Raw genomic sequence first — 56247 nt, forward strand, 5'->3', positions numbered from 1 at the left:
GATCGGCCACGGCCGCGCGATGGAGATGATGATGCTCGCGCAGCCGGTCGGCGCCGAGGAGGCGTTGCGGATCGGCATGGTCAACCAGGTCGTGCCGGACGAGGAGCTGCTGCCGACGGCGCACGCTCTCGCGGCGAAGCTCGCCCAGGGCCCGACGACGGCCTACGCGAAGATCAAGGAAGCGCTTGCCGCGGCGGCGGACGGCACGCTGGAGGACGCTCTCGAAGCCGAGCGCCGCACCCAGGCCGACTGCGGCGCAACCGAGGACCACCGCGAGGCGGTCGACGCGTTCGTGAACAAGAGGGCGCCGAAGTTCAGCGGGCGCTAGTGGAGGAGCGACTCGACGGTGGCAACGCCGGCGGAGCGGTGCGGGTCGGCGACACCGTCCGCAAGCCGGCGGCACCCTGGACACCCGCTGTCCACGAACTGCTCGACCACTTGAGGGACAAGGGGTTCAGCGGGGCGCCGCGCGCCGTGGGGATCGACGAGCGAGGCCGGGAGATCCTGACCTCTCTCGACGGGGAGACGATCGGCAACCGCAGACCGTGGCCGCGGTGGGTGCACGCCGACGAGACTCTCGACCAGGTCGGCGGGTGGCTGCGTGCCCACCACCGTGCCGTGGCCGACTTCGCGCCCTCATCCGGCGCCGTCTGGCGGGGTGGAGGCAGGTGGGAACCGGGGCTCCTGGTCGGCCACAACGACGCGGCGCCGTACAACGCGGCCTGGCGGGACGGGCGGCTGACCGGATTCTTCGACTGGGACTTCGCCGGGCCGGTCACCGCCGAGTCCGACCTCGCCTTCGCCGCCTTCAGCTGGGTGCCGCTGCACGCCCGGCACGTCGTCGAGGCCGAGGGGTTCACCGACTTCGCTGTACGCCCCCGCAGGCTCCGCCGCTTCCTGACCGCCTACGGCTGGTCCGGGCAGGCAGAGGACTTCCTGGACGTCGTGCGCGCGAGGATCATCGCGCAGGCCGAGGGCATCCGCGGCCTGACGGACGACCCGGTGTTCGCCGAGATGGTGCGCAACGGTGTCGTGGACTCTTTGGACCGCGCAGTCGAGGAGCTGGACGGCTTCACGGTGACGTGATCGCCGTAGCGCGGAAACACGTGGCGATGTGGTCGTCCACCATCCCGGTGGCCTGCATGAGCGCGTAGCAAGTGGTGGGGCCGAGGAACTTGAAGCCGCGGCGCTTCAGTTCCTTGGCCATCGCCTTGGACTCGTCGGTGATGGCGGGAACGTCCGCAATGGTCGCAGGACGCACGTGGTCGGAAGGCGCGAACGACCACAGCAGAGCGTCCAGGTCGACGTCCTGCTCAACGATCACGCGGGCGTTGTGGATCGCGGCGTCGATCTTCATCCGGTTCCGGACGATGCCCGCGTCGGCCATCAGCCTTTCCACGTCGGCCGGCCCGAACTCCGCGACCAGCGCCGGGTCGAAGTTGCCGAACGCGGCGCGGAACGCGGGCCGCTTGCGCAGGATCGTGATCCACGACAGCCCGGACTGGAACGCCTCCAACGACATCCGCTCGTACAGCTCGTTGGTGCCGTGCAGCTCAACGCCCCACTCGGTGTCGTGGTAGTCGATGTAGTCCGGGGTGGAATCACCCCACGGACAGCGTGAGATCTCGGGAGCGGTCACCGGTACTCCTCGGCGAAACGGGCGAACCGCCGCAGCGACCGGCGCAGCATCAGCACGAAGAGCGGCTTCACCACCGGGAAGAAGAACGGCACGTCGAGGCGTTCCGTCCACACGAAACGGCTGCCGCGCACGGCGAACACGCCCGTCCCCCGCACCACGCGACCCAGATGCTCGACCTCGACGGCGTGCGGAGGGTCCCACCGCGTGATGCGCATGCGGTCCGACACGCCGAACGTCACCGCGTCGATCTCGCTGCCGACCGACCTGCCATCGCCCGCCACGACGGACACGCGGGTCCCGAACACCCACTCCGACTGACGTTCCCAGTCGGTCATCGCGCGGAAGATCGTGTCGGGCGGTGCCGCGACCTCGGCGGTCAGCTCAAGCTCGGTCACTGCTCTCCAGTTCCTCGACACGTGCCCGGAGCGTCTCGACCTCGGTCGCGAGCCGCTGCAGCACCCAGTCGACCTCGTTCATCTTGTAGCCGCGGAACACCTGCTGGAACTTCAGCTCGCGGACGTCCTCCGCGGTGATGTCGTCCGACGGCAGCCGCGTCGGCGAAGCTCCGGGCGGCAGCGGCGCGAGCTCCTCGCCGCGCCCGAACACCAACGCCGCGAGCAGGAACACCACTGCCGCGACGGCCACCATCACGATCAGGTAGAGAAGGGCGTTGGTCACGCGACGATCGTGGCACAGCTCAGGCAGCGGCGAGCGAGCAGACCGAGCCGAATGATCACGGTCCACGTGATCAGGCTGGCGATGCTCATCGGCAGCGACTGCATCAGCCGCGACGCGTCGACGTGCGCGGTGGCCGCGATGATCGCGACATTGCCCAGCAGCACCACGCCCACAGCCAGGATCGCGATGGACGCGGCGAGCTTGGCCAGCAGTTTCGTGTCGTACTTGCGCGCGAGGATCCGGCCGAGGACGAGAGCCACCAGCGCCACGCCCGACGCGGCACCGCTGGTCATGTCGTTGGCCTTGGCGATGACGAGGTACCAGGACGGCGTCGGGGTGCCGAGGTCCTGCCACGGGCCGACGAGCAACATCCGGCCGTACTCCCACGCCATGTGCATCAACGGCAGCACGATCGCGAGCCAGACGAGCGTGCGCGTGCCGTACGCGACCGCGAGCTCGGCCTGGTACTCGTTCGCGATCTCGCGGACCGGCCCGAACTCCTCGACCGCGCGCTTCTTCGCTTCCTGCTCGGTCAGGCCGCGGCCGAGGTGCGCCTCGGTGGCGTCCTCGAGGCTGTCGCGCGTCTCGGTGAGCAGGTCGCGGACCTGCTTGCGCGAACCCTGCAACCGTGACCCGAGATCGGTCACGTAGCTGTCGATCACGTCTGTGCCCACTTGCCGCCCCCTCCCAGCACCCCGTCGATGACCGTCGTGAACTCGCGCCACGCGCTGCGCTCGGCCTGCAGCGCCCGCTGGCCCGCCTGCGTGAGCCGGTACGTGCGGCGTTTGCGGCCGCCGACCGTGCTCCAGTCGCTGGTGACGTGGCCTGCCCGCTCCAGCCTGCGCAGCGCCGGGTAGACGGTGCCCGTCGGAAGGTCCAGCGCACCTCCGCTGCCCTGCTGCAACGCCTCGATGATCGCGTAACCGTGCAGCTGCCTGCCGTCGAGCGTCGCCAGCAACAACGCGTCGAGATGGCCGCGTAGGGCGTCGGGCTTCATGAGTAGTGACTCTACTGATGCGGGGCCTCTGGCGACCCCTGAGATGTCCCTGATTTCGGACGTTCGCGCTGGCGTCCGGGCAGCGGAATCTGTTGCTCTGTAGGCGGTTCGGGCGCCTGCAAGTACTACCAGCCCGGAGTTGGCGGTACTTGCGGGCGCGCCAGCAGCAGGCCCGTCAGGGGCGTCCCTGAGTTCTCCCTGAGATCGGCGCAGGAGCGTTCATAAGTAGCTGCCCTACATATAGCGTGCCTACTTATGAGTGCAGTAGACCTCGCCCGACTCCAGTTCGCGTTGACGACGTCGTTCCACTTCCTGTTCGTGCTGCTCACGCTGGGCCTGGTCACCCTGCTCGTGATCATGCAGACGCGGTTCACGCTCACCGGCGCACCCGTGCACGAGCGGATGACGCGGTTCTGGGGCCGCATCTACGTGATCAACTACGCGCTGGGGATCGTCACCGGCATCGTCATGGAGTTCCAGTTCGGGCTGAACTGGTCGGGCCTCGCCACCTACGCCGGCGACGTGTTCGGGGCACCGCTCGCACTGGAGACGCTGATCGCGTTCTTCCTGGAGTCCACGTTCCTCGGGCTGTGGATCTTCGGCTGGGGCAGGCTCAACCGCTGGGTGCACCTCGCGTTGCTCTACCTGACCGCGCTCACGGCCTTCGCGTCGGCGTTCTGGATCATGGCGGCGAACGGGTTCCTGCAGCACCCCGTCGGCTACCGGGTCGACGGGAACGTGTTGCGGCTGGAGGACTTCTCCGCGCTGCTGAGCAACCCGACGTTCACCTCGGCGCTGATGCACGTGGTGTTCGCGTCGATCACGGTCGGCGGCGTGTTCCTGACCGGGGTGTCGGCGTACCACTTCATCAGGCGCACGCCCGAGGTCGACTTCTTCCGGCGGTCGCTGCGGATGGGTGTGGTCACCACCGCGCTGGCCACGCCGCCGCTGATCGGGGCGGGCTTCGCGCAGTTCCCGGTCATCGCGCAGTACCAGCCGGGCAAGTCGGAGGCGGCCTCGTGGATCGGCGCGCCGCTCGGGTTCATGATCCTGATCGGGATGATGCTGACGATGGTCAGCTGGCTGACGCTGCCGCTGCTGATCAAGGACGCCGTGATCAGGATGCGCTTCCCGTTGTACCTCATGGTGATCGGCATTCCGCTGCCGTTCGCGGCCGCGATCTTCGGCTGGCTGTTCCGCGAGATCGGGCGGCAGCCCTGGCTGATCTACGGGCTGTTGCGGACCGAGGACGCGGTGTCCCACGTGGACGCCTCGCAGATCCTGTTGTCGCTCATCGTGTTCACGTCCCTGTTCGTGGTGCTGGCCTGTGTCGACTGGGCGTTGATCGCACGTGCGGTCCGCCGCGGTCCGGACGTCGCGCCCGCCCCCGTCTCGCCGTTGGTGGTGACTCTCTGATGGAAACGCTCTGGCTGGTCGTGCTCGGTGTGCTCACCGTCGGGTACTTCGCGTTGGCGGGCTTCGACTACGGCACCGGCTTGCTGCTGCCGTTCCGCGGGCGCGCCGAGACGTTGCAGCGGATGACGCCGTTCTTCCTGGGCAACGAGGTGTGGCTGGTCGCCGCGGTTGGAGTGCTGTTCGCGGCGTTCCCGCGGCTCGAAGGTGAGCTGCTGTCCGGCGCGCACAGCACGTTCACGCTGATCCTGGCCGGGTTGGTGCTGTTCATGGCGGCGGTGCAGCTGCGGCTGTGGTGGTGGCTCGTGTTCACCGGCGCGCTGACGGTGTCCGTCGGCTGGGGCCTGTTCCTGGCGCACCTGGTGGACGCGCCGTGGCCAGTAGCCCTCGTCATGCCGGTGCTGTTCGCGGCGCACGGCTGGGTGTTCCAGCACCGGCGGTGGGCGCTGTTCCCGGTGACCGCGCTGCTCTGCGCCCTGCCGATCCCCCTCGCGTTCAGCTCGATCGACGTCACAGGTCTCATGGCCCACCCGGACACGCTCAGCCTGCTCGCGTGGGTCGCGATCCCGATCATCCCGCTGGTGGTGGTGTTGCAGTGGTCGACCGTCGCCATCTCCTCGCGCTGATCCCGGTCCCGTTCCTGGTGCTGGCCCAGGCAGAGCTCCTGGCCTCGGCGCTCAGCGGCGGAGGCGGGTATCTGTTGCTGTGCCTGGTCATCGGGCTGCGGGTGTTCGTGTGGTGGGTGCACCGCGAGTGGGCCCACCGGAGTGCCGAACGGACTCGCGCACGGCTGAGACAGGCTTTCCTGCGCTCGCCGGGAACCAAAGCCGGCGAGGTCGCCACGCTGGTGACGCGCGGCGTGCACGACGTCACGCCGTACGTCGTCGGGTACCTGCCACAACAGGTGCTGGCCGTCGTGGTGCCGCTGGCAGTCGTCACGCGGCTCGCGTTCGCCGATCTGACAGCAGCGCTGACGATCCTGCTGACGCTGCCGCTGATCCCGATCTTCGGTGCGCTGGTCGGTGCGCACACCCGTGAGCGGACGGCCCGCCAGTGGGCAGCGCTGGCCACGCTCGGCGGGCACTTCCTGGACGTGGTCAAGGGCATCGGCACGCTCAGGGCGTTCGGACGGGCCGAGGCGCAGTCCACAACGGTCCGCGAACTCGCCGCGCGGCACAGGACCGAGACGATGGCCGCGCTCAGAGTCGCGTTCCTGTCGGCGTTCGTGCTGGAGCTGGTGGCCACGATGTCCGTTGCGTTGGTCGCGGTGCCGGTCGGGCTCAGGCTGCTCGACGGCGGCCTGCCGCTGCACACCGCGTTGCTCGTGCTCTTCCTCGCCCCGGAGACGTTCCTGCCGCTGCGGGCCGCCGGAGCGCAGTACCACGCGAGCGCGCAGGGCCGTGCGGTGCTGGCCGAGGTTCCGGCGCACACCGAACACACCGGGACGACCCCACCGGACCTGGCGCGTGCCGAGATCGTGTTCGACGACGTGAGCGTGCGCAGCCTCAGGAACTTCTCGCTGCGGATCGAGCCGGGCGAACGGATCGCGCTGGTCGGGCCGAGCGGCGCGGGCAAGAGCACGGTTCTGGGACTGCTGCTGGGGTTCGTGCAGCCGGACGAGGGCCGCGTGCTGATCGGTGGCGTGGACTTGCGCGAGATCGACCGCAAAGCCTGGCTGGAGGCGCTGTCGTGGGTGCCGCAACGGCCGACGCTCGTGCCCGCGAACCTCTCGTCCGGCGAACAGCAACGGGTCGCATTGGCCAAGGCGCTGGACCGGCAGCAGGCCGGGTTGTTCCTGCTGGACGAACCGACCGCGCACCTCGACGCGGAGACGGAGTCCCTCGTGCTCGAAGCGACCAGGGAGTTCACCCGAGGTCGCACGGCCGTGATCGTGGCGCACCGGCCGGCGCTGCTGAACGAGGTCGACAGGGTGGTGACGGTGTGAAGCTCGCGATCCTCGTCGGAACACTCGCCGAACTGGCGGGCGTCGGCCTCACCGCCACGGCGACCTGGCTGATCATGCGCGCCGCCGAGCACCCGCCGATGCAGGCGCTGACCGTGGCCGTCGTCGCGGTCCGCACGCTCGCGCTGGCCAAGGGCGCCCTGCGCTACCTCGAACGCCTGACCAGCCACAAAGCCGTGCTCAGCGAGGCCGTCGAGCTCCGCGGCAAGGTCTACGACGACCTGGCGAACCGCACGCACATCCCGTCCGGCACGGCGTTGACCCGCATCGTCACCAACGTCGACCAGCACCTCGACACCAGGCTCCGCGCCACCCTGCCGTGGATCACCGCGACGCTGGTCGGTGCGATCGTCGCGGTCTTCTCCGGCTTCTCGCTGCCGCTGATCGCCGGTCTGCTGATCAACCTCGCCCTGCTGCCGTGGCTCGCCATCCGCAAGCCGGAGGACCTCACACCGTCGCGCGCCAAGCTCACCGAGCAGACCACCGAGCTCGTCCACAGCAAGGAGGAGCTGATCGCCTACGGCCTGTTCGACGAGAAGCTCACCGAGGCCACCAAGACCGTGAAGGCGTTGTCCCGCAAGGAACGCACCCGCGACCTGACACCGCTGGCGATCGCCGTCCAGTTCGGCGCGGCTCTGCTCATGCTCGCGCAGCACGAGCCCGCGTGGCTGATCATGGCCGCCATCGCGACGTTCGAGATCACCATCCCGCTCGCCGCCCTGACCAAGCCGACACCGGAACCCACCGACGAGCCCGAACCGGCCGTTGTCACCGAAACCCCGGCACTGCAAGGCAAGACCGCGATCGTCGGCCCGAGCGGCATCGGCAAGACCACGTTGCTCAACGCCATCGCCCGCCAGCTCGAACCCAGCAAGGGCGCACTGGCCGACGCCCACGTCTTCCACACGACGGTCCGCACCAACGTCCTGCTGGCCAAACCCGATGCCACGCAGGAGGAACTGGACCGCGCGGCCGAGATCGCCGAGCTCGACCTCGACTGGGACCGGGTCGTCGGCGAACGCGGTGAGGAGATCTCCGGCGGTCAGCGCCAGCGCCTGATCCTCACCAGGTCAGTGCTGGCGAACCCGGAAGTCCTGCTCATGGACGAGCCGACGGAAGGCCTCGACCCCGAACAGGCAGACCGGGTCCTGAAGAAGGTCCTCGACAGCTGCCGGGGCACCGCACTCGTCGTGACGCACCGGGAAGAGCAGCTAGCGCTCTTCGACCACGTGCACCATCGGGGGCCGGTCCGCCACGAGCACGTCGGTCGAGTCGGGTAGCCACTCCCCGCCGACCTGAACGAACTGCGTGAGAGGCCCGGAGTCCAGCGGCACTCCGCACCGGGCCAACGCGGTCCCCATGATCTGCGACGACATCACCCCGAGCTGCAGCAACGACCTGTTGCGGTGCTTGCGCACACCCAGGTTCACCTGGGCCAGCGCGGACAACCCGTAGATCCGGTGCACGTCCAGCAACAGCCCGATCTCCACGCCGTACCCGGCCGCGAACGGCACGGACTCCAAAAAGGACCGGGTGGCCGCGTACTCGCCGCCGAGCGGTTGCACCACACCGGAGAGCTCCGGCCGCAGGGTGTTCAGCAACGGCCGCGCCACCAGCTCGGTGACCCGCCCGCCACCGGTGCTCTCCAACCGCAACGGCCGCCGGTAGAAGCCCTTCACCAGGTGCACGTCCGGAACGTCCAGCAGCGGCCCGAGCAGCGCCGTGACGAACGCGGTCTCCGGTTCCACCAGATCGGAGTCCAGGAACACGATCAGATCACCGGAGGTGGCGGCCAGCGACCGCCAGAGCACCTCCCCCTTGCCGGGCAACGGTTCCAGCCACGGCACGACGTCCTCGCGCCGCACCACCCGCGCCCCGGCGGCGGCAGCCACCTCGGCCGTCCGGTCGGTCGAACCGGAGTCCATCACGACCAGCTCGTCGACCAGCGTCCCGAGCAACGGCCGGACCACGCCGACGACGTCGCCGACGGTCTCTTCCTCGTTCAGCGCGGGCAGCACCACGGAGACGGTCCGGCCGCGCTTCGAAGCCACCAGATCGGCAACCGTCCACGACGGCTGCTGCCAGGTGTTCGTGGCGAACCAGGCCTCGACGGCGGGCAGCATCAGGCGAGCGCCCGCACCGCTCGGGCGGGCGGACGAGTTCCCGTCACGCTCGCGACCATCTCCACGACCTTCCTCGCCTGCCGTACGTCGGAGGCACGAATTGCGCGTGCTCCGGACATCGCAGCCACTGTGGCAGCCGCGAGAGTGAAATCCTCATCCCCCGCGGGGATCGTCACCACATCCAACGTTTCGCTGAGCGACGGCAATTCCAGACGGCCGTCGAACTCAACGACATCGGCACCGTCATCAATGACCCGATCGAGGGCATCAGCGCTGGTCAGATGCGCGACCACCAGCACCCGGTCTTTCGGCAGCTCAGTGATGCGGAATCGGTTCACGCCACCCAGCGTAAACAGTGACCTGACTCACACACTCTTGCTACTCCCGAGTAGGTATCTGCTTTACTCCCCGGTAACAACCCTGTGTGATCTACGTCATGGTCAAGGAGGACCAGCGTGCGACGATCACTTGTTCTGGTCCTGGTACTCCTCACCACCCTGCTCGGTGCTCCGGCCGCCATCGCGGCTCCCGGGCACTCCATCACCTACCGGTCGATCTCCGGCGTCGGTGGCACCACCCTGAAGGCCTTCGTCATCGAACCGACCGGGCTCGGCAACGGCCCGTTCCCGTTGCTCGTCATGCCGGCCAGCTGGGCGGTGCCGAACATCGAGTACGTCGGCGCGGCGGCCAAGCTCGCCAAGGAGTCCGGCTACGTCGTCGTGAGCTACACCAGCCGCGGCTTCTGGGACTCCGGCGGTGAGATCGACATCGCCGGTCCGGACACCGTGAACGACGTCAGCAAAGTCATCGACTGGGCCGTGGCCAACGCCAAGGCCGACGTCACCAAGGTCGGCGTCGCGGGGATCTCCTACGGTGGTGGGCAGTCGCTCCTCGCCGCGGCCAACGACCCGCGCATCAAGGCCGTCGCGGCGCTGAGCACGTGGACCGACCTGGCCCGCTCGCTCTACCCGTACAGCACCGTGAACAAGCAGGCCGTCGAGCTGCTGCTGGCCGCAGGCCACGCGACCGGACGCCCCGGCCCCGTGCTGCTGGAGGCGGAGGACGCCTACCGCGACGGCAGGTTCTGGGAGGTCGTGCCGATCTCCGCGGGCCGTTCGGCGGCCTCGAAGATCGCGCAGATCAACGCCAACGGCACCGCGGTGATGATCGGCAACGCCTGGAACGACGGCATCTTCGCGCCGGGCCAGGTCGCGGACTTCTACTCGAAGCTCACCGGACCCAAGCGGCTCATGCTCTCTCCGGGTGACCACGCCACCGCCGAGCTCTTCGGCGCGGCCGGGCTGCCCAACGAGATCTGGGAGTCCGTCGGCCGCTGGTTCGACCGTCACGTCAAGGGCGCGGCCAACGGCGTCGACGCAGAGCAGCCGGTGCAGCTCAAGCCCAACAACGGCGGCGCGTGGAAGAAGTTCGGCGCGTGGCCCGCGGGTCCCGCCGACACGATGCAGCTCGACGCCAGGAAGATCTACGCGGGCTGGGGCACCGTGGCCGACAGCGGCACGATCCTGCTCTCCGGTGCGCTGCAAGGGTTCCTGAACATCCCGACCGGGGTGGCGCTGCCGTTCATCGACCGCAACCTCGCGGGCGTGTGGAGCGGGCCCCAGTACCCGAACGGCGCCACGCTCGCGGGCACGCCGAAGCTGAAGGTGCAGGTGACGCCCAGCGCGGAGACGACCACGCTGTTCGCCTACCTGTACGAGGTCGGGCCGCTCGGCCTGGGCTCGCTGATCACGCACAAGCCGATGAAGGTGACCGGTGCCGGCCGCACGCAGACGCTCGACGTCGAGCTCGAGCCGACCGTGTGGAGCGTCGGCGCGGGCAACCGGCTGGCGCTGGTGATCGACACGGTCGACCCCCGTTATCTCACCGAATCGACGCGTGGTTCAACTGTCACCTTCGGACCGTCGAGCTTGACGGTGCCCAAGGCGTAAGAATGTCCGGGTGGACTTCACCAGGCAGCAGGTGCTCTTCCACCGGATCCATCAGCACGAGCTGGACCGGCGGGTCGCAGGCGCGGCCGAGCTGGCGGTGTTCTCCCTGGGTGTCCAGGACAACACCTCCGGCTCGGCCCTGCTGAGTCTCGCCGCACGGCTCAGTTCGCCGTCCACGGACGAGTTCACCGTCACCTGGTCGGTGCGGGGCGCTCCTCACCTGCACCGCGCCGGTGAGCTGAAGGCGTTCGCCCGCGCGCTGTGGCCGTGGAGCGACGCGGACGCCCGTGCCCGCGCCGCACGTCCGAAGGTGGACGACATGGTGGCGGCGTTGCGGCACATCGCCACGGCGATGCGGTCGATCGTCACGAAGCCGATGACCAAGGGCGACGTCAGCAAGGCGCTGACCCCGTTGGCGCCCAAGCAGACCATCGAGGCGTGCCGGAGCTGCCAGACCGAGCACGTCAGCGACCCGATCTTCCGGCTCGGCGCACTGCCCGCCGGCCTCCGGATCCTTCCGGAGGAGAAGACCGTGACGTTCGAGCGCATCCACGGCTGGCCGGGCATCCCGCGCAAGACCGCGGGCTTCGACGAGCTGGTGCACCGCTACCTCACGCTGCACGGCCCCGCCGGACCGTCCGAAGTGGCCGGTTACTTCGGCACGACCACCCGCGAGGTCAAGAAGCGGTGGCCGAAGGAAGGCCTCGTCGAGGTGACCGTCGAGGGCAGGCAGGCGTGGCTGCCGGAGGACGTGGAGATCGTCGACGCGGAACCGCCGGACGTGCGCCTGCTGCCGCCGACCGACCCGTACCTGCAGGCCCGCGACCGGGACCTGCTGCTGCCGGACAAGGCGGCGCAGAAGGACATCTTCCGCATCCTGGGCCGCCGCGGCGCGATCCTGGTGGACGGCGAGATCGCGGGCTCCTGGCAGGGCAGGGTGGTCTCCGGCAAGCGGTTCGAGGTCACGGCCACGCCGTACCGCCCGCTGCCGGATCTCCTGCCGGAGACCCAGATCCTGGCTCAGGCCAAGGGACTAAGCGACGCAAGCGTCAAGAGCGACTGACACGTCGTCCGTGACGACGAGCGACTTCAACGCGGCGTGCGACACGAACCCCTTGTCGCGCAGGTGCGTCAGCCAGTCGACGAGTCCCTTGTAGTGGTCGTCGACGTCGAGCAGCACGACGGGTTTGGTGTGCATGCCCAGCACACCAGCCGTCCACACCTCGAAGAACTCCTCGGCGGTACCGATGCCACCGGGCAGCGTCAGGAACGCGTCCGCCTTGTCGTCCATCATCTTCTTGCGCTCGCGCATGGTGTCGACGACGTGCAGCTCCGTCGACTCCCGATCCGCGATCTCCCTGGTGGCCAGCCCCTTGGGAATCACGCCGTACGTGTGCGCGCCGCCGGCCCTGGCTTCCCGCGCCACCGCCCCCATCATCGACGTCTGCCCGCCACCCCAGACGAGGTTCCAGCCACGTGCCGCGATCTGGCGCCCCACCTCGGCGGCGAGGTCGATGTAGGTCTGGGGCACCGTGGCAAGACTGCCGCAGTAAACAGCCACGTACATCAGTGTGTGTCCGCCCATGCCTGGTGCGCTTCCTTGACCACGCGCACCGCGTCCTCGATGTCGTCGGTGAGGTGCAGCAGTGCGAGGTCCTTCTCGCCGACCTTGCCGCCTTCCAGCACCGAGCTCTTGACCCAGTCGTACAAGCCCTGCCAGTAGCTGCGGCCGAACAGCACGACCGGGAACTTGGTGACCTTCTTCGTCTGCACCAGCGTCAGCGCCTCGAACAGCTCGTCGAGCGTGCCGAACCCACCCGGCAGGCAGATGAACGCCTGCGAGTACTTGATGAACATCGTCTTGCGCACGAAGAAGTACCGGAAGTTCACACCGAGGTCGACCCACGGGTTGAGCCCCTGTTCGAACGGCAGCTCGATACCGAGCCCGATCGAAAACCCACCGGCCTCCGAACACCCCCGGTTGACCGCCTCCATGGCACCGGGCCCACCGCCCGTGATCACCGCGAACCCGGCCTCGGCCAGCGCCCCGCCGAGATCACGCCCGGTCTGGTACTCCGGGTGGTCCCGCCCGGTCCGGGCAGACCCGAACACGGTCACCGCACTGGGCACCTCGGCGAGCGCCCCGAACCCTTCGACGAACTCGGCCTGAATCCGCAGCACCCGCCACGGATCCGTGTGCACCCAGTCCGAGGGCCCACGCGAATCCAGCAACCGCTGGTCCGTGGTGGTCAGCTCGTCGCGGCGCCCACGCCGCAACACGATCGGCCCGCGCATCTTCTCTTTGGGACGCTCGTCCACCACGTCGTTCTCGTCTTCCGTCATCACTGAGATATTAGTGATCAGGCAAGCAAAAATCGCTTAAGCACGTCGAAACACCCGGTGATCTGATGGACCGGCACGTGCTCCTCCCTGGTGTGCGCCAACGTCGGATCCCCAGGCCCGAAATTGACCGCGGGCATGCCCAACGCCGCAAAGCGAGCCACGTCCGTCCACCCGAGCTTGGCCACCGGTGTCCCCCCAGCAGCCTCGACCAACTCCTGCGCCGCAGGCGCGTGCAGCCCGGGCAACGCCCCAGCCGCGAAGTCCGTGACCGCAACCTCGAACCCGTCGAAGACCTCACGCAAATGCTGCTCGGCCTGCGCCACCGACCGATCCGGCGCGAACCGGTGGTTGACCGTGAGCACGGCCTCGTCCGGCACCACGTTCCCGGCCACCCCACCGCTGATCTTCACGGCCTGCAGCCCCTCGTGGTACCGGCACCCGTCGATCTCGGGCTGCCGAGGCACGTACGCCTCCAGCCGCCGCAACGCCTCCCCCATCCCGTGGATGGCGTTGACCCCCATCCACGACCTGGCGGTGTGCGCCCGCTTCCCACTGGTCCTGATCTCGATCCGCATGGTCCCCTGACACCCGGCCTCGACCGTCCCGTTGGACGGCTCACAAACGATGGCCAGGTCCCCCATCAACCATTCGGAAAGCTCCCGCTGAATGCGCGTGAGCCCGTTCCGCTCGGCCTCGATCTCCTCGCAGTCGTAGAACACGAACGTCAGATCGTGCCGCGCGTTCGGACTGAGGGCCGCAACGGCCAGCATGACCGCGTCGCCGCCCTTCATGTCCACGGTCCCGCACCCGTGCAGCACGTCCCCTTCACGCCGGCTGGGAAAGTTCAGGTTGATCGGCACGGTGTCGAGATGCCCCGCAAGCACCACCCGCCGCTCCCGCCCGAGGTGTGTCCGCGCCAGCACGGCGTTCCCTGATCGAGTGATCTCCAGATGCGGCGCGTGCAACGCCAACGACCGCTCAACCAGATCCGCGATCTCCGCCTCCTCCCCGGACACGCTGCGTACATCCACCAACGCAGTGGTCAAATCAATCGGGTCGGCGAAGAGATCAAGGGTGTCTGACACGCCGTTCACCCTACTCATCCACCTTCCCCACTAGCCCGTTCGGCCGATACCGTGCGCTCCGTGATCAAGCGCACACTCCTGGTCATCCCCCTGATGCTCATGGCCACCGGCTGCGGCGAGCCCCCGGTGGCCTGCGCCCACCAGTGCGGCGAGATCCGCTCCCTCTTCACCGCTCCCTGCGGCTCCCAGCACAGCGGCACCCCGGCCGACTGCGCCACGTGGGTGGCCAGGGTCAGCTCCATGACCCGCAAATTGGACCAGTCGTTCCAGGGCAAGCAGGTCGAGGACGACGTGCGCGAGGCCCTCCCCCGCCTGATGACCGCCGTGGGCGACTTCGAGGCCCACAAGTGCGGCGAAGTGCGCGTCGACAACGTCTCCAGCACCGACGCCCGCCAGTCGAAGTGCAACGAGGCCCTGATCGCCACCAGGGGCGACCTGAGCTCCCTGTACTTCAGCGCGGAAGTCCCCGGCTAGGCCGGGAGCCGCGGAGGGCCACCGCTCCCAGCCGGTCGGGGCCGCGGTCAGATCCGGGTCATGGTGGACGGGTAGCCGCCCCCGCCGGGGTAGACCCATTCACCGGTGACCGTGGTGCCGTCGGCGCTGAAGGTGCCCCGGTAGTAGGCCGGGCTGCCTTTCGCGCCACCCCAGATGGTCAGCGTGTCGCCGGTCAGTTCGTAGACGTAGTCGAGGGTGTTGCCCATCGAGTCGTAGAACCGGGACGCCACGTCCGCCCCGGCCGGCTCACCGAACGGGCGCAGGTTGCCGATCACCTCCATTCCGGTGACCGGCTGCCCGAACTGGATGAGCTCGACGTGCTGGAGCAGGAAGAACCGGCCGGGCATCCACTCGTACCGCACGGTTCCCTCGGCACCGCCGGTCACCTTCCAGGTGCCGACCAGCCGGTCCAGGGCTCGCACGTCAGCGCTCGGCTGGGTGATCGTCTCGGTCATCTCGTCCTCCTCGGCTCGCTTGCTGTGTGCCGGTACCTCGGAGCTGGCCCCTGCGCCTCGACATCCCTTCGTGGTGACGCAGGTCACATTCGCGGGAGGTCGAGAGCCACGTGGCGGCGACGTGGTTGCGGCGAACACTCACCAAACCGCTCCCGAGGAGGAGTCATGGTCGCCGTCCGCACTGCCCCCGTTGCCCGCCGGTCGTCCGGGCGTCTGCTGATCGCCGGTGCCCTTGCCGGGCCGGTCTTCTTCACCTCGGTGCTCGCCCAGATGCTCAGCAGGGAGGGCTTCGACATCACCCGGCACCCGATCAGCCAGCTCTCCACGGGCAGCCTCGGCTGGCTCCAGGCCGCAACGTTCGTGCTCGCGGGCCTGGGCTGCCTGGCACTGGCGGCGGGTGTCCGGCGCACGCTCACCGAGGGAGCCGGCAGACGGGTGCTGCCGGTGTTCGTCGGGATCTTCGGAGCCGGGCTGGTCGCCGCCGGCCTGTTCACCATGGACCCGGAGAACGGCTTCCCCGCCGGCACCCCGGACGGACCGGTCGCCCGGATGTCGTGGCACAGCATCGTGCACTCGGCAGCGGCCGCCGTCGCGTTCACCGCGTTGGCCGTCGCCGCGATCGTTCTGGCCGTGCGATACGCCCGGCTGCGTCAGATGCGGCCCGCGGTGTTGAGCGGGGCGGCCGCCGTCGTGTTGCTGCTGCCCATGTCGCCGGAGTTCATGAGCATCCAGATCGCGGTGAACGGGCTCGTGGCCTTCACCTGGACGACCGTCGTCGCCTTGTCCCTGCGCAGTGCCGCCTGAGCTACGTACCGTTGCCCGAGACGATCGACGAAGAGGAACCATCGTGAAGTACCTGCTGCTCAGCTACACCCCGGCCGCCGCGTGGGACGCCGGCACCGCCGACACTCCGTCCGAGGAGGCGCTGGCCGCCTTCGCCGTCTACCAGAAGTTCGAACAGGAACTGCGTGAGACCGGTGAGTTCGTCAGCAGCGAAGGACTCGGCCACCCCGCGGTCAGCACCACGATCCACAAGAGCGCGGACGGCGTGGTGGCGACCGACGGGCCCTTCGCCGAGCTCAAGGAGGTCCTGGCGAGCTTCGCCGTGATCGACGTCGCGAGCCACGAGCGCGCGGTCCAGATCGGCGCGCGCATCGTCGAGGCACTGGGTGAGCCCATCGAGATCCGCCCGATCATGGGCGACGACTTCGGCGGGGGCTTCACCGCGTGAACGGCGGCGCCCCCACCATCGAGCACCTGCTGCGCACCGAGGCGCCGCAGGTGCTCGGCGCGCTGGTGCGGCGCTTCGGCCAGTTCGACATCGCAGAGGACGCGGTGCAGGAGGCGTTGCTCGCCGCGAGCCGGACGTGGCCTGCCGACGGGGTGCCGGAGAACCCGCGCAGCTGGCTCATCCGCATCGGCTACCGCAAGATGGTCGACCTGCTCCGCTCCGAGCAGGCCCGGCGCAGGCGCGAACAGGAAACCGGCCTGGCCGAGCTGGCCATGCGCGAACCAGCCCGTGACGCGGGCCCGCCACCGAACGTCGACGACAGCCTCACGCTGCTGCTGCTCTGCTGCCACCCCGCGCTCAGCCCCACGTCCCAGGTGGCGCTCACGCTGCGCGCGGTGGGTGGCCTGGCGACCGCCGAGATCGCCCACGCCTACGGCACCACCGAGAGCACCATGGGCACGCGGATCAGCCGTGCCAAACAACAGCTGGCCCGCGCGGGCGCTCGCTTCACCCCGCCCGGCGCCGACGACCGGGACAGCCGGATCACCGCGGTCACCCGGGTGCTCTACCTGATCTTCAACGAGGGCTACACCACCTCGTCCGGCGACCGGCTCACCCGCGTCGACCTGACCCAGGAGGCGATCCGGCTCACCCGCATGCTCCGCGCCACCCTGCCCGCCGACGACGCGATGACCGCCGAGGTGACCGGCCTGCTCGCGCTGATGCTGCTCACCGAGGCACGACACGCCGCCCGCACGGGCGACGACGGTGAACTCGTGCCGTTGGAGGAACAGGACCGGACGCGGTGGAATCGCGACCTGATCCGAGAAGGCACCGAGCTGATCGACAGCGTCTGGCCACTGCGCCGGCTCGGCCCGTACCAGATCCAGGCGGCGATCGCGGCCCTGCACGCCACCGCCCCGTCTCCGGAGCAGACCGACTGGCCGCAGATCGCCGGGCTCTACCTGTGGCTCGAACGGCTCACGCCCACCGCTCCCGTGCGACTCAGCCGAGTCGTCGCGGTGGCCCAGGCCTACGGCCCGGAACGAGGCCTCGCGCTGCTCGACGACCTCAACCGCGCCCACCACCTGGACCAGAACCCGCTGACGCACCAACGCGAACGCGCCGTCCGCGCGCACCTGCTCCAGATGACCGGCAACACCACGGGCGCCGCGGCCTTCTACCGCCAGGCGGCCACCCTCACCGACAACCACGTCGAACAGCGGTACCTCCACGACAAGGCCGACCACCTCGACCCGCCGGATCGCCGATGAAGCCGCCACATCGCTCAGTTCCGTGACAGAGGGGCAGCGCCCCCGGCGCCACCCACCAACCCGAACCCACCCGACTAGGCTGCACCACCGTGAGCACCGCATACGGCATCGGCTTGGCCACAGTGACCCCGGACGGCACCGTCCTCGACACCTGGTATCCGTCCCCAGCCCTCACCGACGCACCGGCGGAGGTAGCCGCCGAGGTGGCAGCAGAGGCGGTAGGCCTGGCCACCACCCGCCTGTCGTCCGCGGAGATCGCGGAAGCCCTCGGCGAGTCCGCCGCCAAGCTCCTGGGCGAGGACCCGGAGCGCAACGTCGAGATCGTGGGCGTGAAGGTCACCATCGACCTGACCACCGCCCCACGAGACACCTACGACGTCTGGCTGCGACTCCACCTGCTCAGCCACCGCCAGATCCGGCCCCACGGCGCCAACCTGGACGGCCTCTTCGGCCTCCTGACCAACGTCGTCTGGACCAACCACGGCCCGTGCGCGGTGGACGGCTTCGAACAGACCCGGATCCGCCTCCGCACCAGGGGTCCGGTCACCGTCTACGGCGTCGACAAGTTCCCGAGGATGGTCGACTACGTGGTCCCGTCCGGCGTCCGCATCGCCGACGCCGACCGGGTCCGCCTGGGCGCCCACCTGGCCCCCGGCACGACGGTCATGCACGAGGGCTTCGTCAACTTCAACGCCGGCACCCTGGGCAGCAGCATGGTCGAGGGCCGCATCTCGGGCGGCGTGGTCGTGGGAGACGGCTCCGACGTCGGCGGCGGCGCCTCGATCATGGGCACCCTCAGCGGCGGCGGCAAGCAGGTCATCAGCGTCGGTGAACGCTGCCTCCTGGGCGCCAACGCGGGCCTCGGCATCTCCCTCGGCGACGACTGCGTGGTCGAGGCGGGCCTCTACCTCACCGCGGGCACCAAGGTCACCCTCCCGGACGGCGAGGTCGTCAAGGCACTGACCCTCAGCGGCCAGAACAACCTGCTCTTCATCAGGGACTCGGTCACCGGCAAGGTCCTGGTCAAGCCGCGCAAGGGCACCGGCGTCGAGCTGAACGCCGCGCTGCACGCGAACGACTGAGCAACGCGCTTCCGGACTGAGCAGGGAGGAAACTCGGTGTCTGGGGCCCGGTCTGCCGAGGCAGGCTGGGCCCGTGCCGTTCTGATGGCTGTCGCGGGGAGGTGCACGTGCTGAAGCAGCGGATCGAGCTGAACGCTCGCGCCGCGATCGAACGTGCCCTGGAGGGGGCGCAGTCCGAGGACTCCTTCGTGGAGTTCAAGACCCAGTGGCCGGTCGACCACGGCAAGGCCGCCAGGCAGATCGCCGCGCTGTGCAACGCCGCGCGCGGGTCGGAGGCCATGTGGGTCGTCGGCGTCGACGAGAAGGGCCGGCACGTCAAGGGCGCGCTGGCCGAGGAGCTGTCGAGCTGGTGGCCGCGGGTCGAGAGCCACTTCGACGGGGTCGCGCCCGGCCTCACCACGGTGGCGTTCGACTGGGCACCTGGCAGGACAGTCGTGGTTCTCAGCCTCCAGACCGACAACGCCCCGTACGTCTTCGTCACGAAGAAGGAGCCCTACAGCAGGGAAATCCCGTGGCGCTCGGGCGAACGCACGCGAAGTGCCCGCCGCGGCGAGGTGCTGGAACTGCTGGTGCCCAAGCTGGACATGCCCGGCTGGGAGTTCGTCAGCGCGCGAGCGACGCTCAGCCAGCACTCGCCGACGCTGCGGTTCGAGGGCGATCTCTACCTGGAGACGAACCAGCCGCTGTCGCTGCCCCACCACCGCTGCCACTCGTACGCGACGTACGGGCTGGACAGCGAGACGGTCGACCTGGCGTTCAGCTTCCGCACGAACACCCGGGACGTGCGCGCGGTCGAGCGCGTCGTGCGGGTTGCGGAACCGGCCGTGCTCCACGTCAGCGCGGACGCCGACGTGGAGCTGGACGCGTTTCAGGACCTGTGGGACCTGCACTGGCACCTGGTGCTGGGGCTCGGCCTGAGCGGCGACTCGATCAGCACGAGCGTCCGGCTCACGACGGACGCGGTGCCGCCGAACCAGTTCACCCGCCGGGTGTGGTCGGCCCTCAAGCCCTGAAAATCAGGCGCTGAGACGCTCGACGGCCGCCGCGATCCGCTCGTCGGTGGCCGTGAGGGCGATCCGCACGTGCTGGACGCCCGCCGGCCCGTAGAACGTGCCGGGAGCGGCGAGGATGCCGCGGTCGGCCAGCCAGGAGATCGTCTCCCAGGCGTCCTCACCGCGCGACGACCACAGGTACAGCCCGGCCTCGGAGTGCGTCACGGTGAACCCTGCCGCCTCCAGGGCGGGCTTCAGCACCTCGCGCCGCGCGAGATAGCGGGCACGCTGCTCGGCCACGTGAGCGTCGTCCTCGAGCGCCGCGCGCATGGCTTCCTGCACCGGCCGCGGCACGATCATGCCCGCGTGCTTGCGAAGCTCCAGCAAACCCGAGATCAGCTCGGGGTCACCGGTGATGAACCCGGCCCGGTACCCCGCAAGCGAGGACGACTTCGACAGCGAGTGCACGGCGAGCACCCCGTCGAAGGAGTCCACAACGGACGGATGCAGCACCGACACCGGCGAGGCGTCCCACGGCAGCGCCAGGTAGCACTCGTCGGAGGCCACCACCGCGCCGAGCTCACGCGCCGCGGCGACGGCGTCACGCAGCTGCTGAGCCGACAGCACGCGGCCGGTCGGGTTCGACGGCGAGTTCAGCCACACGAGCTTCGTGCCGGCGGGCGGCAGCTCCCCGTCGGCCAGCCGCACGACCTCGGCACCCGCCAGCAGCGCGCCCACCTCGTAGGTCGGGTACGCCACGGAGGGCACGGCCACGATGTCGCCGGGACCGACGCCGAGCAGCGTCGGCAGCCACGCCACGAGCTCCTTGGAGCCGATCGTGGGCAGCACGGCCTCAGGCGACAGCCCGACGATGCCGAAGCGGCGTTCAACGGCGGCGACGAAGGCCGCACGCAGCTCAGGGGTGCCGTGGGTGGTCGGGTAGCCGGGAATGTCGGCGACCGACCGCAGAGCGGACTGGATCACCGCGGGAACCGGGTCGACGGGCGTGCCGACGGACAGGTCGACCACGCCGCCGGGGTGCTTGCGCGCCTTGGCGGCGTGGTCGGCCAGCGAGTCCCACGGGAAGTCCGGCAGAGCCGGTCCCCTGCGCGTGAGGATCAATGCCCTTCGGCCTGCGGCTCGAGGGCCTTGATGAACTGCGGGTCGTTGCTCACCTTGCCGACCTTCGAGGCGCCACCGGGCGAGCCGAGCTCATCGAAGAAGTCCGCGTTCGCCTTGGTGTAGTCCTTCCACTCGTCGGGGACGTCGTCCTCGTAGTAGATGGCTTCCACCGGGCACACGGGCTCGCACGCGCCACAGTCCACGCACTCGTCGGGGTGGATGTAGAGCATCCGGTCGCCTTCGTAGATGCAGTCGACGGGGCACTCTTCGATGCACGCCTTGTCGAGCACGTCCACGCACGGCTGGGCGATCACATAGGTCACTGCGCTCTCCAACTTCCTCTGGTCCACACCGCGCAAGCCGGAGAGTACGCGGCACGTTCGAGTATCACCCGGTCAGGCTTGCCTTAGCTGCACGGTGTGCCACGTCACAACACCTGTTGGGACAGGATGAACGGGTGCACACCGTGGATCACCTGGAATCGCTCTGCGCGCGAGCATGGCCCGTCCTGGCACAAGTTCCGCTCGGAGACTGGTCGATGCGCGCGGCCGCGGGCTTCACCGGGCGTGCCAACAGCACGTTGACCTGCGGCGATCCTGGTGTTCCAGTGCCGGACGCACTGGCTGTCGTCAAGGGGTTCGCGAGCGAGCACGGCATCAAACCCGCGGCGCACGTTGTCAACGGCTCAGCGCACGAACAAGCGATCGCGGACGCGGGCTGGCACGTCGATCTCGATCATCCCGGCGGCGCGGAGTCGCTGGTGATGACGGGCCTGCTGGAAAAGTTCGCCGAGGGCGAAGCCGGAAGTCATGATCTTCCCGGATGGTGGGAACTGACGGCGGGATCCGAGGTCTCCGCCGCCCAGCGGCACGTGCTCGGCAGCGGCGAGAACGTCTGCTTCGCGAGCATCAGCGAGAACGGAACGGTCGTCGCGGCCGTCCGCGGCGCCGTCGTCGAGGACTTGCTGCACGTCGCCCGGCTCGCCGTGCGGCCGTCACACCGCCGCAAGGGACTGGCGAGGCAGCTGATGGGTGAGCTGGCGGGCTGGGGTCTGCGGCAGGGCGCCACGACGTGCGCGCTGCAGGTCGCCGAGCACAACGAGCCGGCGATCCGGCTCTACTCCGAGCTCGGCTGCACCGAGCACCACCGCTACCGCTACTGGGTGCCCGCGGTGTCGTAGAGGCCCGGCCGGTTGGCCGCGTTGCGCGCCATCACGGCACCCACGGCCACGGCACCCGTCAGCGCACCGCCCGCGAGCAGCAGCAGGCCGCGCCAGTCCTGCAGCAGCAGGACGGGGGTGCCCGCGGCGTGCCCCGGCTCGAAGTAGCCGAACCACATCAGCGTGAAGAACCACACCAGCAACGGGGACGCGGCGGTCAGGACCCGTTCGGACAGCGAGGCCGCCCACGACACCAGCAGAGGTGTGGTGAAGGCGGCCACCGCGATCATGATGGGGAACGGCCAGTCCCGCAGCTCCGGCAGCAGCGTGCCGTCGAAGCGCAGGGGCAGGAACATCGTTTCCAGCACGGCGAGCACTGCCGCCTCGACGCACAGAAGCAGCAGGAACACGACTCGCCAGCTACCGGTCACCCAGTCCTCCGAACAGATCTGTGGCCGCGCCCTCCGCCGAACCCTTCGCGAGCACGTAGTACTCACCGCCGACCAGCGGCTGGGCGATGTTGTTCGACAGCGCGTAGCCGCTGTCCCACACACTGACCTGCGTCGAGTGTGCGCGCAACGCCCGGCGCTTCGCCGTCAGGTGCTCGGACACGTCGATCACGGTGGTGATCTCCTCGTCCGGCGTCACCGGCAGCTCACCGGGCTCTGGCAGCCGGAACGACTCCGGCACGTTCTCCATCGCCTGCACGCCTGTGGCCGTGGCGTCGCGGGACGTCACCGCGTAGAAGACCCGCTCGACGTCGGAAACCTGGGCGCACGCGGCCACGGTGATCTCGTGCGCGCGGATGTGGTCCGGGTGGCCGTAGCCGCCGAACGCGTCGTAGCTGACGACGACCTGAGGCTTGACCTCGCGCAGGATCTCGACCAGCTGGGCGGTCTGCTCTTCCAGCGAACCCTGGACGAACGCGCGCGGGTGCGCGTTGGACGGCACGTCGACCATGCCGGAGTCGCGCCACCGGCCGATGCCGCCGAGGAATCTGTGGTCGGTCACGCCGAGTGCGGCGCAGGCTGATCTCAGCTCGCCCACCCGGTACCCGCCCAGCTGGTCGGCTGCGTCGGCGGCGAGGTGCGCCAGCGCGGGCGGGATGATCTCGCCCTCTTCCCCCAGCGTGCAGGTGACGACAGTGACGTGCGCGCCGGCCGAGGCGTAGCGCGCGATGGTGCCGCCCGTCCAGAGACTCTCGTCGTCCGGGTGGGCGTGCACGAAGAGCAACCGTGGTGGGGCAGTCAGCGTCACCGGAAAAGGGTAAAGCGGTGTTAATCGCCCCTGCTCCGCAGGGGCGGCGAGATAGCCGGGAAGTCGGTCATCCGGCCGAATCGCTCATGCCGAATCGCCGAATTCGGCATGAGCGGTTGACCGGATGACCGACGCGATCTCGCGATCCGGCGTCAGCCACCCGGTCTCTGCTCTCGGCACGCCGATCGCGTCACACCATCGAGCGTTCCTCTGCGAAGTGGCACGCGGACAGCGTTCCGTCCGGCGCACCCCGCAGTTCCAGCTTCGGTTCCTCGGTGGCGCAGATGTCCTGGGCCTTCCAGCAGCGGGTGCGGAACCGGCAGCCCGACGGCGGGTTGACCGGCGACGGCACGTCACCGGTCAGCACGATCCGCTGACGCTTGCGCTCCTGCTTGGGATCCGGCATCGGCACCGCGGACAGCAACGCCTGCGTGTACGGGTGCATCGGCCGGTTGTAGATGGCCTCGCGCTCGCCCATCTCGATGATCTTGCCGAGGTACATCACCGCGACTCGGTCGGAGATGTGCCGCACCACCGAGAGGTCGTGCGCGACGAACAGGTACGCGAGCCCGAGCCGATCCTGCAGCTCCTCCAGCAGGTTCACGACACCGGCCTGCACCGAGACGTCCAAAGCGGACACCGGCTCGTCCAGCACCAGGAACCGCGGGTTCAGCGCGAGCGCCCGCGCGATGCCGATGCGCTGCCGCTGACCGCCGGAGAACTCGTGCGGATAACGGTTGCGGTGCTCGGGGTTGAGACCCACGAGCTCCAGCAACTCGTTGACCCTGCGCTGCACGCCACCTTCCACACCGTGGATCCGCAACGGTTCCGCGATGATGTCGTTGACCTGCCACTTGGGGTTCAGCGACGCGTACGGGTCCTGGAAGACGATCTGGATGTCCTTGCGCAACGGCCGCAACTGCTTGGTGCTCATGGCCGTGAGCTCACGGCCCTCGAACTTCACCGAGCCCGATGTCGGCTTGTGCAGCTGCAGGATCGCGCGCCCCGTCGTGGACTTGCCGCAGCCGGACTCGCCGACCAGGCCGAGCGTCTCGCCGGGGTTCAGCGAGAACGAGACCCCGGACACGGCCTGCACCGTGCCGACGTTGCGCGGGATGATCCCCTTGCCCCGCACGGGGAACTCCTTGACGAGGTCGGTGACCTCCAGCAGTGGCGCGGTCACTTCGCCTCCTCATCCGTGAGCAGAGACCCGTGCACGGCGGTCACTTCGAGCGACTCGTCGGGGTTGGCCGCGGCGAACACCGCCGGGTTCTCCACCGTGCCGATCTCGTCGTGCAGGAACAGCTTCTGCGGCTGGTCGATCGTCGCCAGGTGCTCCCACCGGTGGCAGCGCGACGTGTGGTTCGGCAGGCCGGCCTGTTCGAGCTCCGGCTCCCACTCGTGGCACACGTCGATGACGAGCGGGCAGCGCGGCGAGAACGAGCACCCGGTCGGCAGATTCACGAGCGACGGCGGCGCGCCCTTGATCGGGGTGAGCCGCTTGCCCAAAGTGGACGGATTCGGGACGGAACCCAGAAGTCCTACGGTGTAAGGCATCCGGGGCCGTTCGAAGACGTCGTCGACCGGGCCGGACTCGACCACGGTGCCGCCGTACATCACCTGCACGCGGTTGACCATGCCCGCGACCACGCCGAGGTCGTGCGTGATCATGACGATCGCCGCGTCGGTCTCGGACTGCAGTCGCAGCATGGTGTCGAGGATCTGCGCCTGCACCGTCACGTCGAGCGCGGTGGTCGGCTCGTCCGCGATGATCACGCTGGGGTCGTTGATGATCGCCATCGCGATGACCACGCGCTGCCGCATGCCGCCGGAGAACTCGTGCGGGTACTGGGCCGCGCGCTTGTCCGGCTGCGGGATGCCGACCAGCTCCAGCGCCTCGACCGCCTTGGCCCACGCCGCCTTCTTCGAGACGTCGTGGTGCGCGCGGTAGGTCTCGGCGAGCTGCCACCCCACGGTGTAGACGGGGTTCAGCGACGTCATCGGGTCCTGGAAGATCATCGAGATGTGCTTGCTGCGGAACGGCTGCATCTGCTTGTAGGTGCGGCCGTTCAGCTCCTCACCGCGATAGCGGATCGAGCCCTCGATGATCGCGTTCTTGGGCAGCAGACCCATGATCGCCATGGAGGACACCGACTTGCCGGAGCCCGACTCGCCGACGATCCCCAGCACGTCGCCGGGGTTGAGGTCGAACGAGACGTTGCGCACGGCGCGGACGTCGCCGTCGTCGGTCGGGAACGTGACCGACAGGTCCTTGACGGAGAGCAGCGGCGCGGTGGTGCCGGAGGACAGGAAGTCCTCCGACAGTTCGGAAACACTCGTCATCAGGCACGCACCTTCGTCTGCCTCGGGTCGAACGCGTCGCGCAGGCCGTCACCGATGAAGTTGACGGCGAGGGAGAGCGACACGAGCACGATGAACGGACCCCAGAACAGCCACGGCCGGTTCAGGAACTGCCCGTAGTTCTCCAGCACGATCACGCCGAGCGACGTGTCCGGGGGCTGAACTCCCAGACCCAGGAACGAAAGCGCGGCCTCGGTGAGCACCGCGGCGGCGATCGCCAGCGTGGCGTTGACCGTGATGCTGCCGATCATGTTCGGCACCAGGTGCTTGAAGATGATGCGCGGCGTGGAAGCGCCACAGGCCCGTGCGGCCTCGATGAACTCCCGCTGTGCCAGGGAAAGCGTCTCACCGCGGGTGATGCGGGCGATCTGCATCCAGGCGAACGCAGCGAGCACGAGCGCGACGACGTACCAGCTGCCGGAGAACCCCTTGACGACGATCGCGGCGACCGCGATCTGCGGGATGATCAGCAGCAGGTCCACCAGACGCATGAGCGCCGTGTCCACGAAGCCGCGCAGATATCCGGCCAGAGCACCGAAAGTCACGCCGATGGCGGTCGCGAGCGCGGCCACGATCAACGCGATCTGCAGCGAGTAGCCGGTGCCGCGCATGAGCAGCGCCAGCATGTCCTTGCCGACCTGGGTGGTGCCGAGCGGGTGGGTGCCGCTCATCGGCTGGTAGGACCTGCTGGACACGTCCTCGTAGTCGTAGGTCCAGATGAACGGGCCGACGAACGCGAACAGGACCAGGAAGACGAAGACGCCGAGGCTCACCATCGCGAGCCGGTGGCGCAGGAAGCGCTGCAGGACGAGCTGGCCCTGCGTGCGGGTCTTGGTGGCGTCGAACTCGTGCGAGCCGGACTGGGGAGCGCTGTTCACCACGCCGCCCTCGGACGCCAAGTTGATGTTAGCCAAGGCGAATCCTAGGGTCGAGGATGCCGTACACGACGTCGGCGATCAGGTTGAACAGCACGATCAGGGTCGCGGTGACCGCGAGCCAGCCCATCAGCATCGGCGGGTCGAACTGCCGCACGGAGTTCACCAGCAGCGTGCCCATGCCGGACCAGCCGAACACCGTCTCGGTGATGATCGCGCCGGACAGCACGGCACCGAAGTTCAGCGAGAACAGCGTGGCGACGGGGATGAGCGCGTTGCGGAACGCGTGCCGGAAGATCACGCGGCCCTGCGAGATGCCCTTCGACCGCGCCGTGCGCACGAAGTCCGAGTGCAGGATCTCCAGCATCGAGGCCCGTTCGAACCGGCTGTACGCGGCGAAGCTGATCAGCATCAGCGCGATCGTCGGCAGCAGGAACGTGCCGGTGTACTTGAAGATCACCTCACCGAAGCTGCCGGTGAAGCCACCCGGCCGCGGACCGGCGGTGGTGAGCCAGCGGTCCAGCCCCATCGACTCCAGGACGTTGTTGAACTGGATGCCGTAGTTCTTCACGATGACCGCGACACAGAAGATCGGCATCGAGAACATGAGGAACGCGGTGCTGGTGGCGAGGTAGTCGAAGATCGAGTACTGGCGCACGGCGGCGAGCACGCCGACCGAGACACCCAGGGTGAGCGCGAGGAGTTCGGCACCGATGACGAGCCGTCCGGTGGTCCACAGCGCGTCCGTGACGGCCGGGAAGACAGCGGTCTTGGCCTGACCGAGGGCGATGCTCTGGCCCCAGTCACCGGACAGGAAGTCGGTGAGCCAGTTCCAGTAGCGGACGACGACGGGCTTGTCCAAGCCGAGGGAGGCCTCGGCGGCCTTGATGTCGGCTTCGGTGACACCGGGCCGGAATCGCATCTCCGCCAAGGGGTTTCCGGCGGAGGCGACGAGGACGTAACAGGCGAAGCTGCCGATCAGCAGGATGGGTATGGAGATCAGCAGGCGCCGGATGATGTAGCGGATCACGGGCGGGCTCCTAGGGGGCAACCCGGCTCGGGCGGGGCCGGACTCGTGGTCCGGCCCCGCCCGGTCAGGCGTTGCGCACTTCAGCTATGGCGATTTACTTGGTCTGCCACTCGTTGGCGTTCCAAAGCGCGCCGTAGTAGCTCTGGAAGTACACGCGGTCGAGTCCCTTGAAGGCCCACATGTTCGGCATCTGGAACAGCGGCAGCGAGAGGTACTCGCCGGCCAGCGCGTCGTCCGCTTCCTGCCAGTACTTCAGCGAGTCGGCGATCGCCGTCTGCGAAACCGCCTGCTTCAGAGCCGCGTCGGCCTTCGGCACGCTCCAGTTGGACCAGTTCTGGCCACCACCGGTCTCGTAGATCGACTTCTTGCCGCTCTTGAACGGCGGCGACGACCACGCGAACAGGGCGACCTCGTAGTCACCGGCGGAGACGCGCTCGTCGAGGAAGTTCGGGTCGGTGTCGTCCTTGACCTCGATGCCGGCTTCCTTGCACTGGCCCTGGATCAGCTCGACGGTCTGCTTGCGGCGCGGGATGTCGGTGTGGCTGATCTTGAAGGAGGCGCGCTGGCCGTCCTTCGCGAACACACCGTCGGCACCCTGCGTCCAGCCGGCGTCGGACAGGATCTTCTTGGCCTCGGTCGCGTCGCCCTTCGCCTTGTCGGCGTAGAGGTCCTTGTAGCCCTCGTCCTTCGGGAAGAAGATCAGGCTGCCCAGCGGCTTGGCGTCGGACTGAACCTCGGTGATGAGCTTGTCGATGATGTCCTGGCGCTTGACGCACATGAAGAACGCCTTGCGGATCTCAGCCTTCGACAGCACCGGGTGCTTCATCTGGATGTCGAGGTGCTCGAACGACAGGCCGGGGCCGGCGCCGAACGTGACGCCCTGAGCGCTGAGGCCCTTGAGCTTCGTGGCCGCGTTCGCGTCGGGCTGGGCCATGGAGTTGACGGCGACCTCGCCGTTCTCCAGCGCCTGCGCCTGCGCGATCGGGTCCGGGATCGCCTTCAGGGTGATCTTCTCGGGACCACCGGCCTTGCCGACCCACTTGGGGTTGCGCTCCAGCGTCACCGACTGGTTCGGCTCGAAGCCGGTCAGCATGTACGGACCCGCAGAGGGCATCAGGTCCTTGGTGAAGCCGTTCCACTTCTCGTTCCAGAAGTCGGCGGCCTTCGTCAGCTCGTCCGCGCTGCTGGACGCGGTGAGCTTGGTGACGTCGGCGATGCCCGTCTGCTTCTCGAGGATGTGCGCCGGCAGGACGTCGTTGTTGTACAGGCTCTCGTAGTCCGGGTACGGCTCCTTGAAGGTGCCGACGAACGTCTGGTCGTCCTTGCACTCACCGGTCATCAGGTCGTACCCGGTGGCGCTGGCCGGCTTGAAGAACTTGGTGCCGTCGGCCTTCTTGGCGGAGTTGCTCTGCGTGAACCACGCCAGGTAGAAGTCGTCGCAGTCCCAGGCCTCGCCGTCGGACCAGCTGACGCCCTTCTTCAGCTTCCAGGTCACGACCTGCGGAGACTTCGAGGTGACCTCGATCGACTCCATGACGTCCTTGTTCAGGATGACCTTGTTGTTGCCGTTCGTGATGTGCGCACCCGGCTGCACGAGAACCAGCGCGAACGTGTTGTAGGACTGGTTCGCGTCCTCGGTCGCGTTGTTGTACGAGGTGAACGGCTTGTCGCTCGACACGACGATCGGGCCGCTCTGCTTCGTCTCCGGCGCGGTGTAGCCGTCCGCGGACTCACCACGAGCGGTCGCCATCTCCGCGATGGTGGCGTCGCCACCATCGGCGTCGTTGCTACCACCACCGCCACCACAGGCACCCAGAACCAGAGACACGCTGGAAATCAGCGCGATCGCCGGAAGTGCTTTGGTTCTCCTCATCGACACGTGCCCTCCTAGCACTGGGCGGCCGTGGCCAGGTCGGCATGCACGCCCATAACCGTGATGTGCCATACGCGCCCCGAACCGGCACATCGTGGGCAGCACGGTAAGAACCTGGTGAGGGAGCGGTCACTACCTCGGAGGGCGATCGTGACCCAATGGAGACACCTCGTAGCGCGCCGCAATGGCCCGATTACCGGGCGAATGCGTTCGTTAACCGGGCGCGCAGAATTCTGTCAACGACAGCGGCCGAAAGTAGCAACGAGGCGACCGCCTCCGCAACGGGTTTTCCGCCCGCCGGCTACTTCTCGAGCCGCCGCCATTCGGGTGCTTCGCTCAGCACACCGGCCAGCGGCGCCCCGGTGTCGACCCCGGAGACCATTGTTGGCAGCACACCAAGAAGATCCACTACCTGGAACAGCGGCAACGCGACCGCCTGAGCCTGGATCTGCGGCTCGACCCGCGCGAGCACGTCGGCGAGGAGCGCCTTGCCGTTGAGCGCGGCCTCGATGTCGGGCTGGATCGCCGGGTCGCAGAACCCGGCGGGGTTCGCTGGAGTGGGCGTCCCGCCGTCCGGCGCGTCACCGGCACACCCGTACGCACTCGCGAGCCCGGCCGCCGAGTCACCGGCGTCGACACGCGGCACGACAGCGATGTCGACGTCCTTCTCGAGCAGCTGCTTGCTGAAGAGCTCCTCGGCTTTGGGCGTGACGACCTCGGAGTCGATCCCGCGCTCGGCCAGCTGCGCCTTGATCCGGTTCGCGAGCCCGACGTACGGCTCGTCCTTCTCGGGCGCGGCGATCTTCAGCCTGAGCGGCTTGCCGCCCTTCGCCCACGCGTTCTGCGCGTTCCTGACGTACCCGGCCTCGGCGAGCAACTGGTCGGCGGCCGCCGCGTTGAGCGTGTTGCCCTGGATCGTCGCGGTGTACCCGGTGCGACTGGGCGGCACCACGTAGGAGTCGGCCCGGTACTGGGCACTCGGCCCGCTCTGCGTGCCGGACGCGATGAGCGCGTCGCGGTCCAGCGCGGCGACGATCGCCTTCCTCGCTTTGACGTCCTTCAGCTGCTCACTGGCCGGTCTGAGGAGGACCTGGACAACCTCGTTGCGCGGCACCGGTTTCGTCGTGAGGTCCTTGATCGCCTTGAGCAGGTTGACGTCCGCGGCGTCGGCCCTGAGCAGAGCCGCCTGATTGTCGCCTTTGGACAGTGACTCGGCCATCGCGCTGTGCGTGGCCCTGCGGATCACGACCCGGTCGAGCGTGGTCGGCACCTCCCAGTACCGGTCACTGCGCTCCAGGACCACCTCACCGCGCGGTTCGTCCAGGGAGCGCACCTGGAACGGGCCTGCGGTGGCGGGGAAGCCGGTGCTCAGCACGTTCGACCACGTGCCGGGGGCGTCCTTGAGCAGGTGTGCCGGCAGGAGGTTGGCGAAGAGGGACCGCCAGCCGGGGAAGGGCTTGCCGAACACGACCTCGACGACCTTGCCGCCTTCTCTGGCGCTGATGTTGTTGATGAGCCGGTAACCCGCCGGATCCACAACACCGGGTTCGACGCGCATACGCTGCCACAGGTAGTAGAAGTCCTCGGCGGCGATGGGCGCGCTGTCCGACCAGCTCGCGTCCTTGCGGATCGTGTAGGTGACAGTGAACGGCTCGGCCTTGGTGACCTTGGCACTCACCATGAGGTTGCGGTCGAGCTGCGGCGCGCCATCGGGTCCGGGGCGGAACACGGACGGGAGCAGGAGGGAGCTCAACGCCGTGGTGATGGGGCTCTGCGCAGCCAGTGAGTGCGGGTTGTAGCCACCCGCCACGTCGTCCACACCGATCACGACCTCGGTGACCTTCGGCCCCGTCGTGGTGATGACCGGCGCCTCGGACTTCGGCACCAGAGGCGGAGGCGGCGCGTTCGTGCACGCCGCAGTGCCGCACAGGACGGCAGCAGCCAGCACTCCCCCGAGTCGCCTCATGGTCCTCACATTGCCAGAAGGGTGATGGTGGCGTTCGGGCAACCCAGGTTTTGTCACCCGCGCCACTTGTGGGACGTGCCCGGGTGGTGGCGGGTTGCTCGCACAGTGGGTAGTACGGCCCACCTGGGCGGGTGGTTCGGGGGTGGGGTCGGCTGGTTTTGAGCGCCCGAAACTCGGGCGGTTTGGCGGGTCGGCGCCTTGCGGCCGGCGTGGGAGCGTCGCCGTGGCGGGTGCTCGCCACCCCAACCACCCCGGACACGACGAAGGGCGACCAGGCCGTGGCCCAGCCGCCCCTGTCAGGCGTTACGTCAGTTCAGCGCGTGAATCAGCCGCGCTGCTTCAGCCGCGACCGCTCGCGACCCCGCAGGTTCGCGTCCAGCGTCACCTTGCGGACGCGGACGACCTCCGGCGCCACCTCCACGCACTCGTCGGAGGCGCAGAACTCGAGCGCCTCCTCCAGCGAGAGCTTGCGGGGGCGGGCCAGGGTTTCCATCACGTCGGCCGTCGAGGAGCGCATGTTCGTGAGCTTCTTCTCACGGCAGACGTTGACGTCGAGGTCCTCGGCGCGCGGGTTCTCGCCCACGACCATGCCCTCGTAGGTGTCGGCGCCCGGCTCCACGAAGAACGTGCCGCGGTCCGCCAGCTGGATCATGGCGTAGGCGGTGATGGAGCCCGCGCGGTCGGCCACCAGGGAGCCGTTGTGGCGGGTGCGGATCTCGCCCGCCCACGGGCCGTAGCCCTCGGAGACGGCGTTGGCGATGCCGGTGCCGCGGGTTTCGGTCAGGAACTCGGTGCGGAAGCCGATGAGGCCCCGGGACGGCACCACGTAGTCCAGCTTGATGCGGCCCGAGCCGTGGCCCGACATGTTCTCCATGCGGCCCTTGCGGTTGGCGAGGAGCTGCGTGACGGCGCCGAGGTGCTCCTCGGGGCAGTCGACGGAGAGGCGCTCGAACGGCTCGTGGATCTTGCCGTCGACGGTGCGGGTGACGACCTGGGGCTTGCCCACGGTCAGCTCGAAGCCCTCGCGGCGCATCTGCTCGACCAGGATGGCCAGCGCCAGCTCGCCGCGGCCCTGGACCTCCCAGGTGTCCGGGCGCTCGGTCGGGAGGACGCGCACGGACACGTTGCCGACGAGCTCGGAGTCGAGACGCGACTTCAGCAGCCGGGCGGTGAGCTTGGTGCCGCCGTTGCGACCGGCCAGGGGTGAGGTGTTCACGCCGACGGTCATCGAGATGGCGGGCTGGTCGACGGTGATCCGCGGCAGGGCCTCGGGTGCGTCGGCGTCGGCGAGGGTGTCGCCGATCGTGATCTCCGGAATGCCGGCGATGGCGACCAGGTCGCCCGCGTGGGCGACCTCGGCGGGGATGCGCTCGAGGGCCTCGGTGATCAGCAGCTCGGTGATGCGGACCTTGACCGGCTCGCCGTCCTCACGGCACCAGGCGACGGTCTCGCCCTTGCGCAGCGTGCCGCGGTGGACGCGGCACAGCGCGATGCGGCCGAGGAACGTCGAGGCGTCGAGGTTCGTGACCAGGGCCTGCAGCGGGCCGTCCACGTCGACCGTGGGGGCCGGGATGTGGTCGAGCAGCACCTGGAACAGGGTGTCGAGGTTCTCCTCGTCCGGCAGGCCGCCGTCCTCCGGCTGGTTCAGCGAGGCACGGCCGGCGCGCGCCGAGGCGTAGACGACCGGCAGGTCCAGCACGGACTCGTCGGCGCCGACCTCGGTGGCGAGGTCCAGCAGCAGGTCGTGAGCCTCGTCGACGACCTCGGAGATCCGGGCGTCGGGGCGGTCGACCTTGTTGACCAGCAGGATCACCGGCAGACCGGCGGCCAGCGTCTTGCGCAGGACGAACCGGGTCTGGGGCAGCGGGCCTTCGGAGGCGTCGACGAGCAGGACGACACCGTCCACCATCGACAGCGCGCGCTCGACCTCACCACCGAAGTCGGCGTGGCCGGGGGTGTCGACGACGTTGATGATCACGTCACCGTCCGGCGTGTGCCTGCGCACAGCCGTGTTCTTGGCGAGGATCGTGATGCCCTTCTCACGCTCGAGCTCGCCGGAGTCCATGACCCGGTCGACGAGCTCGGCACGCGCGGAGAAGGCGCCGGACTGGCGCAGCATGGCGTCGACCAGCGTGGTCTTGCCGTGGTCGACGTGCGCGACGATCGCGACATTGCGCAGGTCAGTGCGCGTCTGAAGGGCAGGCGCGGTGGCCGTGGGCACGCAGAACTCCTAGAGCTTCGAAGGCGTTGGAGGGGCTCGCGCCGGACACGTCAATGCGCACAGCCGTACACCAGAGTACCGGCCGCGTCGGCATTACCACACAAGAGTGCTAGTGAAGTGAGCCTCACCTACTCTAGCGACACGTGCCGGAGTGGAGTGCAACCAGTGGGTAAGAAGCTCAAGAAGAAGTGCTGCCGGTCGAAGCCGCAGTGCAAGCGGTGCCCGGTTCCGTTCCTGCTCAAGGAGCGTGACAAGGCCCGCAAGAAGGCTGCGAAGAAGGCGGCCAAGGCGGCGAAGAAGGCCGCGTGATCAGGTATGTCCTCCTGGTCCTGCTGCTGTTGAGCACGGGCGTCGGAGAGCCCGTCTCACCGGCTCGCAGCTACCTCGACACCGCCCTCGACCTGCTCCAGCAGCACTCGATGGAGAGCTCCGCGGCCGACTGGCCGCGGTTGCGTGCTGAAGCTCACCGTGCTGGCGACGCCCACGACGCGATCCGGTGGGTGATCGGTGAGCTCGGCAACCCGCACACCGTCCTGCGCACCTCACCCGGCGGCGGCCCTCCGCCCTCCATCCGCGAGGTCCCCGGCGTCCGGATGATCGGCTCCACCGCCTACTTGAAACTGCCGCAGACCTCTTCGGACAACGGCGAGACGTACGTCGAGTCCGGCCGGTACCTGCTGCGCGACCTCCTCGCCGCACGACCGTCGGGCTGGGTCGTCGACCTGCGCGGCAACCACGGCGGCGACATGCACCCGATGCTCACCGTGGTCGCGCCGCTGCTCGGCGAGGGCAAGACGGGTTCGTTCGTGCACCCGGACGGCACCACGACGGACTGGGGCATCCGCGACGGCCACGTCCACGACGGCGAGAGGATCTGGTTTCCGCAGGTGGAGATGCCTCCTGCGGTCAACGGCCCGGTCGCCGTGCTGATCGACGGCGGGACCGCGAGCTCGGGGGAAGCCGTGCTGCTCGCGTTCACGGGCGCCGACCGCACGCGCAGCTTCGGCGAGCCGACCGCCGGTTACGCGACGTCCAACGAGCTGTTCCTGCTGCCCGACGGCGCGCGGCTCGCGATCACCACCGCGTACATGGCAGATCGCACCGGCAGGACGTACGGCAACACCCCGATCGCCCCGCAGACGCTCGTGGACAGCGACGAAGCGCTCGACGCGGCGATCGAGTGGCTTGCCGAACAGACCTAGTGCTGCAGCACGGCCTCGTTCAGCTTCATGAGCTCAGGCGCCGTCCGCGTCGCCTCGAACTCGCAGATCTCGTACTTCACGAGCTTCTGCTCCGCCCACGGGTCCGTGGCGAGCAGCGCTTCGAGCTTGCCGCGGGGCATGGGCCGCGTGATGATCACGCCGCCGGTCCTCGGCACCTGACGCCCTGAGGCGAGGAACAAACCCCGCTCGTACTGCTTCTCGACCCACGCTCGGTGGTCGGGCAGGGCGTAGTCGATCTGTTCCAGTGGCGCGGCGTACTTCAGCAGCACGATGAACATCCTCCAACGGTAGTCCTATACTCGTGATCGTGCGCACTCTGAACGCCTTCTGGTGGGCCGCCTTCAGGCGGCCGGAGTAGCTGTGCGCTAAAGCGAACACAGGCCGCCCGACACGGGCGGCTTTTTTGTGCGTTCGTCCGGGCGGTCCTTCACGAAGGGACCATGACCATGATCCGTTTGTCCGCCATCACCCCGTCGGGCCAGGTTCACCTGGGCAACTACCTCGGGGCGCTGCGCACCTGGGCCCGCGAGGGCACCCAGGACGACGTGTACTTCATCAGCGACCTGCACGCGATGACGTCGTCGCACAATCCGCAACGCCTCCGATCGATGACGCGCGAGCAGCTCGCCGTTCTCGTCGCGTCAGGCATCGACCCGGCGAGCGTGTGCGTGCAGAGCGACCTGATCCGCGAGCTGGGAGCCCTCAACTGGGTCCTGGAGTGCACCTGCACGTACGGCGAGGCCGCGCGCATGATCCAGTTCAAGGAGAAGTCGCTCGGCCGTGACTCCGTGCGCCTCAGCCTGCTCACCTACCCGGTGCTGATGGCCGCGGACATCCTGCTGCAGGGCACCGCGGAGGTCCCGGTCGGCGAGGACCAGCTCCAGCACGTCGAACTGGCCCGTGCCCTCGCCCGCCGCTTCAACAACGCGTACGGCGAGGCTTTCGTCGTCCCGACGGCCGTGGTCCCGAAGGTGGGCGCCCGCATCAAGGACCTTTCCGACCCCACGCGCAAGATGGACAAGTCCGCGCAGAACTCCACGGGTGTCGTGTTCGTCCTCGACGACCCGGACCTGGTGCGGCGCAAGGTCCGCCGCGCAGTCTCGTCCACCGAGGGCATCGCGAACCTGACCGAGATCCTCGCCTCCTGCACCGGCAAGGACCCGGAGGACTACACGAGCAGGTTCGCCGACCTCAAGAACGTCGTGGCCGAAGCCGTCATCGAGGAACTGCGTCCGGTCCGCGACCGCACGCTGGAACTCCTCGCCGACCCGGCGGAACTGGACCGCATCCGCTCCTCCGGCGCCGACCGGGCCCGCGACCGCGCCCAGCACCGCCTGAACGCGGCCCTGCGCCTCTCCGGACTCATGTGATGAGCTGCTGAAGGGCAGGCACCAGCACCCGGTCGGCCGGCAACCAGTCCACGCCGGGCAGCTCGCCGGCGGTGAGCCACCGGACAGCGTTGTGCTCCAACGCTTCCGGCTCACCGCCGCCGAGCTGAGCCGCGTAGATCCGCAAGATCATGTCCTTCTTCAACGGCACGTCCGGCCCGACCTGCTCGCCGACCACGACCGGCACGCCGAGCTCTTCCACGCACTCCCGCGCCAGCGCCTCTTCCGGCTTCTCGCCGTCCTCCACCCGCCCGCCGGGCAGTTCCCACTGCCCCGCATGACTTTCGGGATAGGCCCGCTGCTGCGCCAGCAACCGTCCATCCCGGACGATCGCGGCCCCGACCACGACCCCGGCCTCGCCCAGCTCCCGGCACCGCTCCGCCAGCAACGCCGACCGCTTCTCCAGCACCCGCAGGGCCATCCCGCGCCCGACGGTGACGTCGGCGAACCGCCCGACCATCCCGCCCACCGTCGTCCACGCGACCCGGTCGACCACCATCGTCCCGGCCCCGGTGACCACGAGATCCGTGTGCAGCTCCAGGAAGTCCCCCGCCGCCGACACACCGGACAGATCAGCCCGCGTCACCGTCAACTTGACCCCGAACGGCCCGGTGAGCACGTCCCCGAGGCACAACAGCGCGCCAGGCACCTTCACCCCGAACCCGGTGATCAGCGAGGTCTCCAACAGGGCACCGGCAACAGCGGCAACAGGTGCGTCGACCAGCGCCGACGCTCGCAACTCTGGCACCTGCGCTGCCTACCAGGACGGCCAGCGAATCTCCAAACGCGCACCACCAGCAGGTGACTCAGCGGCCCGGACCGACCCGTCCCGCCGCTGCACCAGATGCGCCACCAGCGCCAGCCCGAGGCCAAATCCACCCGACCGCCGTCCACGGTCCTCCTCAACCCGGTAGAACCGGTCGAACACCTTGGCCCGATGCTCAACGGGAATCCCGTGCCCGTCGTCGTCCACCAGCAGCCGCACGTCCCGCCCCACCGGCGCCAGCGTCACGGTGATCGTCGAGTACGCATACCGAGCCGCGTTCCGCATCAGGTTGTCCAGCACCAGCTCGACCTCGGACCGGCTGGCCCTGACCAGACAGGCCGACGGCGGCGCGTTCAACCGCACCAGCAACTCGGTGTCGAGCCGCCCGATGGCCGCCTCGGCCTCCAGCACCAGGTCCACGGCCTCAGCCCGAGGCGGCGCCCCCGTGTCCGCCCGAGCCAGGATCAACAGCGAGTCCACCAGCGCACTGAGCCGGATCGACTCCTCGACCACCGACTCCAGCACCTCGATCGAGAAGTCAGGATCCGGATGCGCCACCGCAACCTCGGCCTGCGCCCGCACAGAAGCCACCGGCGACCTCAACTCGTGCGCCGCATCCCCCGTGAACCGCCGCAACCGATCCGAAGCCTCATCCCGCCGGGCCAGCAACGCGTTGAGCGCCTCGGCCAACGCCTGCAGCTCGTCCCGGGAAGGCGGCACCGGCAACCGCTCCCCGTGCGGCAGCTCCCCAGCCGCCACCCGCATCCGCTCCACCGGCCGCAACGACGACCGCACCGCCAACCACGTGGCGATCCCCACCAGCCCGGCCACCAGGACCGCCGCCACAGCCAGCCACCGAGTCCCCAGCGTGTTGGCCTTCTCGTACCCCAGCAAGGTGCTCCCGAACACCTCGAGCCGAGGCGTCCCGTCCCCTCCGAACACCACCCGCCCCCGCCACCGCTGCGCCGACTCCCCTTCGAGCCGCAGCACGGGTTCCCCGGACTTCAACATCCGAATGTCCTGAGCCGTCAACGGAAGCGGCGGCCCTCCGTCCACCGGCACCCCGGACACGTCCAGCAACCGAGGCTCGGCCTTGGCCAGCTCCTGGTCCACCGCCGTGATCTGGATGAGCCCGATCAGGGCGGGCGCCAGCCCGGTGAACGCCAGCAAACACAACAAGGCCACCCCGGTGGCCACCACGGTGATCCGGAAGCGCAACGTGCGCCGCAACCACCAGCGGCGAGGACTCACTTGTTCCCCAACGCACTGTCGAGGTCCGGAGTGGACGCGATGTACCCGTGCCCCCGTACGGTCCGCACAACCTCCCCAGCTCCCACAGCCTCCAGCTTGCGCCTGAGGTACCCGACATACACCTCAACCGCATTCCGCGTAGCAGCCTGCTCGTCCCCCCAAACAGCCCGCAACAACTCGTCCTTGGTGACCACCGACCCGGCGCGCGACGCCAGCACGTCCAGCACCGCGTACTCCCGAGGACTCAACGAAACATCCGTCCCAGCCCAACTGACTTCCCTGAGCCCCCGATCAATGACGAGCTCCCCCAGCGTCAGCTTCCGCCGAGCCCCACCCCCACGCCGCAACAGCGCCCGAACCTGAGCCACCAGCACCACAAAGCTGAACGGCTTCACGAGATACCCATCGGCCCCGAGATCCAGCCCGTCAGCCTGGTCGATCTCCCCGTCCTTGGCCGACACCATCAACACGGGCGTCCGCACCCCATCGGCCCGCATCCGCTGCAACACCCGATACCCCGACAGCCCAGGCAACATGATGTCCAGCAACACGACGTCAAAAGCCCCGGTCAACGCCACCCTCAACGCAGTGGGCCCATCAGAGGCCGTAACGACCTCCATACCTTCAGCCGCCAGCCCACGCTCCAACGCCCGGCGCACGCCGACTTCGTCGTCCACGACCAGCACTCGAGGCTTCACACCGCACAGCATGCCGCTCCGAGCCTCGTCCCGCCCGCAAGATCTCAGCCGACTCTCAGCAACCACCCCACCACCCCAGATCTCTCGCGAAGCCGCAGGCGAGCAAAGGCGACGGCGGAGGCGAGCTGCTTTTTGCAACGCGCCGCTGCTGGGTAGGTCCATTGGCGGGGTCTGGGGCGGAGCCCCGGGAAAACCCTCGCAACCGGCACATGACAGAGCGACCCGGCCACCTATGAACAACGAACCGGAACCCGCCAACGCAACCCGGGTGACGACCCACGCACCCCGCGCGCACCCAAAACCGAGCACAAAACCCCAGGTAGAACTAGTCTCAGCATCATCTCAGCAACCCGCCCCCAAGCTAGACCTACAAGCCCTTGGAGGAGGGGACAGGATGAACAAGCGAAAGGTGACCCTGGCCGTAGCAACGGCCGGAGTGCTCACCGGTGCAGCAGGCCTGAGCCTGCTAGCCATGCCAGCAGGCGCAGGCCAGCCACCATCTCTACCCGATATCGCCCCGGAAGCCCTGGTAGAACAGGTCATGACCGTCAAGCCGGGCGCGTTCGGCGGCACAGTGGAGGTCGACAACAAGCTGGGCCTCCCGGCAATCGCAGAAATCCCGCAGCTGGCCGACGGCAAGCACAGCGGCAGGATCTGGACCGACGGCACGGGCAAGCTCCGGCTGGCCCTCCCGAACGGCCAGTCCGAGCAGACCATCGTGGACGACGGCAAAACCACCTGGTCCTGGAACTCCCAGACCAACGAGGTCACGAAGTCCGAACACAAGGCCGACCCCAAGCCCGAGAACAAGGACCAGGACAAGAACTCCGCAGAGCAGAAGGCGATCGACCCGGCCACCGCGGCCAAGGAGATCGTCACCATGACCAAGGAGTTCAGCGAGATCAGCGTCGACGGCACCGCACGGGTGGCGAACCGGGCCGCGTACGAGCTCGTCCTGACCCCGAAGCCCACCGAGAAGACCCTGATCCGCGAGGTCAGGATCGCCGTGGACTCCGAGCTGAAGATGCCCCTGCGCGTGGCCGTGCTGACGAACGGCACCGCGGAACCGGCGGGCACGGTCGGCTTCACGCAGATCAACGTGGGCCCGCAGGATCCGAAGCTGTTCGAGTTCACCCCGCCGGCCAACGCCAAGGTGACCACGCCGGAGGCCAAGGAAGCCGAGTCGCGCGAGAAGCTGCCGGAAGCAGGCCTGGAAGCGGCCCTGCACGGCAAGGACCCGCAGATCTTCGGCACCGGCTGGGACTCGGTGATCGGCGCGAGGATTCCCGCTGAGGCCATGACCCAGGTGCCGGCCGAGGCCCAGGGCCTGGTCGACAGGTTCACGAAGAAGGTCAGCGGCAGCTGGGGCTCCGGCAACCTGTTCACCACGAAGGTCGCCACGATCCTGATCGCGGACGACGGCCGGGTGGTCGCGGGTGCCGTTCCCGAGCAGGTGCTGTTCGACACGATCGGACAGGTGAAGTGACCACCTCGACCAGCGCGCCGGTGACAGCACCAACGCAACAGGCTGTCGCCGCGCGGACCAGGGGTCTGCGCAAGGAGTACGGGAGCACGGTCGCCGTCGACCGCGTCGACCTCGAGCTGCCGGAAGGGGCCGTGCTCGGCATGCTCGGCCCCAACGGGTCGGGCAAGACGACCACGATCCGGATGCTGCTCGGGTTGGTGCGGCCGACACAGGGGGAGATCGAGCTGCTGGGCCGGTCGTTGCCGGACGGTGCCGAGCAGGCGCTGCCGCACGTTGGCGCGCTGGTCGAGGGTCCCGGGTTCCACCCGTTCCTGTCGGGGCGGGAGAACCTCATCAGGTGTGCCGCGTTCGAGCCGCTCCTCGAGAAGCGCGACATCAAGCACGCCGTCGAGGACGCGCTCGAACGCGTCGGGCTCGCCCAGGCCGCACACCGCAGGTACCGCGGGTACTCGCTCGGCATGAAGCAACGCCTCGGCCTGGCCGCGGCGTTGCTCGTGCCGCGCAAGCTGGTCGTGCTCGACGAGCCGACCAACGGTCTCGACCCTGCGGGTACGCGGGAGATCCGCAAGATCATCGCGGAGCTGCACGACCAGGGCAGCACGGTGCTGGTCTCCAGCCACCTGCTGAGCGAGGTCGAGGCCACCTGCACGCACGTCGCGGTGCTCCACCGCGGAACCGTTGTGGCGCAAGGTGAACTGACCGAGCTGCTGCAGGCGGGCGGCTCGGCGCTCCAAGTCATCACCCCGGACGTCGAGACCGCGCTCAGCGCACTTCGGCAGGCGAAGATCTCCGCACGGCCGCTCGGCGAGGGCCTGCGGGTCGAACTCGCAGGGACGTCGGCACCGCAGGTGATCGAAACGCTGGTGAAGGCCGGCGTCGGGGTCTACGAGGCGACGCGGTGGAAGACCGGCCTTGAGGAGCTGTTCGCGCGGCTCACCGAGGCCGAGGAGGCCGAGCGCGGAATGTCCGCTGTGGACACGCTGGACGGGGGACCGCGATGATCACGCGTCAGTTCGGTTCCGAGGTGCGCTGGATGCTGCGCAGGCCGCGGACCCTCATCGGCCTGTTCGGGCTCGTCCTGGTGCCGATCATCATCAGCTTCGGCATCTGGACCGCCGGTGAGGACGGCGGCGGCGGCGGGCCGGGTCTCGGCGCGATCATCCAGGGCAACGGCATGGTCGTGCCGATCTTCACCCTGTTCCTGTCGCTCAACCTGCTGCTGCCGCTGGTGGCGTCGATCTGGGCGGCGGACGGTCTCGCGGGCGAGGCGCAGCACGGCACGTTGCGCGGACTGCTCGTCGCCCCGGTGTCACGGGTGCGGCTGCTGTTCGTGAAGCTCTTCGGGCTCACCGCGATGTCGCTCTTCGCCGTCACGCTGATGGCGGTCGTGGGCATCATCGCCGGCACCGCGTTCCTCGGCATGAACGGCATGATGACGCTGTCCGGCACCACGCTGAGCACCGGAGAAGGCCTGCTGCGCATCGCCTTCTTCATCGTGCTGGTGACGTTCCAGATGGTGTCGATCGGCGCGGTCGCCCTCGCCGTCAGCTCGACCACCGAGCACCCGCTGGTGGTGCAGGCGGCGACGATGACGACGATCATCGTGTTCCAGGTGCTGGGGCAGTTCCCGTCGCTCGACTGGCTGCACCCGTTCCTGATCACGACGGGCTTCCCCGGCCTGGTCGACGTGATGCGAGACCCGATGCCGCTGAACCAGATCTGGGACAGCACGCTGCTCGCGGGCTGCTACCTGCTGATCGGCACGGGCCTCGCCGCGATGCGCCTGATCACGAAGGACAGCTAGAAGTTGATGAGGGGAGCTTTCCTCAACCTGACGTCGGGGAAAGCTCCCCTCATCAACCTCAGAGCTACCGGAACCCGCCCTCGCTGTTGATCACCTGACCGGTGATCCACTCGGCGTCGTCGGTGCAGAGCCAGGAGACCAGCCGCGCGGCGTCGTCCGGCTGGCCCCAGCGGCCGAGCGGCATCCGCTCCCGCACCCACTCATGTGTCTCCTCTGTCGCATAACCGGTGTCGGTCGGGCCGGGGTTCACGGCGTTGACGGTGATCCCCTGCCTGATCAGCTGGTGGGACAACGTCGGCATGATGCCCACCAACGCACCCTTCGCCGCGGCATAGGCGATCTGACCTGGCATCGGTCCGAGGTTCTGCCCGGACGTCATGAACACGACCCGGCCGCCCTTCGCGCCGTCGTGCTGTTCGGCAAACGCTTGCGTCAGCAGAACCGACGACCGGGTGTTCACCGCGTAGAGCGCGTCGATCTTGGCCGCGCTCAGCTCACCGAGCCCTCCGTCAGGCCCACTGCTCGCGTGGTTGCACACCAGCACGTCAACGCGCCCGTAAGCCTTGACCGCAGCCGCCATCAACTGCTCCGGCGCGTCCGGCAGAGCAAGATCGAGCCCGAGGTGCTCCACCCGACCACCGATGCCGGCGATCACGTCCTCGATCGAGTCCGCACCCCACGGCTGCTCGGCGTCGTGCGCCACGTGGTGCTGCACGAACAGATCAGCGCCCAGCCCGGCCAGCCGCCGCGCGGTCGCGTACCCGATGCCCTGCCGCCTGCTCACTCCGGTGACGAGGGCTACTCGTCCTTCAAGATGTCCCATAGTACTTCCAGCTAACCGATTCGAGCAACGCCGTCCAAGTCAATTTCGAGCCGAACCCGGTCCCCGACCTCGGTCATCGGGCCAACGGCCTCGTACTCCTCGCCATCGATCTCCACCAGCAGCCGCACGTGGTCCCGCCGATGCACCCGCTCCAGCACAGTGCCCTCGAGCGGCCCCGCCGGATCAACGCGCAACGCCGTGGCCCGCAGCCCAACCCGTCCAACCGAAAGCCCCACGAACGAACCGGGCACGAACTTGTTGCACCCCAGGAACTTCGCGGTCTCGACGTCGACCGGCGACGACCACACCTCGGCCGGCGGCCCGACCTGGACGATCCTGCCGCGCGACATGATCGCCACCCGGTCGGCCAGCGTGAACGCCTCGTCGTGGTCGTGCGTCACGACCAAAGCCGTCGTGGCGGCCTCTCGCAGCAACCGCGCCAGGTCGACCGCGAGCTGCTCTCGCAACGCCCGGTCCAGCGCCGACAACGGCTCGTCCAGCAGCAGCAACCGCGGTGAGGGGGCCAGTGCCCGCGCCAGCGCCACCCGTTGCTGCTCACCGCCGGAAAGCTGCGTCACGCGCCGATCCGCGTAACCCTCGAGCCCGACCAGCTCCAGCAGCGACAGCACCCGCTTGTCGCGCGACTCGCGCTCGACCTTCTGCATCCGCAGGCCGAAAGCCACGTTCCCGGCCACCGACCGGTGCGGGAACAGCTGCCCGTCCTGGAAGACCAGCCCGAACTCGCGCCGGTGCACCGGCACCCCTGCCAGGTCCGCCGAGTCCCAGCGGACGGAGCCGGAGGAAGGCTTCTCCAGCCCGGCGATCGTGCGCAGCAGCGTCGACTTCCCGCACCCCGACGGCCCGAGCAACGCCACGACCTCGCCGTCCGCCACCGAAAGCGACACGTCCGACACGGCGACCGTCTGTCCATATCGGACGGTGATCGAGTCAAGTTCCAGCGCCATCAGAACTCCCCGCTGCTCGGCACGCGCAACCGTTCGATCAGCAGCACGCACCCGACCGTGACGACCATCAGCAGCGCACACGCCGCGTAGGCCATCTGGCTGTTCAACTCCCCCGGCCGCGACATCAGCCGCGCGATCACCACCGGCAACGTCGGTGCGTCCGGCCGGGCCAGGAAGCTCGTCGCCCCGAACTCACCCAGCGCCACCACGTACCCGAACCCTGCCGCCGCCACCAGCGACCGCCCCACCAGCGGCAGGTCCACCTCACGCCACACGCGCAGCGGCGAGGCCCCCAACGTCGCCGCCGCCTGCCTCAGCCGTTCGTCCACGGCCCGCAACACCGGCAGGACCATCCGCACGATCAACGGCGTCACCACCAGCGCCTGCGCCAACGGCACCAGCAGCGGCGAAGTGCGGAAGTCCCCCGGCAACGCGTCCATCGTCACCAGGTAGCCGAACCCGACCGTCACCGCGGACACGCCGAGGGGCAGCATCAGCGCGGTGTCCAGCACCTCGGCGATCCGGCCACCGGACCGCCGCAGCCCGACCAGCACCACGGCCGAGAACACTCCGACCACCAACGCCACCACGGTCGCGTCGAACGCCGTCCGCACCGAGTTCAGGGCCGCGTCGAACCCGGTCACCGCCAGCGTCCCGCGATCTCCACGGGTGGCGAGCGCGGCATACCCGGCGAGGCTCCAGCCGTCCCGAGTCGACAGCGACCGCGTCACCAGCCCGACCACCGGCGCCAGCAACGCCACCACTACCAGACCGGCCCCGGCGACGACGTACCACTCACCCCCGGACGGCCGCCGCGCCAGCTCTTCCCTGTCGCGCAACGACAACGCGGTCTCCCGCCGCCGCCGGGCCAGGGCTCCCAGCACCAGCACCGCCAGCACCGCCGCGAACTGCAGCAACGACAGCGCGGCCGCCCCGGACAGGTCGAACAGCTCGACGGTCCGCAGGTAGATCTCGGTCTCCAGAGTCCGGTACCGCGACCCGCCCAGCACCAGCACCACACCGAAACTGGTGGCGCAGAAGAGAAACACCACGGCAGCCGCGGACCCGATCGCGGGAGCCAGCGCCGGCAGCACGACCGACAGGAACGCCCGCGGCCGGGAAGCCCCGAGAGCCCGAGCCGCGTCCTCCGCCCGCCGATCGGTGTGCGCCCACAGCCCGCCAACGGTCCGCGCGACCACGGCGACGTTGAAGAACGCGTTGGCCAGGACGATCGGCAGCACCCCGCCGTCGGGCCAGAACGTGCGGAACGCCAGTCCCACCACCACGGTCGGCAGGACGAACGGCACCATCACGGCCGCGCGCACCAGCCCGAGCCCGCGAATCCGGCACCGCGCCAGCACGAACGCCACCGGCAGCCCGGCGATGATCGCCACCACCGTCGACGCGAAAGCCTGGCCGAGCGTGAACGCGACCAGCTCCCAGGTCTCGGCGGAGAACAGCGCCTTGAGCACGCCGCCCTCGTCCAGCCCCAGGGTGACGATCGCGAGCACCGGCCAGGCGAAGAACAGCGCCAGGAAGGCCAGCGGCAGCAGAGCCGCCGCCGACCAGCCAGAACGCGCCCCGAAGAGCCGGGTCCTGCTCAGCCCTGCACGAGCTTGCGCCACTGCTCGACCCAGGCTTCGCGGTTGTCCTTGACCTTGTCCGCGGGCAGCGTCTGCGGGTTCGGCGGCAGCGGCGCGTCCTTGGCCCACGACTCGGGCAGCGCGACACCCTCACGCGACGGGTAGACGTACATCTGCTCGGCGACCTGCGCCTGGAACTTCTCACCCAGCAGGAAGTCCAGCACCTTCTGCGCGTCCGCGGAGTTCTTGGCCCCCGCCAGCACGCCCGCGTACTCGACCTGCCGGTAGCAGGTGCCGAGCACGGCCTTGGTCTTCCCGCCCTCGGCCGACGGCGACGACGCGTACGAGACGACGATCGGCCGGTCTCCCTTGGTGGCGGAGAACTCCTGGTTGTAGGCCTCTTCCCAGCCGCTCACGACCTTGACGCCGTTGGCCTTGAGCTTGGTCCAGTACTCCTGCCAGCCGTTCTCGCCGAACTTCGCGATCGTGCCGAGCAGGAACGCGAGACCGGGCGAGGACGTGGCCGGGTTCTCCACGACCAGCTTGTCCTTGAACTTCGGGTCGGTCAGGTCCTCGTACGAGGCCGGTTCGACCCCGCCGAGCTTGGCCGGGTCGATGTTCAGGCACACGTCGCCGACGTCGACGGCGTGGAGGCGCCCGGTGTCGTCGACCTTGTACCGCTGGGCGCCCTTCGTGGCCTCCGGCGAGGCGTACTCGGCGAACACGCCCTCCGACAGCGCCCGTGACGCGAAGGTCGAGTCGACGCCGAACGCGACGTCGCCGATCGGGTTGGACTTGGTGAGCACCAGCTTGTTCGTGAGCTCACCCGCGTCACCGCTCGCGATCTGCTTCACGGTGATCCCGGTGGCCTTCTGGAACTCGTCGAAGAGGCCTTCCTTCACCACGAACGAGTCGTGCGTCACCAAAGTGACCTCGTGCGTTTGCGGCGCGGTCGAAGTACCGGCCGAACAACCGGTCAGCGCCAGCGCGGCGAGAACAGCAAAAATCCTTCTCATCCAAATCTCTCCCTACGCCGGTATGACCCGGATCAGGTGGACGGTCGAGGGCTTGCGAGCCCTCCTCTCAGCCCGGCGCTTCACCGGACTCCCGTGGCAAACGCGCAGCTTACGTGACGTGGTGGGACGATCAGGACATGGCCGAGCTGTTGAGCGACGATCAGCTGAACGACGTGCTGCCCAAACTGCCCGACTGGGCCGCCCAGGACGCGGCACTGGTGCGCACCGTGGAGCTGGAGAGCTTCGCGCAGGCGATCATGGTCGTGAACCGGATCGCCGAGATCGCGGAGAACGACAACCACCACCCCGACATCGACATCCGCTACAAGACCCTGACATTCCGCCTGAGCACTCATTACAAGGGAGGAATCACCGCGCTGGACGTGTCTCTCGCCGAGGAAATCGACGGAGTCCTGGACGCGTTGGCCTGATTCGGTCAAGATGTGCGCTGCCGCCGCCCGCGGATATGAGAGGGAACACCCTCATGCGGTTGCGCACACCACTTTTCGTCGTGGCACTGGCCGGCAGCCTTCTGATCGCTCCCGCGGCCGCTCAGGCCGTGCCCTGTGCCGTGACGGACATGATGATCAAGGCCAGTCAGGCCTGGGTCACCAGGGGCACCGGCCTCACGGCGAACAACTGGTCCAACGCGAACTTCCACGTCGGCAACATCGCGCAGGTCAGGACGACCGGGATCAGCAACCACAAGACGTGGCCGTGGGTCCGGGCGAACAAGTTCCTGCTGCCGATCGACCCGGCGAACCCGTACGCCCCGGACCCGCAGGCGAGCGGTGAGGCCTACCTGGCGGTCTCGTTCTTCCACCCGGAGCCGGAGGTGCTCCAGCCGCTGCGGGACAACCTGCGCGCCCAGGTGAAGACCGGCAGGACCGACTTCTGGAAGTCGCCGGACGCGCTGACCATGTCGCTGCCGTCGTTCACCCAGGTCGCCGTACGCGACCTCGACCAGGACATGCTCGACTACTCGTACCGGTCCTACCGCAGCCTCAAGAAGAGGACGTTCAACGAGGTCACGGGCCTGTGGAGCCGGAACGTGCAGACCAACGGCTGGGCCGTGCAGGGTCTCGCCAAGGCGATCCTGGCGCTGCCGGCGGACAGCCCGTACCGGGCCGACTACGCCAGGACGCTGCGCAAGAGCGCGCAGACGTTGCGGTACCTGCAGCGCCACGACGGCTTCTGGGGCGCCACCGGCAAGGACTCGGCGGCCACCGCGATGATCACCTACGCGTTCGCCGCCGGCGTCAACACGGGCGTGCTCGACCGGGACACCTACCTGCCCCTCGTGCGGAAGAGCTGGCAGGCGCTCCTGACCGCGGTGGACGCCGACGGCCTGCTCGGCTGGACGGCGGCCCGCAACTCCTGGAAGCCCGCCTCAGCCGGAGACTCGGCTGGGTTCGCCGTCGGCAGCTTCCTCCTCGCCGGGCAGCAGCTCGTTCCTCTTACGCCGGGCTGCTAGGCCGATCGCGACGAGCGTGAGCATCCCGGCCGCCGGGTAGCCCCAGCCGAGCAGCATGAAGTACCAGGGACGCGAGAAGTCCCAGATGTTCGGCTGGGCGATCAGCAGGAACGAGATGAGGTAGCCGCCGGTCAGCAGCACCCACAGGCCGGCGGCGATCTTGCACAGGAGGTGTCCGCCCTCGTAGATCAGCCACAGGAGGGCGGGCACCATCCACACCCAGTGGTGGCTCCACGAGATCGGCGAGACCAGCAGGCCGAGCATCTGCACGCTGACGATCAACGCCAGCGCGTCCTTGGTCTTGCTGACGGCGAACCACGTCAGCGCGGCGGCGACGAGCACGCCGAGGACGTACAGCTTCCCGGTCCCGACGTCGTCGCCGATCGTCCGGCTCAGCGCACCGCGCAGCGACTGGTTGATCGCGCTGCCGACCGGTCCCACGCGGCTCGCGTCACCGAGCAGCTGGAACCAGAACTTGTCGGACTGCGTGGGCGAGACGGCCCAGCCGATGCCGTACACCGCGACGAACGCCACGAAGGACCAGACAGCGGCCATCCATCGGCGCTGAATGAGGAAGTAGAGCCCGGAGATCGCGGGCGTCAGCTTGATGCCCGCGGCGAAACCCACACCGGCGCCGGCGACCCAGTTGCGCGCACTGGCCAGCGTTCCGATCAGGATCGCCACCAGGACCAGGTTGATCTGGCCGTAGTTCAGCGTCGTGCGCACCGGCTCGATCCACAGCGTCAGCGCGGTCCACAGCATCACGCGGCGCGGGTCGTGCAGGTTCAGCAGCTTCAAGCTCGTGCGCACGATGTAGTACAGGCAGCCGAGGCAGATGAGCTGCCAGATCCACCGTGACGCTTCCCACGGCACCCAGCTCATCGGCGTGAAGATCGCGGCCGCGAACGGCGGGTAGGTGAACGGCAGCGGGAACACGTCCGCGTACTGCTCGAGCCGCCACTCGTACAGGTCGCCCTTGAACAGGTGCGGCGACCCGTTGCGGTAGACCAGCAGGTCGATCATGGTCATCTTCGCCTGGAAGGCGACCATCAGCAGGTGCCCGACGACCGACAACGCGAGCAGCCACGGTGCTACGGAGAGCACACGCGCTTCCACAGCACGGAGTTTCACCCCGAAAACGTTACCCGAGGCAACTTCCGGGGGTACCCGAGCGTCATCTGAACGGGAGAGATCGCTAGAGGGAGTTTTGCTGATCATGTCTGTTGATCTTGTAGTTGCCGCTGTCGCCGCTCTGGCCATGCTGGGGGTCGCGTTCGGAGTGTTCGCCGCTGCCGCTCGCACCAAGGGCAACGTCTGAAACACTTGCCAGACAAGCGAAAGGGAGAACCTCCATTGTGGAGGCTCTCCCTTTCATCTTTCCGAGGGGAAAGACGACGCTTGTGCGTCAGAAGTAGTGCGCACGACCGCCGACCGGCTTGCCCACAGCGCCGAGGACGGCGAGGATGGCGCCGATCACCAGAAGCACCACTCCGATGGTCGTCAGAATGCTGATACCGGCCAGCCATCCGACGACGAGCAGGATCAGACCGAGAACGATCATGACACCTCCAGGTGGGGAATCTTGCTCTTGGCTACCCCACAGACGTCGGTACAAACCTAATCGAGTGAACTGAGCAGCCCGCGCACCTCGTCCGCCTCCTCCGGGCGTTGCTTCTCGTAGCTGACCAGCGCCTCCCCGAGCAGGTCACGAGCGGTTTCGCGTTCCCCGGTCGCCATGTGGACCTTCGCCAGCCGCACCAGAACCGCGGCGAGCGTGTACGTGTCCCGGGTGTGCCGCAACATCCGGATGGACGTCTTCAGGTGCCCGGCCGCCTCCGCATACCTGCCGAGCTTCACGTAGACGTCGCCCAGAGTCTCGTAGGCCGTGCTGGCGGCGATGGAGCCGGTGTGGGCCAGCTCGACGTAGAGCGCGTGTGCTTCAAGACAGAGTTCGATCGCGCGTTCGCTCTCGCCCGCCAGGTGGTTCGCTCTGCCGTACGAGGCCAGGAAGCTGGCTTTCTCGAACTTGCTCTCCAGACGTTCGCTGAGGGGATGCGCCCGGTGCAGGATCGCCAGGCCGTCCACGGCCCTCCCCTGCAGTTCGCACATGTAGGCCAGCCCGCGAGCGTCGTTCAACTGCCCGCCCACGTCGTCGAGCTCCTCGTCACAGCGCAGGGCTTCGGCCAGGTAGGACTCCGCCTGGGCGAAGTCCCGTTTCGCGAGATGAACGGCTGCCAGCGAGCGGTTGAGGCGCGATTGCCCGAAGACGCTGCCGTCGCGTCGCGCGGCAGCGAGCCCACGCGTCTCGACGTCGACCGCTTCGTCGAGATGCCGTCTGCGCAACAGGTACATGTGCACGGAGTAGGCAAAGGTCCACAGGACGTCGTCCGCCCCGGTCTCCTCCATCTGCCTGAACACGCCCAGCAACACGTGGTGTTCGGCGTCGTACCAGTCGAAGGCGGCCTCCACGTTCGCGACCGGCTCCACCACCGCGAACTCCGCCGGCCGCGGCAGGCCGGGCCAGCGGATGCCGTTGCCCTCGACATTCCTGCAGGCCGACCAGGTGGTGTGGAGGTAGTGGTCGAACATCCGCTGCCGCGCCGCGGACCGCTGTTCTTCCGGCAGCTCGGCGGCGCAGTCGGCCGCGAACTCGCGCAGCAGGTCGTGCAGTCCGAACCTGCCGTTCGCACCTGTGTGGACGAGGCTGCTCGCGACGAGCTCCCCGAGCGCCCGCCGAACCTGTCCGACCGGCAGTCCGGCGAGGCTTGCCGCGGCGGCGACGCTGAAGTCCGGGCCGGGGTGCAGGCCGAGCAGCAAGAACACGTTGGCGGCCTGCTCACTGGCCGCCCGGAGCGACCACGAGAAGACCGCACGAAGACCGGTCGTCGGGTCATCGATGTCGAACCCGTCGAGCCGTTCCTGCTCCAGTTCGTCCGCCAGTACCGCGAGCGAGTCCCCGCAGGCTGCGCGTGCGGCGACGATGCCCAGCGCCAACGGCAGTCCCGCACACCTCTCGATCAGGCGGGAGACCGCGTCCGGCTCGGCGACGACCTGTGCCGCGCCGATCCGCTCGGTGAGCAGATGCACCGCGGCCTGCTCACCGAGGACGTCCAGGGCGACCGGTTGAGCACCCTCGCGCGCGACGAGCCCGCGCAGGTGGTTGCGGCTGGTGATCAGCACCAGGTTGGCGGAGCCGCCGGGCAGCAGCGGCCGGACCTGCTCGACGTCCCGGGCGTTGTCGAGCACCAGCAACACCTGCCGCTGGGCCAGCGCCGACCGGTAAGCCGCTGTCAGCGCCTCCTCGGACGCCGGAACGTCCTTCGCGGCGACACCCAATGCCAGCAGGAAGTCGCGGGCCACGGTGAACGGGTCCAGCGGTTCGGCCCGCGTGTCGAAACCGCGCAGATCGACGTAGAGCTGACCGTCCGGGAACCGGTCGGCGACCTGGTGCGCCCACTGCAGCGCGAGCGCGGTCTTGCCCACACCGCCGATGCCGTTGATGGCCGAGATGAGCACCGGTGCACCGGGCCGGATGGCGAGCATCTCGGTCAGCCGCGACAGTTCGTGCTCGCGGCCGACGAAGTGCGGGACCCCGGCAGGGAGCTGACGGGGGACCGAGACGGCAGGCACCTCGCCACTGAGCACGAGTTCGTGCGCCTCGCGCAGCCGCGGGCCGGGGTCGACGCCCAGTTCGTCGGCGAGATGGTCACGGACCTCCTGGTAGACCGCGAGCGCCTCGGCCTGCTGGTTGGACCGGTGCAGGGCGAGCATCAGCTGGGCCCAGAACGTCTCACGCAACGGATATTGGTTCACCAGTCTTCGCAGTTCCGGCACCAGCACGTCGGTGTCCCGGCCGAGGTCCTGGTCGATGCGGCGTTCCAGCGCGACCACGTGCTCCTCCACCAGCAGCGGCACGTCGTCACGGTGCAGCGACTCGGACGCGACGTTCGCCAGCACGGGGCCACGCCACAGTTCCAGCGCGGCACGGTGGTCACCGCGAGCGGTCAGTGCCCGGAAGCGGGTGAGGTCGAGTTGTTCCGGTGAAACAGCTGCCGAGTAACCGCGCGACGACGTCTGGAGGCAGTTCGCCTCCCCGAGCGCCTGGCGCAGTCTGCTCACCGTCATCTGCAACGTCTTGTAGGCACGGTCACCGGCAGGCGGCTCGCCGTCCCACACCCGGTCGACCAGCTCGTCGACCGGCACGAACTCGTTGGCACGCAACAACAACGTGGCAAGCAGCACGCGTCCGCGCCCCGCCGGGACCGCGACAGGCTCCCCGTCGGCGAGCACTTCCAACGGCCCCAGCACGCGGTACTCGACGATCACGCTGGACGAGTCTAGGTGCGCGGCCTGAGACACGCGCTCGACGCGAGACGCGGTCTGGTGCCAGCCTTCAACACATGCAGGCAGTGAGCAGGACAGCGCTGTGGGTCGCCTCGATGCGCGCGACGGAGGCCGCACGACCGGACCGGTTGCACGACGATCCACTGGCAGCGGCCGTCGTGGCATCCGCCGAGCAGGAGATCCCACCGGCCCCACCGGGCGCGGCGGAGTTCATGGCGATCCGCACGCGCTTCTACGACAACTTCCTCGTGGACTCCGCTCGTCAGGTCGTCGTGCTCGCCGCCGGCCTGGACGCCCGCGCGTTCCGCCTGCCATGGGCGCCGGACGTCCGCCTGTTCGAACTGGACCTGCCGGAACTCCTCGCCTTCAAGGACGAGGTGATCGCCACTGCCGGCGTCACCGCGGCCTGCACCCGCGTCGTCGTGCCGGTCGACCTGCGCGACGACTGGACCGCCGCGCTGTCCGCCGCCGGGTTCGCCGCGGACCAGCCCACGGCGTGGGTCGCGGAGGGCCTGCTCCAGTACCTGAGCGAGCCGGACAAGAAGCGCCTGCTCGACACGATCTCCGGCCTGTCCGCGCCCGGCAGCCGGTTCGCGTTCGACCACATGGACGCCTCGGCCGACGACCGCGAGGCCGTGGTCGACGCGCTGGAGAAGATCAGGAGCATGGGCGCGGAGTTCGTGGCGACGGTCGACGACCCGGCGGGCTGGCTGACCGCGCACGGCTGGACCGTGGCGGTGGACCGCATCCCGGCGCTCGCCGTCGCCTACGGGCGGCCGCTGCCGGACTTCATGGACCCGGCAGCGGCGAACGCGACCGCGCTGTGCACGGCCGCCCTTCCCGCCTGATGAACGAGCACAGCGCGTCCCACCAGCTGCAGCTCGGCACGGATGAACACGACATGTCAGACGTTGAAGCGGAACTCCACCACGTCACCGTCGGCCATGACGTAGTCCTTGCCCTCCATGCGGACCTTGCCCGCTGCCTTCGCGTCGGCCTTCGAGCCCGCCGCGACCAGGTCCTCGAACGACACGACTTCGGCCTTGATGAAGCCCTTCTCGAAGTCCGTGTGGATGACACCCGCGGCCTGCGGGGCCGTGGCGCCCTGCGGGATCGTCCACGCGCGCGCCTCCTTCGGGCCCGCGGTCAGGTAGGTCTGCAGACCGAGGGTGTGGAAACCCGCGCGCGCCAGGGAGTGCAGGCCCGGCTCGTGCTGACCGATGGACTCCAGCAGCTCGCGGGCCGACTCCTCGTCCAGCTCCAGCAGCTCGGACTCGACCTTGGCGTCGAGGAACACCGCGTCGGCCGGGGCGACGAGCTCGCGGAGCTCCTTCATGCGGGTCTCGTTGCCCAGCACGCCCTCGTCGGCGTTGAAGACGTAGAGGAACGGCTTCGTGGTGAGCAGGGAGAGCTCGCGGATCAGCGCGGGGTCCACCTCGGCCTGGGCGGAGAACAGCGTGCGGCCGGAGTCGAGGATGTCCTTGGCCTTCTGCGCCGCTTCGAGGGCGGGGCGGCGGTCCTTCTGCATCCGCGCCTCCTTCTCGAGGCGCGGGATGGCCTTCTCCAGGGTCTGGAGGTCGGCGAGGATCAGCTCGGTGTTGATCGTCTCCATGTCGGAGGCCGGGTCCACGCGACCGTCGACGTGCACGACGTCCGGGTCGTCGAAGACGCGGATGACCTGGCAGATCGCGTTGGCCTCGCGGATGTTGGCGAGGAACTTGTTGCCGAGGCCCTCGCCCTCCGACGCGCCCTTGACGATGCCCGCGATGTCGACGAACGACACGACGGCAGGCACCTCGCGCTCGGAGCCGAAGATCTCGGCGAGCTTGGTGAGGCGCGCGTCCGGCAACGGCACGACGCCGACGTTCGGCTCGATGGTCGCGAACGGGTAGTTCGCGGCGAGCACGTCGTTGCGCGTGAGCGCGTTGAACAGGGTGGACTTGCCGACGTTGGGCAGGCCGACGATACCGAGGGTCAAACTCACGGGGGACGAGTCTACGGCAGGCCACGGTCATGTCCGATTCCCGCGAGCCTTTGCCCGTTGCCGCTGGCAGGATCGTTGACATGGTCATTGACGAAGAGCACGCGTACCGGGTGTGCGCCGCACGCGACGCCCGCTTCGACGGGTGCTTCATCCACGCGGTCCGCACGACCGGCATCTACTGCCGGCCGTCGTGCCCCGCGGTGACCCCGAAGCGCCGCAACAGCCAGTTCTTCCTGACGGCGGCCGCCGCCCAGTCCGCGGGCTTCCGCGCCTGCCGCCGCTGCCTGCCGGACGCCGTGCCGGGCTCACCGGAGTGGAACCTGCGCGCCGACCTGGCCGCCCGCGCGATGCGCCTGATCAGCGACGGCGTGGTCGAACGCGACGGCGTCACGGGCCTCGCCTCCCGCCTGGGCTACTCGGAACGCCACCTGACCCGCGTCCTGACCGCCGAGCTGGGCGCCGGCCCGCTCGCACTGGCCCGCGCCCACCGCGCCCACGCCGCCCGCCTGCTGATCGAGACGACCGAGCTCCCGTTCGCCGACATCGCCTTCGCCGCGGGCTTCGTCTCGGTCCGCCAGTTCAACGACACCATCCGCATGGTCTTCGCCTCGACGCCGTCCGACATGCGCGGCCGTGGCAAAGCTCCGGTCGGCACACCGGGCCGGATCGTCCTGCGTCTCCCGTACCGCCAGCCGTTCGACGCGGCTGGTCTGCTGGCCCACTTCCGGCGCCACGCCCTGCCCGGCGTCGAGGAGGTGACCGCCGACTCCTACGCCCGAACGCTGTCGCTCCCCCACGGCGAAGCCACCGTCCGCCTGACGTTTCCCGCCGACCACGTCCTGTGCTCACTGCGCCTGGCCGACATGCGCGACCTGGGCGCGGCCGTCTCCCGAGTCCGCCGCCTGCTGGACCTCGACGCCGACCCGGTCGCCGTCGACTCGTTCCTGGGCAAGGACCCCGTGATCGGCCCGCTCGTCCGCGAAACGCCGGGCATCCGCGTCCCGGGCAGCGTCGACGGCGCCGAAACCCTCCTGCGGCTGGTGGCCCCTTACGCCGGCGTGCCCCTGCAGGTCCCGGACGGCACGCTCACCCACCTTTACTCGGCCGCAGACCACCCCGTGACCGAGGCACTGGCGACCGGCAGACTCGCGGTGGACGTGGGCCGCTCGTTCGAGGACCTGACGGAAGAACTGACCCCGTTGGTCGGCCCGTCGATCGCCGATGAGGTGGCCATGCGGGTGGTGGGAGCACCAGACGTCCTGGTGCTCCCCCCTGCCCTGCGAAACCTGACTTCCCACGGCCCAGATTGGCGACCGTGGCGCTCCTACGCCGGAGCACACCTGACGAGGAAGGCTGCAACATCATGAGCGTCGCACACACGTCCACTGTGGACACCCCAGCGGGGCCGTTCACCGCGATCGTCGCGCCGGACGGAGCGGTGCTGGCGAGCGGCTGGACCGCCGACATCGCCCTGCTGACCCCCCAGATCCACCCGTCACTGGCCCCGTCCTCGGTCACCCCGCGCACCGACCTGGGCGACGTCACCAAGGCCGTGGTCGCCTACCACGAGGGCGACCTGACGGCGATCGACACGGTGGAGGTCCGCCAGAAGTCGGGTCCGTTCCTCCAGCACGCGTGGGACGTCCTGCGCACCGTCCGCCCCGGCACCCCGGTCACGTACTCCGAGTACGCCGAGATGTCCGGCCGCCCGGCAGCCATCCGTGCCGCGGCCTCGGCCTGCGCACGAAACTCAGCAGCCCTCTTCGTCCCGTGCCACCGCGTGATCCGCATCGGCGGCAACCTCGGCGGCTTCCGCTGGGGCCTCGACGTGAAGCGCTGGCTGCTGGCCCACGAGGCCT

The 56247-nt window shown here is 68.8% G+C and carries 61 protein-coding genes (3 of these 61 only partly in view); 26 read left to right on the forward strand and 35 right to left on the reverse strand.

The window, feature by feature from the left end:
• Together C8D87_RS26460 and C8D87_RS26465 are read left to right on the forward strand one after the other, a co-directional pair.
• Nucleotides 1–328 carry the 3' portion of an enoyl-CoA hydratase-related protein gene (locus tag C8D87_RS26460; protein WP_112228790.1) on the forward strand. Its footprint begins 458 nt before the window's first position, so only the last 328 of its 786 coding nucleotides appear in the window; the start codon falls outside the window, past its left edge; the stop codon is at nt 326–328.
• Nucleotides 328–1086 carry a phosphotransferase gene (locus tag C8D87_RS26465; RefSeq protein WP_215732498.1) on the forward strand — a complete coding sequence of 253 codons (759 nt, stop codon included), beginning with the start codon at nt 328–330 and terminating at the stop codon, nt 1084–1086. The genes C8D87_RS26460 and C8D87_RS26465 overlap by 1 nt, the downstream gene beginning before the upstream one ends.
• Here the strand turns inward: C8D87_RS26465 and C8D87_RS26470 are convergent.
• Genes C8D87_RS26470 through C8D87_RS26490 form a run of 5 tightly spaced genes read right to left on the reverse strand, consistent with a single transcriptional unit; the run spans nt 1073 to nt 3314 of the window.
• Nucleotides 1073–1639 (reverse strand): DNA-3-methyladenine glycosylase I, encoded by a 567-nt coding sequence (locus C8D87_RS26470; RefSeq protein ID WP_233439210.1) that lies wholly within the window; start codon nt 1637–1639, stop codon nt 1073–1075. The two genes, C8D87_RS26465 and C8D87_RS26470, sit on opposite strands and share 14 nt — an antisense overlap.
• Nucleotides 1636–2034 (reverse strand): SRPBCC family protein, encoded by a 399-nt coding sequence (locus C8D87_RS26475; RefSeq protein WP_109632418.1) that lies wholly within the window; start codon nt 2032–2034, stop codon nt 1636–1638. The genes C8D87_RS26470 and C8D87_RS26475 overlap by 4 nt, the downstream gene beginning before the upstream one ends.
• A complete protein-coding gene (locus C8D87_RS26480; protein WP_109632416.1) occupies nt 2021–2317 on the reverse strand; it encodes a DivIVA domain-containing protein in 297 nt (98 codons plus the stop codon). The genes C8D87_RS26475 and C8D87_RS26480 overlap by 14 nt, the downstream gene beginning before the upstream one ends.
• Nucleotides 2314–2991 (reverse strand): permease prefix domain 1-containing protein, encoded by a 678-nt coding sequence (locus tag C8D87_RS26485; RefSeq protein WP_109632413.1) that lies wholly within the window; start codon nt 2989–2991, stop codon nt 2314–2316. The genes C8D87_RS26480 and C8D87_RS26485 overlap by 4 nt, the downstream gene beginning before the upstream one ends.
• A complete protein-coding gene (locus C8D87_RS26490) occupies nt 2976–3314 on the reverse strand; it encodes a PadR family transcriptional regulator (RefSeq protein ID WP_109632411.1) in 339 nt (112 codons plus the stop codon). The genes C8D87_RS26485 and C8D87_RS26490 overlap by 16 nt, the downstream gene beginning before the upstream one ends.
• Nucleotides 3315–3569: 255 nt before the next feature.
• On the opposite strand from C8D87_RS26490, the gene C8D87_RS26495 reads away from it, so the two are divergent.
• From C8D87_RS26495 to C8D87_RS26510, 4 genes are read left to right on the forward strand one after another with little or no spacing between them, the layout of a single operon-like run.
• A complete protein-coding gene (locus C8D87_RS26495) occupies nt 3570–4730 on the forward strand; it encodes a cytochrome ubiquinol oxidase subunit I (protein ID WP_109632409.1) in 1161 nt (386 codons plus the stop codon).
• Nucleotides 4730–5353: a cytochrome d ubiquinol oxidase subunit II gene (locus C8D87_RS26500; RefSeq protein ID WP_112228791.1), complete on the forward strand. Its 624-nt coding sequence runs from the start codon at nt 4730–4732 to the stop codon at nt 5351–5353. Before C8D87_RS26495 ends, C8D87_RS26500 begins: the two co-directional genes overlap by 1 nt.
• A complete protein-coding gene (locus C8D87_RS26505; protein ID WP_109632405.1) occupies nt 5323–6672 on the forward strand; it encodes an ABC transporter ATP-binding protein/permease in 1350 nt (449 codons plus the stop codon). The genes C8D87_RS26500 and C8D87_RS26505 overlap by 31 nt, the downstream gene beginning before the upstream one ends.
• Nucleotides 6669–7970 carry an amino acid ABC transporter ATP-binding/permease protein gene (locus C8D87_RS26510; RefSeq protein ID WP_112228792.1) on the forward strand — a complete coding sequence of 434 codons (1302 nt, stop codon included), beginning with the start codon at nt 6669–6671 and terminating at the stop codon, nt 7968–7970. Before C8D87_RS26505 ends, C8D87_RS26510 begins: the two co-directional genes overlap by 4 nt.
• On the opposite strand, the gene C8D87_RS26515 is transcribed toward C8D87_RS26510, so the two are convergent.
• Together C8D87_RS26515 and C8D87_RS26520 are read right to left on the reverse strand one after the other, a co-directional pair.
• The gene (locus C8D87_RS26515) at nt 7902–8813 is read right to left on the reverse strand and encodes a glucosyl-3-phosphoglycerate synthase (protein WP_109632400.1); all 912 of its coding nucleotides are present in this window, start codon (nt 8811–8813) and stop codon (nt 7902–7904) included. The genes C8D87_RS26510 and C8D87_RS26515 overlap by 69 nt on opposite strands.
• Nucleotides 8813–9151: a hypothetical protein gene (locus C8D87_RS26520; RefSeq protein ID WP_146231414.1), complete on the reverse strand. Its 339-nt coding sequence runs from the start codon at nt 9149–9151 to the stop codon at nt 8813–8815. Before C8D87_RS26520 ends, C8D87_RS26515 begins: the two co-directional genes overlap by 1 nt.
• Before the next feature lie 117 nt (nt 9152–9268).
• Here C8D87_RS26520 and C8D87_RS26525 point away from each other — a divergent pair, with 117 nt between their 5' ends.
• Together C8D87_RS26525 and C8D87_RS26530 are read left to right on the forward strand one after the other, a co-directional pair.
• Nucleotides 9269–10762 carry a CocE/NonD family hydrolase gene (locus tag C8D87_RS26525; protein ID WP_109632396.1) on the forward strand — a complete coding sequence of 498 codons (1494 nt, stop codon included), beginning with the start codon at nt 9269–9271 and terminating at the stop codon, nt 10760–10762.
• 10 nt (nt 10763–10772) lie between these two features.
• On the forward strand, nt 10773–11825 hold the full coding sequence (locus C8D87_RS26530) for a winged helix DNA-binding domain-containing protein (RefSeq protein WP_109632394.1): 1053 nt from the start codon (nt 10773–10775) through the stop codon (nt 11823–11825).
• On the opposite strand, the gene C8D87_RS26535 is transcribed toward C8D87_RS26530, so the two are convergent.
• From C8D87_RS26535 to dapE, 3 genes are read right to left on the reverse strand one after another with little or no spacing between them, the layout of a single operon-like run.
• Nucleotides 11796–12323 (reverse strand): LOG family protein, encoded by a 528-nt coding sequence (locus C8D87_RS26535; protein WP_411711465.1) that lies wholly within the window; start codon nt 12321–12323, stop codon nt 11796–11798. The genes C8D87_RS26530 and C8D87_RS26535 overlap by 30 nt on opposite strands.
• A gap of 5 nt (nt 12324–12328) precedes the next feature.
• Nucleotides 12329–13105, reverse strand: coding sequence for an LOG family protein (locus C8D87_RS26540; protein WP_112228793.1), 777 nt, complete (start codon nt 13103–13105; stop codon nt 12329–12331).
• Nucleotides 13106–13122: 17 nt separating this feature from the next.
• Complete coding sequence (gene dapE, locus C8D87_RS26545) at nt 13123–14208, reverse strand: succinyl-diaminopimelate desuccinylase (RefSeq protein ID WP_109632388.1); 1086 nt, start codon at nt 14206–14208, stop codon at nt 13123–13125.
• Between the two features lie 42 nt (nt 14209–14250).
• Here dapE and C8D87_RS26550 point away from each other — a divergent pair, with 42 nt between their 5' ends.
• Nucleotides 14251–14664 carry a hypothetical protein gene (locus C8D87_RS26550; RefSeq protein WP_146771879.1) on the forward strand — a complete coding sequence of 138 codons (414 nt, stop codon included), beginning with the start codon at nt 14251–14253 and terminating at the stop codon, nt 14662–14664.
• 47 nt (nt 14665–14711) lie between these two features.
• Here C8D87_RS26550 and C8D87_RS26555 read toward each other — a convergent pair whose 3' ends face one another.
• Nucleotides 14712–15140, reverse strand: a complete 429-nt coding sequence (locus C8D87_RS26555) for a hypothetical protein (protein ID WP_112228795.1) — start codon at nt 15138–15140, stop codon at nt 14712–14714.
• 165 nt (nt 15141–15305) lie between these two features.
• Between C8D87_RS26555 and C8D87_RS26560 the strand changes: the two genes are divergently transcribed.
• The 5 genes from C8D87_RS26560 (at nt 15306) to C8D87_RS26580 (ending at nt 19740) form a co-directional block, all read left to right on the forward strand.
• A complete protein-coding gene (locus C8D87_RS26560; protein ID WP_112228796.1) occupies nt 15306–15944 on the forward strand; it encodes a DUF998 domain-containing protein in 639 nt (212 codons plus the stop codon).
• A 43-nt stretch (nt 15945–15987) separates the two neighbouring features.
• Nucleotides 15988–16371 (forward strand): YciI family protein, encoded by a 384-nt coding sequence (locus C8D87_RS26565; protein WP_109632384.1) that lies wholly within the window; start codon nt 15988–15990, stop codon nt 16369–16371.
• The gene (locus C8D87_RS26570) at nt 16368–17645 is read left to right on the forward strand and encodes an RNA polymerase sigma factor (RefSeq protein WP_112228797.1); all 1278 of its coding nucleotides are present in this window, start codon (nt 16368–16370) and stop codon (nt 17643–17645) included. The genes C8D87_RS26565 and C8D87_RS26570 overlap by 4 nt, the downstream gene beginning before the upstream one ends.
• 89 nt (nt 17646–17734) lie before the next feature.
• Entirely contained in the window at nt 17735–18727 is a 993-nt protein-coding gene (dapD, locus tag C8D87_RS26575; protein ID WP_112228798.1) for a 2,3,4,5-tetrahydropyridine-2,6-dicarboxylate N-succinyltransferase, read from the forward strand.
• Nucleotides 18728–18834: 107 nt separating this feature from the next.
• On the forward strand, nt 18835–19740 hold the full coding sequence (locus C8D87_RS26580) for a hypothetical protein (protein WP_146231412.1): 906 nt from the start codon (nt 18835–18837) through the stop codon (nt 19738–19740).
• A gap of 3 nt (nt 19741–19743) precedes the next feature.
• Here the strand turns inward: C8D87_RS26580 and dapC are convergent, their stop codons facing one another.
• Together dapC and fdxA are read right to left on the reverse strand one after the other, a co-directional pair.
• Entirely contained in the window at nt 19744–20841 is a 1098-nt protein-coding gene (dapC, locus tag C8D87_RS26585) for a succinyldiaminopimelate transaminase (protein ID WP_325049717.1), read from the reverse strand.
• A complete protein-coding gene (gene fdxA / locus C8D87_RS26590; RefSeq protein WP_109632377.1) occupies nt 20838–21164 on the reverse strand; it encodes a ferredoxin in 327 nt (108 codons plus the stop codon). Before fdxA ends, dapC begins: the two co-directional genes overlap by 4 nt.
• Before the next feature lie 143 nt (nt 21165–21307).
• On the opposite strand from fdxA, the gene C8D87_RS26595 reads away from it, so the two are divergent.
• Nucleotides 21308–22021, forward strand: a complete 714-nt coding sequence (locus tag C8D87_RS26595; RefSeq protein WP_233442296.1) for a GNAT family N-acetyltransferase — start codon at nt 21308–21310, stop codon at nt 22019–22021.
• On the opposite strand, the gene C8D87_RS26600 is transcribed toward C8D87_RS26595, so the two are convergent.
• The 9 genes from C8D87_RS26600 to typA all read right to left on the reverse strand — a co-directional run bounded on the left by C8D87_RS26600 (nt 21997) and on the right by typA (nt 33583).
• A complete protein-coding gene (locus C8D87_RS26600; protein ID WP_109632373.1) occupies nt 21997–22431 on the reverse strand; it encodes a hypothetical protein in 435 nt (144 codons plus the stop codon). The two genes, C8D87_RS26595 and C8D87_RS26600, sit on opposite strands and share 25 nt — an antisense overlap.
• A complete protein-coding gene (mshB, locus tag C8D87_RS26605) occupies nt 22421–23257 on the reverse strand; it encodes an N-acetyl-1-D-myo-inositol-2-amino-2-deoxy-alpha-D-glucopyranoside deacetylase (protein WP_112228800.1) in 837 nt (278 codons plus the stop codon). The genes C8D87_RS26600 and mshB overlap by 11 nt, the downstream gene beginning before the upstream one ends.
• A gap of 190 nt (nt 23258–23447) precedes the next feature.
• Complete coding sequence (locus C8D87_RS26610; RefSeq protein ID WP_112228801.1) at nt 23448–24440, reverse strand: ABC transporter ATP-binding protein; 993 nt, start codon at nt 24438–24440, stop codon at nt 23448–23450.
• Entirely contained in the window at nt 24437–25600 is a 1164-nt protein-coding gene (locus tag C8D87_RS26615; RefSeq protein WP_112228802.1) for an ABC transporter ATP-binding protein, read from the reverse strand. The genes C8D87_RS26610 and C8D87_RS26615 overlap by 4 nt, the downstream gene beginning before the upstream one ends.
• A complete protein-coding gene (locus C8D87_RS26620) occupies nt 25600–26499 on the reverse strand; it encodes an ABC transporter permease (protein WP_233442335.1) in 900 nt (299 codons plus the stop codon). The genes C8D87_RS26615 and C8D87_RS26620 overlap by 1 nt, the downstream gene beginning before the upstream one ends.
• Before the next feature lie 25 nt (nt 26500–26524).
• Entirely contained in the window at nt 26525–27523 is a 999-nt protein-coding gene (locus C8D87_RS26625; RefSeq protein WP_109632362.1) for an ABC transporter permease, read from the reverse strand.
• 94 nt (nt 27524–27617) lie between these two features.
• Nucleotides 27618–29396: an ABC transporter family substrate-binding protein gene (locus C8D87_RS26630; RefSeq protein ID WP_112229042.1), complete on the reverse strand. Its 1779-nt coding sequence runs from the start codon at nt 29394–29396 to the stop codon at nt 27618–27620.
• A gap of 301 nt (nt 29397–29697) precedes the next feature.
• Nucleotides 29698–31362 carry an ABC transporter family substrate-binding protein gene (locus C8D87_RS26635; protein ID WP_112228804.1) on the reverse strand — a complete coding sequence of 555 codons (1665 nt, stop codon included), beginning with the start codon at nt 31360–31362 and terminating at the stop codon, nt 29698–29700.
• Nucleotides 31363–31687: 325 nt separating this feature from the next.
• Nucleotides 31688–33583, reverse strand: coding sequence for a translational GTPase TypA (gene typA / locus C8D87_RS26640; RefSeq protein ID WP_109632357.1), 1896 nt, complete (start codon nt 33581–33583; stop codon nt 31688–31690).
• Nucleotides 33584–33748: 165 nt separating this feature from the next.
• On the opposite strand from typA, the gene C8D87_RS46195 reads away from it, so the two are divergent.
• Both C8D87_RS46195 and C8D87_RS26645 read left to right on the forward strand, forming a co-directional pair.
• Nucleotides 33749–33892 (forward strand): hypothetical protein, encoded by a 144-nt coding sequence (locus C8D87_RS46195; protein ID WP_170154674.1) that lies wholly within the window; start codon nt 33749–33751, stop codon nt 33890–33892.
• Complete coding sequence (locus tag C8D87_RS26645; RefSeq protein WP_112228805.1) at nt 33889–34785, forward strand: S41 family peptidase; 897 nt, start codon at nt 33889–33891, stop codon at nt 34783–34785. The genes C8D87_RS46195 and C8D87_RS26645 overlap by 4 nt, the downstream gene beginning before the upstream one ends.
• Here C8D87_RS26645 and C8D87_RS26650 read toward each other — a convergent pair.
• The gene (locus C8D87_RS26650) at nt 34782–35084 is read right to left on the reverse strand and encodes a YciI family protein (RefSeq protein WP_109632353.1); all 303 of its coding nucleotides are present in this window, start codon (nt 35082–35084) and stop codon (nt 34782–34784) included. The two genes, C8D87_RS26645 and C8D87_RS26650, sit on opposite strands and share 4 nt — an antisense overlap.
• Nucleotides 35085–35252: 168 nt before the next feature.
• On the opposite strand from C8D87_RS26650, the gene trpS reads away from it, so the two are divergent.
• Nucleotides 35253–36176, forward strand: a complete 924-nt coding sequence (gene trpS, locus C8D87_RS26655) for a tryptophan--tRNA ligase (protein ID WP_109633231.1) — start codon at nt 35253–35255, stop codon at nt 36174–36176.
• Here the strand turns inward: trpS and C8D87_RS47960 are convergent.
• The 3 genes from C8D87_RS47960 to C8D87_RS26670 are packed head-to-tail and all read right to left on the reverse strand — an operon-like array spanning nt 36169 to nt 38921.
• On the reverse strand, nt 36169–36942 hold the full coding sequence (locus C8D87_RS47960) for a (deoxy)nucleoside triphosphate pyrophosphohydrolase (protein ID WP_233439209.1): 774 nt from the start codon (nt 36940–36942) through the stop codon (nt 36169–36171). The genes trpS and C8D87_RS47960 overlap by 8 nt on opposite strands.
• Before the next feature lie 9 nt (nt 36943–36951).
• On the reverse strand, nt 36952–38211 hold the full coding sequence (locus C8D87_RS26665; RefSeq protein ID WP_109632351.1) for a sensor histidine kinase: 1260 nt from the start codon (nt 38209–38211) through the stop codon (nt 36952–36954).
• A complete protein-coding gene (locus C8D87_RS26670) occupies nt 38208–38921 on the reverse strand; it encodes a response regulator transcription factor (RefSeq protein ID WP_170154752.1) in 714 nt (237 codons plus the stop codon). The genes C8D87_RS26665 and C8D87_RS26670 overlap by 4 nt, the downstream gene beginning before the upstream one ends.
• Before the next feature lie 382 nt (nt 38922–39303).
• Between C8D87_RS26670 and C8D87_RS26675 the strand changes: the two genes are divergently transcribed.
• The 3 genes from C8D87_RS26675 to C8D87_RS26685 are packed head-to-tail and all read left to right on the forward strand — an operon-like array spanning nt 39304 to nt 42199.
• Nucleotides 39304–40395, forward strand: coding sequence for a LolA family protein (locus tag C8D87_RS26675; protein ID WP_109632347.1), 1092 nt, complete (start codon nt 39304–39306; stop codon nt 40393–40395).
• Nucleotides 40392–41396 carry an ABC transporter ATP-binding protein gene (locus tag C8D87_RS26680; RefSeq protein WP_109632344.1) on the forward strand — a complete coding sequence of 335 codons (1005 nt, stop codon included), beginning with the start codon at nt 40392–40394 and terminating at the stop codon, nt 41394–41396. The genes C8D87_RS26675 and C8D87_RS26680 overlap by 4 nt, the downstream gene beginning before the upstream one ends.
• Complete coding sequence (locus C8D87_RS26685) at nt 41393–42199, forward strand: ABC transporter permease (protein ID WP_112228806.1); 807 nt, start codon at nt 41393–41395, stop codon at nt 42197–42199. Before C8D87_RS26680 ends, C8D87_RS26685 begins: the two co-directional genes overlap by 4 nt.
• Before the next feature lie 64 nt (nt 42200–42263).
• Here the strand turns inward: C8D87_RS26685 and C8D87_RS26690 are convergent, their stop codons facing one another.
• The 4 genes from C8D87_RS26690 to C8D87_RS26705 are packed head-to-tail and all read right to left on the reverse strand — an operon-like array spanning nt 42264 to nt 46586.
• A complete protein-coding gene (locus tag C8D87_RS26690) occupies nt 42264–43022 on the reverse strand; it encodes an SDR family oxidoreductase (protein WP_109632340.1) in 759 nt (252 codons plus the stop codon).
• Nucleotides 43023–43033: 11 nt separating this feature from the next.
• Nucleotides 43034–43987 (reverse strand): ABC transporter ATP-binding protein, encoded by a 954-nt coding sequence (locus C8D87_RS26695; RefSeq protein WP_109632337.1) that lies wholly within the window; start codon nt 43985–43987, stop codon nt 43034–43036.
• Nucleotides 43987–45612, reverse strand: coding sequence for an ABC transporter permease (locus C8D87_RS26700; protein ID WP_411711466.1), 1626 nt, complete (start codon nt 45610–45612; stop codon nt 43987–43989). The genes C8D87_RS26695 and C8D87_RS26700 overlap by 1 nt, the downstream gene beginning before the upstream one ends.
• On the reverse strand, nt 45588–46586 hold the full coding sequence (locus tag C8D87_RS26705) for a thiamine ABC transporter substrate-binding protein (protein WP_109632335.1): 999 nt from the start codon (nt 46584–46586) through the stop codon (nt 45588–45590). The genes C8D87_RS26700 and C8D87_RS26705 overlap by 25 nt, the downstream gene beginning before the upstream one ends.
• Nucleotides 46587–46723: 137 nt before the next feature.
• Here C8D87_RS26705 and C8D87_RS26710 point away from each other — a divergent pair, with 137 nt between their 5' ends.
• Nucleotides 46724–47017: a 4a-hydroxytetrahydrobiopterin dehydratase gene (locus C8D87_RS26710; RefSeq protein ID WP_112229044.1), complete on the forward strand. Its 294-nt coding sequence runs from the start codon at nt 46724–46726 to the stop codon at nt 47015–47017.
• Nucleotides 47018–47076: 59 nt separating this feature from the next.
• Nucleotides 47077–48060: a glycoside hydrolase family 88 protein gene (locus tag C8D87_RS26715; RefSeq protein WP_170166597.1), complete on the forward strand. Its 984-nt coding sequence runs from the start codon at nt 47077–47079 to the stop codon at nt 48058–48060.
• Here the strand turns inward: C8D87_RS26715 and C8D87_RS26720 are convergent.
• From C8D87_RS26720 to C8D87_RS26725, 3 genes are all read right to left on the reverse strand, one after another.
• On the reverse strand, nt 47977–49191 hold the full coding sequence (locus C8D87_RS26720; RefSeq protein WP_112228808.1) for a mannosyltransferase: 1215 nt from the start codon (nt 49189–49191) through the stop codon (nt 47977–47979). The two genes, C8D87_RS26715 and C8D87_RS26720, sit on opposite strands and share 84 nt — an antisense overlap.
• 274 nt (nt 49192–49465) lie before the next feature.
• Nucleotides 49466–49621, reverse strand: a complete 156-nt coding sequence (locus C8D87_RS46200) for a DUF6131 family protein (RefSeq protein WP_086662791.1) — start codon at nt 49619–49621, stop codon at nt 49466–49468.
• A gap of 56 nt (nt 49622–49677) precedes the next feature.
• Nucleotides 49678–52386 (reverse strand): AfsR/SARP family transcriptional regulator, encoded by a 2709-nt coding sequence (locus C8D87_RS26725; protein ID WP_170166598.1) that lies wholly within the window; start codon nt 52384–52386, stop codon nt 49678–49680.
• Between the two features lie 74 nt (nt 52387–52460).
• Here C8D87_RS26725 and C8D87_RS26730 point away from each other — a divergent pair, with 74 nt between their 5' ends.
• Nucleotides 52461–53252: an SAM-dependent methyltransferase gene (locus C8D87_RS26730; protein WP_112229045.1), complete on the forward strand. Its 792-nt coding sequence runs from the start codon at nt 52461–52463 to the stop codon at nt 53250–53252.
• A 56-nt stretch (nt 53253–53308) separates the two neighbouring features.
• Here the strand turns inward: C8D87_RS26730 and ychF are convergent, their stop codons facing one another.
• Nucleotides 53309–54388 carry a redox-regulated ATPase YchF gene (gene ychF, locus C8D87_RS26735; RefSeq protein ID WP_109632321.1) on the reverse strand — a complete coding sequence of 360 codons (1080 nt, stop codon included), beginning with the start codon at nt 54386–54388 and terminating at the stop codon, nt 53309–53311.
• A gap of 80 nt (nt 54389–54468) precedes the next feature.
• Between ychF and C8D87_RS26740 the strand changes: the two genes are divergently transcribed.
• Nucleotides 54469–55755, forward strand: coding sequence for a bifunctional transcriptional activator/DNA repair enzyme AdaA (locus C8D87_RS26740; RefSeq protein ID WP_112228810.1), 1287 nt, complete (start codon nt 54469–54471; stop codon nt 55753–55755).
• On the forward strand, nt 55752–56247 hold the 5' portion of the coding sequence (locus C8D87_RS26745) for a methylated-DNA--[protein]-cysteine S-methyltransferase (protein ID WP_109632317.1). Its footprint extends 2 nt past the window's final position; only the first 496 of its 498 coding nucleotides appear in the window; it begins with the start codon at nt 55752–55754; its stop codon straddles the right edge of the window (only 1 of its three bases is visible, at nt 56247). The genes C8D87_RS26740 and C8D87_RS26745 overlap by 4 nt, the downstream gene beginning before the upstream one ends.
• On the reverse strand, nt 56246–56247 hold a 2-nt sliver of the coding sequence (locus C8D87_RS26750; protein ID WP_146771880.1) for a hypothetical protein. It continues 430 nt past the right edge of the window; only 2 of the gene's 432 nt are visible here; the start codon falls outside the window, past its right edge; its stop codon straddles the right edge of the window (only 2 of its three bases are visible, at nt 56246–56247). The genes C8D87_RS26745 and C8D87_RS26750 overlap by 4 nt on opposite strands.

The organism is Lentzea atacamensis (assembly GCF_003269295.1).
GTDB lineage: Bacteria > Actinomycetota > Actinomycetes > Mycobacteriales > Pseudonocardiaceae > Lentzea > Lentzea atacamensis.

What these genes read in the sequence shown, in the direction of transcription:
- C8D87_RS26490 (WP_109632411.1), bottom strand. Translation starts at nt 3,314, where the DNA reads ATGAAGCCCGACGCCCTACGCGGCCATCTCGACGCGTTGTTGCTGGCG.
- C8D87_RS26495 (WP_109632409.1), top strand. Translation starts at nt 3,570, where the DNA reads ATGAGTGCAGTAGACCTCGCCCGACTCCAGTTCGCGTTGACGACGTCG.
- C8D87_RS26500 (WP_112228791.1), top strand. Translation starts at nt 4,730, where the DNA reads ATGGAAACGCTCTGGCTGGTCGTGCTCGGTGTGCTCACCGTCGGGTAC.
- C8D87_RS26515 (WP_109632400.1), bottom strand. Translation starts at nt 8,813, where the DNA reads ATGCTGCCCGCCGTCGAGGCCTGGTTCGCCACGAACACCTGGCAGCAG.
- C8D87_RS26540 (WP_112228793.1), bottom strand. Translation starts at nt 13,105, where the DNA reads ATGACGGAAGACGAGAACGACGTGGTGGACGAGCGTCCCAAAGAGAAG.
- dapE (WP_109632388.1), bottom strand. Translation starts at nt 14,208, where the DNA reads ATGAGTAGGGTGAACGGCGTGTCAGACACCCTTGATCTCTTCGCCGAC.
- C8D87_RS26555 (WP_112228795.1), bottom strand. Translation starts at nt 15,140, where the DNA reads ATGACCGAGACGATCACCCAGCCGAGCGCTGACGTGCGAGCCCTGGAC.
- C8D87_RS26560 (WP_112228796.1), top strand. Translation starts at nt 15,306, where the DNA reads ATGGTCGCCGTCCGCACTGCCCCCGTTGCCCGCCGGTCGTCCGGGCGT.
- C8D87_RS26615 (WP_112228802.1), bottom strand. Translation starts at nt 25,600, where the DNA reads ATGACGAGTGTTTCCGAACTGTCGGAGGACTTCCTGTCCTCCGGCACC.
- C8D87_RS26630 (WP_112229042.1), bottom strand. Translation starts at nt 29,396, where the DNA reads ATGAGGAGAACCAAAGCACTTCCGGCGATCGCGCTGATTTCCAGCGTG.
- C8D87_RS26635 (WP_112228804.1), bottom strand. Translation starts at nt 31,362, where the DNA reads ATGAGGCGACTCGGGGGAGTGCTGGCTGCTGCCGTCCTGTGCGGCACT.
- C8D87_RS26650 (WP_109632353.1), bottom strand. Translation starts at nt 35,084, where the DNA reads ATGTTCATCGTGCTGCTGAAGTACGCCGCGCCACTGGAACAGATCGAC.
- trpS (WP_109633231.1), top strand. Translation starts at nt 35,253, where the DNA reads ATGATCCGTTTGTCCGCCATCACCCCGTCGGGCCAGGTTCACCTGGGC.
- C8D87_RS26670 (WP_170154752.1), bottom strand. Translation starts at nt 38,921, where the DNA reads ATGCTGTGCGGTGTGAAGCCTCGAGTGCTGGTCGTGGACGACGAAGTC.
- C8D87_RS26675 (WP_109632347.1), top strand. Translation starts at nt 39,304, where the DNA reads ATGAACAAGCGAAAGGTGACCCTGGCCGTAGCAACGGCCGGAGTGCTC.
- C8D87_RS26685 (WP_112228806.1), top strand. Translation starts at nt 41,393, where the DNA reads ATGATCACGCGTCAGTTCGGTTCCGAGGTGCGCTGGATGCTGCGCAGG.
- C8D87_RS26690 (WP_109632340.1), bottom strand. Translation starts at nt 43,022, where the DNA reads ATGGGACATCTTGAAGGACGAGTAGCCCTCGTCACCGGAGTGAGCAGG.
- C8D87_RS26695 (WP_109632337.1), bottom strand. Translation starts at nt 43,987, where the DNA reads ATGGCGCTGGAACTTGACTCGATCACCGTCCGATATGGACAGACGGTC.
- C8D87_RS26705 (WP_109632335.1), bottom strand. Translation starts at nt 46,586, where the DNA reads ATGAGAAGGATTTTTGCTGTTCTCGCCGCGCTGGCGCTGACCGGTTGT.
- C8D87_RS26710 (WP_112229044.1), top strand. Translation starts at nt 46,724, where the DNA reads ATGGCCGAGCTGTTGAGCGACGATCAGCTGAACGACGTGCTGCCCAAA.
- C8D87_RS46200 (WP_086662791.1), bottom strand. Translation starts at nt 49,621, where the DNA reads ATGATCGTTCTCGGTCTGATCCTGCTCGTCGTCGGATGGCTGGCCGGT.
- C8D87_RS26730 (WP_112229045.1), top strand. Translation starts at nt 52,461, where the DNA reads ATGCAGGCAGTGAGCAGGACAGCGCTGTGGGTCGCCTCGATGCGCGCG.
- C8D87_RS26740 (WP_112228810.1), top strand. Translation starts at nt 54,469, where the DNA reads ATGGTCATTGACGAAGAGCACGCGTACCGGGTGTGCGCCGCACGCGAC.